This is a genomic window from Microbacterium sp. MEJ108Y (assembly GCF_000834175.1).
GTDB classification, from domain to species: Bacteria; Actinomycetota; Actinomycetes; order Actinomycetales; family Microbacteriaceae; genus Microbacterium; species Microbacterium forte.
The window spans coordinates 56,582-111,536 of record NZ_JXQX01000030.1; the positions used below are offsets into that span (position 1 = coordinate 56,582).

A 54,955-nucleotide genomic window follows, 5' to 3' on the forward strand; every position below is an offset into this window, starting at 1 on the left:
CTCCACGGTGTCCTCCGCTTCCTCCTCCGACACCGGCACCACCCACACCCAGAAGGAACACTCGTGAACCAGTCGCGCCGCTCCGACGCGTCCGCAGACCCTGACAGATCCGGCGCCCGAATGACCTCGGGCACCCCCGCACCTCGTGAGGTGACCCGCTGATGGGCGACCTCGCGGTGAACATCGCCCTGGTGTTCGTCTTCGTCCTCGTCGGCGGCGTGTTCGCCGCGACCGAGATGGCGCTCGTCACGGTGCGTGAGAGTCAGATCAACGCGATCGCCGCCCGCGGCAGACGAGGTGAGAAGGTCGCGAGCCTGGCTCGCAACCCGAACACCTTCCTCTCGGCGGTGCAGATCGGCGTGACGGTCGCCGGCTTCGCGTCGGCGGCATATGGTGCGACCTCGATCGCCCCGTCGGTCGCGCCGCTGCTCGAGAACCTCGGCGTCGCGGCGCCGCTGGCCTTGACGCTGGCGACCGTGCTGCTGACGCTGGTGATCGCGTACCTCTCGCTCGTGCTGGGCGAGCTGGTGCCCAAGCGCCTCGCGATCCAGCGCAACGCGCAGTTCGCGTACGCCGTCGCGCCGGTGCTCGACGGCTTCGCCACCGTCATGCGGCCCGTCATCTGGCTGCTCTCGGTGTCGACGAACGCCGTGGTGCGCCTGCTCGGCGGCGATCCGCACAAGGCCGCCGACGAGCTCAGCGAGGAAGAGCTGCGCGACATCGTCGCGACGCATCAGAGCCTCCCCGACGATGAGCGACGCATTCTCGACGACGTGCTGTCGCTGCGTGGCCGCCAGGTGAGCGAGGTCATGCGGCCTCGTCCGGAGGTCGTCGCACTCGACGGTGCGGCGACGCTGGCCGAGGCGATCTCGCAGGTCAGGGAGCTGCCGTTCTCGCGGTACCCCGTGATCGACGCTTCGCTCGACGACATCGTGGGCTTCGTGCACGTGCGCGATCTCTTCGAGGCCGCAGCCGACGACGCGACGCGCGAGGTGCTCGGCCTCATGCGCCCGGTCGAGTACGTGCCGTCGACCGCGGGCGTGCTGCCGACCCTGACCCGCATGCGGGCGGCCGGGCACCAGATCGCGGTCGTCGTCGACGAGTACGGCGGCACCGACGGCATCGTGACCCTCGAGGACCTCGTCGAGGAGGTCGTCGGCGAGATCTTCGACGAGTACGACACGGAAGATCGGATGCAGGATGCCGGCGGTGCTCTCGACGGGCGTCTGAATCTGCAGGACTTCGCCGAGATCACCGGCATCGCCCTGCCCCGAGGCGCGTCGGACACGGTCGCCGGTTTCGTGACCGAGATGCTCGGGCGCCTCGCGGTGGTCGGCGACTCGGTCGAGGTGCCTGGGGCGACGATCCGGGTCACTGCGGTCGATCGGCGACGGATCGCCGAGATCCGGGTGGTTCTGCACGAGGACGTCGACGTCGATGCCGCCGCGGATGCCGATCCGGGCGCCTCTGCGCCGAAGGGCTGAGGCTCAGGTCTCGTTCCAGAGTCGCCGGTAGTACTCGAGCCGCTCCCGATCGGGGGCGATGCCGTAGGCCTCGATGAGCACGTCGGCCCAGCCGGGACCGAAGTTCCACTCGGTGCTCATCGAGGCGACGGCGATGTCGGCCCAGCGGTCGGCAGTGCCGAGCGCGGCGAGATCGACATGTGCGAGCGGTCGACCGGCATCGTCGAGCAGCGTGTTCGGCATGCACGCGTCGCCATGACACACGACCAGCCTGTCGGCGGGCGGCGGCTCGCGCAGATCGGCGGGCACGGTGACGCCCCGCTCTTCGGCGTTCGCGATCCTCCAGGCCGGGTCCCACGTCCAGGGGCACTGCTCGACGGGCAGCGAGTCGTGCATCGTCCGCAGGGCTGCGCCGACGGCGCGCACCGAGGTCTCCGGGTCGTCGATCCAGCGGTGGTCCACCGCACTGCGGCCGGGCAGCGCGACGGTGACGAGCCACTCGTGAGTGGCGTCCTCGCCCTGATCGATCACCTCGGGAACCGTGATCCAGCGCCGTGCCCACCGCATCCGCTCAGCCTCATCGCGCATGTTCGCCTCGGCGTCGTGCGGCCCCCACTTGATGTAGCGCCCAATGTGACCCCGCCGATGCCGTTCAGCCACACCGGCGTCAGCGTGGCGCCCGCGGCCAGGGATCGCACGATCGGCGGGATGTCCGTCGTGGCGGATGGGATGCTCATGGGTCGCTCACCTCGTGTCTGAACGTATATCGGAATGCACGTATTTTCCCGGTTCTCGGAGGCCATGCGCGGTTAGTGTCAGTCCCGGTCGCCGTCGGCGGCCGCATCATCCATCCCACTCGACACCCAGAGGTCTTCGTGCGCGTTTCGTCTCGGTCGCAGTGGTGGCGGCGGCACGGCAGCGATGCCGACGCCGCCTCGTCCGCATCCGAGGGCCCCGGTCCGGGCGCCGCTCAGGCTACCGCGTTCGGACTGCCGAAGGCTCCGGCGATCTCGTCGCAGGAGTCCGGTGAACGGGATCTCGACCAGTTCGTGCAGTGGATCTGGAGTGAGGACGCCGAGTCATCGGTGCCGGCATCCGCATCCGCGCCCGACGACACCGGCGCACGCATCACCATAGAGGAGCAGTACAACATGAGTTCACTTGACGACGCCCTGCAGCAGCTGCTGGCCATCGAGGGCGCCACGGGCGCCGCGATCGTCGACTACGGCAGCGGAATGGCCCTCGCCCAGGGCGGCAACCCCTCGTTCGATCTGGGGATCGCCGCGGCCGGCAACTCGAACGTCGTGCGCGCCAAGCTCGCGACCATGAGAGACCTCGGGGTCACCGACGAGATCGACGACATCCTCATCACCCTGAGCTCGCAGTACCACCTGATCAACGTGCTCAACGCCACCGGCGCAAGCGGTCTCTTCATCTACCTGGTGCTCAACAGCGCGTCGGCGAACCTCGCGCTCGCACGTCACAAGCTGAAGGGCATCGCCGCGCAGATCGAGGTCTGATCTCGCGAGTCGCCTGGAAGGGGCGGGGCCATGACGGCTCCGCCCCTTCGGCGTGCGCGGCGTAGGCTCGGGATCGACACTGTCGATGGATGCCACACTCCTGACGTGTCGCCTGAAACTCGGAATCAGCTAAACTGACACTGAGTCGCACACGTTTCGAAGGAGAACCGCATGCAGATCCAGGGCTCGAGTGCTCTCATCACCGGCGGTGCGTCCGGTCTGGGCCTCGCCACCGCACGAACCCTCGCCGCCGCGGGCGCCGTCGTCACGATCCTCGACCTGCCGTCCTCGGCCGGAGCCGAGATCGCCGACGAGCTCGGCGGAGTCTTCGCGGGCGGCGACGTGACGAGCGCCGATGACGCCGCCGCGGCCGTCGCCGCAGCTCAGGCGGCAGCGCCGCTGCGCATCGTGGTCAACTGCGCCGGCATCGCCCCGCCGGCCAAGGTGCTCGACCGCGACGGCAACCCCGCGGTGCTCGCCGACTTCGAGCGCATCGTGCGCATCAACCTCGTCGGCACCTTCAACGTCCTCTCGCAGGCATCCGCCGTGATCGCGAAGAACGAGCCGACAGATGAGGGTGACCGCGGCGTGATCGTGAACACCGCGAGCGTGGCGGCCTTCGACGGTCAGATCGGTCAGCCCGCGTACTCGGCATCCAAGGGCGGCGTGCACGCGATGACCCTTCCGGTCGCTCGCGAGCTCGCCCGCTACGGCATCCGCGTCTGCACCATCGCCCCCGGCATCATGGAGACGCCCATGCTGATGGGCCTCCCGCAGGCCGCGCAGGACTCGCTCGGCCAGCAGGTGCCGTTCCCCTCGCGCCTCGGACGCCCCGACGAATACGCCGCCCTCGTGCAGCAGATCGTCGAGAACGGCTATCTCAACGGAGAGACGATCCGCCTCGACGGCGCGATCCGCATGGCACCGAGGTAGACCCCTGCGGCGTTCGAATCGGGCAACTCACCCGATTCGAGCACCGGATACAGCAATTCACGCGATTCGAAACGAGAAGGCGGCCGATGAGCACACTGGCAGGCAAGACCATCCTCATGTCCGGCGGGAGCCGCGGCATCGGCCTCGCGATCGCGCTGCGTGCCGCGGCCGACGGCGCGAACATCGCGATGCTCGCGAAGACCGACACCCCGCACCCCAAGCTCGAGGGCACAGTGCACTCGGCGGCCGAGCAGATCAGGGCAGCCGGCGGCCAGGCGCTGCCGATCGTCGGCGATGTGCGTGACGACGACGACATCACCGAGGCCGTGATGAAGACGCAGGGCGAGTTCGGCGGCATCGACATCGTCATCAACAACGCGAGCGTCATCGACCTCTCGCGCTCGCTCGACCTCGGCGCGAAGAAGTACGACCTCATGCAGGACGTGAACGTGCGGGGAACCTTCATGCTGTCCCGCGCGGCGATCCCGATCCTCAAGGACGCGGAGAACCCCCACATCCTGTCGCTGTCGCCGCCGCTGAACCCCACGCCGAAGTGGCTCGGCGCGCACACCGGGTACACGCTCGCCAAGTTCGGCATGACCATGGTGACGCTCGGCCTCGCGTCGGAGTTCGCCCGTGACGGCATCGCCGCGAACACCCTGTGGCCGCGCACCACGATCGCCACCGCCGCAGTGCAGAACCTGCTCGGCGGCGACAAGGTCATGGCCGCGAGCCGCACGCCCGACATCTATGCGGATGCCGCCTACGCCGTGCTGCTCAAGCCCGCGGCCGAGTACACCGGCCAGACGCTGATCGTCGAGGACGTGCTCGAAGCCGACGGCGTCACCGACTTCTCGCAGTACGCCGCCGTGCCGGGAACCCCCGACGACCGGCTGTTCCCCGACATCTTCCTCGACTGAGGCGCTCTCGCTCCGGCGGGCGGCTCAGAACAGCAGGTAGACGGCGCCGGCGATCGTCAGGACGATCACGATGCGGTCGAACAGCACCTGGTTCATGCGCTTCGCCAGCCGGACGCCGGCCAGTGCGCCGAGCACGACGAGCGGCGCGAGCACGGCATCCATCAGCAGCACGTGCCCCTCGAACAGGCCGACTCCCGCGAGGAACGGGATCTTGACGAGGTTGATGATCGCGAAGAACCAGGCTGAGGTGCCGAGGAACACCTGCACCGGAGTGCGGGTCGCGAGGAAGTACATCGACATGACCGGGCCGCCGGCGTTCGCGACCATCGTGGTGAACCCGCCGAGCGTTCCGTAGACGCCCGAGAGCACGATGCCGCCGGGCGCGGGCGCCACGGCATCCGCCCGATTCTGTCGCCAGCGGCGCCACAGGGTGACGGCGATCATCGCGAGCAGGATCACCCCGATCGCTCGTCGGACGATCCCGTCGCCCGCGATCGCGAGGAACGCGAAACCCGCCAGCAGCCCCGCGAGCACGGCCGGCGCCAGGCGCAGCAGAGTCGGCCAGTGCGCATGGCGGCGGTAGGTGATCAGGGCGAACACGTCGCCGACGATGAGCAGCAGGAGCATCGCGGCGGTCGACGTGCGCGCGGGCAGCACGGTCGCGAACAGGGCGATCGCCAGGATGCTGCCACCGGGCAGCGCGGTCTTCGAGATGCCGATCGTGACCGCGGCGAGGCCGAGCGCGGCCCACGCCAGGGGTGCGAGTTCGATCACATCAGCGTCGAGCGGCGGCGAGCGCTGCAGCGAATCGAGCCGAGCGCTGCTCGATGTCGGCCCAGTCGGAGGCGGCGAGCGAGGCGCCGTTCGCCAGGTCGCCACCCGCGCCGACGGCGACGGCACCGACGCGGAACCACTCGGCGAGGTTGTCGGGGCTGACGCCGCCGGTCGGCATCAGCGGGGCGTCGGGGAAGGGCCCGCGCAATGCGCCGAGGTACGAGGGGCCGCCGAGCGAGGCGGGGAAGATCTTGACGACATCCACGCCGAGCTCGAGCGCGCCCATGACCTCGGTCGGAGTCATCGCGCCGGTCATCACGACGCGGCCGGTGTCGAGCATCGCGCGCGTCAGCGAGGGGAGGGTGCCGGGACTCACGAGGAACTCCGCACCGGCGCCGGCGGCGAGTGCGGCTTGCGCGGCGGTGGTGACGGTGCCGGCGCCGATGTATGCGGCATCACCGTGGCGAGCGATCAGCTCGCGGATCACGGCGGGGGCGTCGGGTGTCGAGAAGGTCACCTCGATGCCGGTCACGCCGCCGCGGATGATCGCCTCGGACGCCTCGAGCGCGAGCTCGGGGGAGGACGCGCGGAGCACGGCGAGGACGCCGGTGGCGCGGGCGCGGGAGAGACGGTCGGACATCGGTGCTCCTTCAGTGGGGGATCGCATCCATTCTCCCCGACCGCAACCTGTAATTACAACTGACGCGGTCGTGGCCAGGCCTCGACGACGTCCTTCGACTCCTTGAGTCCCAGGCCCGTGTGCTCCCTCACGAGCTTGATCGCCTGGATCTTCTGGTCGGCGGACACGAGCCGGTCGACCTCCGATGAGACGGATGCGGGCAGCGCCCCGCGCACCGACGACGGCGTCGCCGTGATCGACGAGTGCACGGCCGAGGCGTTCGACACGGCCGCGAGATGCGGGGCCGTCGTGCTGACCGACCAGTGGTCGATGCGATCCTTCGCCTCCTGCAGGCGCACGCCCGTGTGCTGCCGGTAGAGCTTGATGGCGTTGATCTTGTGCCCCGCCGCGACGAGCCGGTCGATCTCGGCGATCGCCGCGGGAGTCAGCTGCGACGCCGAGGCGGTCGACGTCGACGTGGAGGCCACCGAGCGGGCCATCGTGGGCGAAGGGGTGAAGACGTGGGGCTCGGGCGCCTGGGGGCGCATCGACCGCAGCGCTGCGCCGATGATCACCACGCCGACGACCACAGCTGCGATGACCGCGCCGACAGCGATGATGATGTCCATTCGCTCAGTCTAGGGAAGCGTGCGCGCCGGCCCCAGGGCCTTCCCACCCGGCACCGCGTACCCTGGAGGTATGACCGAGACTCCCCGCACGCGCGAGACGCGCCCCGCCACGGCACCCGCGTCGTCCCGTTCGGGGGCCGTCCGTTCCACCGGCGTCGCCCAGGTGCGTCCGGCGACCGAGGGATGGACCCAGCAGAAGGATGCCGAGGGGCGCCCGCTGCTGCAGTTCGCGAGCCCCAAGCGCGGCAAGCCGCCGGTGCACCTCGCCGACCTCACGCCGGCTGAGCGCATCGAGAAGGTCAAGGAGCTCGGCCTCCCCGGCTTCCGCGCGAAGCAGCTCTCGACCCACTACTTCCGCCACTACACGTCGGATGCCGCGGAGATGACCGACCTCCCCGCCGACACCCGTGAACAGCTCGTCACCGGCATGCTGCCGCCACTGCTCACCGAGGTGCGTCGCCTCGAGACCGACCGCGGAGACACGATCAAGTTCCTGTGGCGTCTGCACGACGGCGCCCTGGTCGAGTCGGTGCTGATGCGCTACCCCGGTCGCATCACGCTCTGCGTCTCGTCGCAGGCCGGATGCGGCATGAACTGCCCGTTCTGCGCCACCGGCCAGGCCGGCCTCACGCGCAACATGTCGACGGCCGAGATCATCGAGCAGATCGTCCGCGCCAACCGTCTGATCGCCGAGGGCGGCCTCGGTGGCAAGAAGTCCGACGACCACTCGATGGAGCGCGTCTCGAACATCGTCTTCATGGGCATGGGCGAGCCGCTCGCCAACTACAAGCGCGTGATGGATGCGGTGCGCTCGATGGTCGCCCCGCAGCCCGACGGCCTCGGCATGAGCGCTCGTGGCATCACCGTGTCGACGGTCGGACTCGTGCCGGCGATCAAGAAGCTCGCTGACGAGGGCATACCGGTGACCTTCGCGCTGTCGCTGCATGCGCCGGACGATCACCTGCGCGACGAGCTGATCCCCGTGAACTCGCGCTGGAAGGTCGACGAAGCGCTCGATGCCGCTCGGTACTACTACGAGAAGACCGGCCGTCGCGTCTCGATCGAGTACGCGCTGATCAAGGACATGAACGACCACGCCTGGCGCGCCGACCTGCTCGCCGACAAGCTCAACGAGCGCGGCCGCGGATGGGTGCACGTCAACCCGATCCCGCTGAACCCGACTCCCGGGTCGATCTGGACCTCGTCGACCCGTGAGGCCCAGAACGAGTTCGTGCGCAGGCTCAACGACGCCGGCATCCCGACGACCCTCCGCGACACCCGCGGCAAGGAGATCGACGGTGCCTGCGGTCAGCTCGTCGCGACGACCGAGGACGAAGCGGCTTCCGCCGCGATGGCCTGAGAGCCCTGACGCTCTGCGGGCCCCGACGGGGTGCGCGAGCTGTCACGGATCCCGTCACGGCGGCCCAGTGACTCCGCCCGGGTCAGCCACGGTGCGATGCGCTCGGGGCTCGCATCTTTGACGCCCAGCATCCTGGTCGTGCGCACCGAGCGCACGCCGCAGAACCGCAGCGTGCCACGGGCGACGTGCGTCTGCGCGGGCAGACCCGTGAAGGGTGTGAGGAACCACGGAGTGTCGGCGAGCAGGAACAGCCGTCCGTTGCGTGCGGGCAACAGCCCCTCGGGAAGGCCGAGCTTCGAGTAGCGGTACTCCTGCTGAGGGAGCAGTGCCCGATCGAAGAAGCCCTTGAGCAGGGCCGGCACCGACCCCCACCAGAGCGGCGTGAACACGACGACCGTCGCGGCCTCGGCGAGGGCGCGCTTGGCGTCGATGAGATCGGGCTCGAGCTCCATACGCTGGCGGTAGCCGAAGCGCAGCGACGGATCGAACTCGAGATCGCGCAGCGCGAGGATGCGCGCATCTCCGTGCGCTGCGGCGTAACGCCGGGCGAGCTCGGCGGTGAGCGAGAGGGCATCGGGGTGGCCGTCGATGATCAGGGCGGAAGGCATGCGGACTCCTATGTTGACAGTGTCAAGCTTGGTGGACACTGTCAAGATAGGCAACAATGTTGCTTGTGTCAAGTTCTCGATCGGGGTACCACCACGGCGACCTCGCCCACGCCCTCGAGGCGGCGGCGATGCAGTTGCTCGCCGAGAAGCCGGCGGGGGAGATCAGCCTGCGCGAGGTCGCCCGCGCCGCCGATGTGAGCCACAACGCCCCGTACCACCACTTCTCCGACCGGCGGGGGCTGCTCAAGGTGCTCGCCGAGCGGAGCATGGCCGACCTCGTCGCCGCGGTGCGGGTGGCGATCGAGGCGGCATCCGACCCGGCATCCGCCGCGATCGACGGCGGTGCTGCGTACATCCGCTTCGCCGTCGAGCATCCGCACGGCTTCGACGTGATCTACGACCCGACCGTGTGCATCCCTGGCGAGCCGAGCGAGACGATGGCCCCGCTGATCGCCGAGCTCGAAGAGCTGCTGTCGACCGCATCCGTCGCCGCGGGGCTCGACAGCAAGAGCGGCGTCACCGGCGTCTGGGGGCTCGTGCACGGTCTCGGAACCCTGTGCGCCGCAGGGCACTTCTTGCTCGACGACGCGCTCGCCGCGAGTGCGGATTCGCTCGCCCGCATGCTGCGGAACTGACCGGTTCTGCGGGCGGAGCGGCGGAAGCACAGGGTTCGTGCACGTTATCCACAGGCGATGTTTCGTAGATTGTCCGGATGCAATATTCTGCTCACCGCCCCGGACGGTTCGATTCGCAGGGCCGGATCATCCTCGACAGCGACCCGAACGCTGACACGGACGACCTCGACTTCCTTCGCGAGTACGAGCCCACCGGCGCCGATCTGCAGGCGCCGGACACGGTCGACTCTGCGCCGGCGACAGAGGGCGAGCGGGATGCCGCAGCATCCACAGAGCCTGCGCGCGAGCCGAAGCCCCGCCGTCAGCCCCGTGAGCGCACACCGCGCGTGCCGGGTTCGCGGCTGCGGAAGCTCGCGATCCTCGGCGGGGCCGAAGGCGAGATCCTCGACCGCGTTCCGGGCGAGACCCCTCGTTTCGTGCAGATGTTCTTCGTGCTCGCCGGCACCGCGCTGGTCTCGGCGATCTCGATGCTGTTCGCGCTGACCACGGGAGTGCAGGCCGCGATCTGGCTGGCCGTGCCGCTGGCGGTCGTCTGGGCGCTCATCATCTTCAACCTCGACCGGTTCCTGACGTCGACCATGACGTCGACGCGCAACGTCTGGAAGCTCATCGGACTCGCGATCCCGCGAGTGATCATGGCCGCGATCATCGGCTTCGTCGTCGCCGAGCCGCTCGTGCTGCAGATCTTCCACAACGACATCGCCCGCGAGGTCGCAGCCACGAACATCACGCAGGCGCAGTCCGATCAGGAGGCACTGGAGACGGGCCCCGAGAAGAAGGCGCTGGATGCGGCATCCGACCGCGTCGCCGAGCTCGAGAACCAGGCCGCCACCGGCATCGTCGCCGGCACCGACTCGTCGTCTGCGACGGAATCCGCCGCTCAGGCGACGGTCGAAGACCTCACCGCCAAGATGACCGCCCAGCAGGCCGTGATCGATCAGGCCCGCATCCTGTACCAGTGCGAGCTCACGGGTGAGGGCGCGGGCACGGTTCCCGGCTGCACCGGTGTGAACGGCGAGGGCGCGAGCTCGGATGCCGCCGAGGCCCAGCTGGCCGAGGCGCAGCAGACCTACGACGCGCTCGCCGCGCAGCTGCGCACCGCCAACGAGGAACTCGCCGCCGCCGGCACCGCCGCCAAGGAGAACACCAGCACGTCGGAGACGCAGAACCGCGAAGAGGCGCAGTCGCAGCTGCCCGCCGCGCGCGACACCTACGACGCCGCGCTCGATGCATACAACGCGCGGGCCGAATCCGTCGCATCCGGCAATGCGGGAGCGATCGGTCTGCTGAGCCAGATCAGCGGCCTCAACCGCCTGAGCGAGAAGGAGCCGACGATCCTGTGGGCGCACATCCTGATCGCCGCGCTGTTCTTCATGATCGAGCTGCTGCCGGTGCTCGTGAAGGTGCTCACGTCGTACGGCGACCCGTCGCTCTACGAGAAGGCCGCCGCGATCCGCAGGCAGGTCGCACTCGACAAGGTGACGGCCGAGGGATTCCGCGACAGGGCGGCGATCGTGACCGTGCAGTCGCAGGGGATCCAGGCGGATGCGTCGCCCGCCGAGCCGCAGACGCGGGCCGAGCGCAAGGAAGCCGAGCAGGCGGAGCAGGAGCGGGCGCAGGCCGAGGAGCGCGAGCTCGCGGAGAAGCGTGCGCAGGCCCAGACGCTCGAGGAGCAGGAGCAGCTGGTCGAGTCGCGCGCCTGAGTTCGTGTGACGTGCCTTCCGGTCGCGGTTCGTGCCGGTTCCGCACGCGCTCGACCGGCACGAGTGCGACAGCGGCGGCCGGCCGGTTCAGGCCGCGTGCACACGCAGCCGGGTGGCGAGTTCGCGGAGCCGGACCTGTTCGGCAGGGCGTGCGGCCATCGCCGGAGTCGAGATGACGTCTCGGACCCGGAGAGCGCCCTGCGTGTGCACAGCCGCGGCGAGCGAGCGGATCAGCGCGACCGTCGACGGCTCTCCCTTCCAGGCGGCACCGGTCAGCGCCGTCTCGATGAGCATCAGCGGCCGGCGGAGCGCCGGGTCATGCTGGCGAGAATCCTCTGAGAGCCATTCGACGAGCTCGCGAATGGTCCATTCGGGGGATATTGGCTCAAGATCCTGAGGTTCCATGGTGATCGGTGTGGTCATTGGTCCAGAATCGGATGCCATGAGCATCATCGACAGAGCCAATGACCGGCCAGTGGCCCAGCGATCGGCCGGTGGAGTCGCGCCGCTCGTGCGATCGGGCGAGGTGTCGGCGGAGGTCCTGGCTGCTCGACTCGGTCGCTGGACACAGGGCGAGGGCACTCTGGCGGCGCGGCTGTCCGACGGCGTGGCCGCCCTCATCTCGGGCGGCGAGCTGCGGGCGGGCGACCGGCTTCCGGCCGAGCGCGGGTTCGCCGCAGCGAGCGCGGTCTCTCGGGGCACGGTCGTCGCGGCCTACGCGGACCTCGCCGAACGCGGGCTCGTCGACCGGCGTCAGGGCAGCGGCACGAGGGTCGCCGGAGTCGCGACACCGGCGATTGCATCCGCGCAGCGGCCAGGGCGCGGAGAGGCGCTCTTCTCGGCGTCGCCGAACGCGATCGATCTGCTGCGCACCGTCCCGCAGCTCTCCGATCTCGCCGTCCAGCTGATCCGCGAGCACCGACCGCGGCTCGAACTCGCCCTGCTCCCCGAGACCGACCCCGCCGGGCTGCCTGCGCTGCGCGAGCTGATCGCCGAGATGTACTGCGCGGAGGGGACGCCGACGACGCGCGAGCAGATCCTGGTCACCCACGGCGCGCAGCAGGCGATCAGTCTCGTGATCAACGCGCTGGTCAGCCCCGGCGACGTTGTGCTCGCCGAGGAGGTGACCTGGCCCGGGGTCACCGACTCGGTCGGCCTTCGCGGAGGCGTGGTGCACGGCATCCCGATGGGGCATGACGGGCTCGACGTCGATGCGCTCGAGGTCGCGATCGCCCGATTGCGCCCTGTCGCGATCGCCCTCAACCCCCACCACCAGAACCCCACGGGCACCAGACTCCCTGCGGCCGCGAGACATCGCGTCGCCGAACTGGCCGCGCAGTACGGAGTTCCCGTCATCGAAGACAGGGTCGTCGCGGGCATCTCGTTCGACGGCGTCGTGCCGCCGACGCTGGCGGCGGAGCGCGCCGATGCGCCGATCATCGTCGTCGAGTCGGTGTCGAAGTGGGCGTGGGCGGGACTGAGGATCGGCTGGCTGCGGGCCGACCCCGTTCTGGTGCGCAGGCTGCGCGCGGCGCGCCAGCTCGCCGACCAGTCGACGAGTGTGCCCGGTCAGCTCCTCGCACTCGACCTGCTCGGGAAGGCTGTCGACCTGCGGACCGCGACCAGCCGCATCCACGGTGAGCGTCTGACGCTCGTGCGGTCGCTGCTGGCCGAGCACCTGCCCGACTGGCGCTGGATCGAGCCTCGCGGTGGGCTCTCCCTCTGGGCCGCCCTGCCGGTGGGGTCGGCCGGCGCCTTCTCCCGGATCGCGGCCGTGCACGGGGTGTCGATCGCCGGAAGCGCGGCGTTCGCGGCATCCGTTCTGCCTGACGATCACATCCGCATCCCGTTCACTGCGCCCGACGACGTGCTCACCGAGGGGGTGCGCCGACTGGGCGTGGCGTGGCGGGAGTATCGGGATGCTCTCATAGCAGCACCGTCGGCCTGACACCTGCTTTTCCGAGACCGGTCACGGAGATCCGGGCCCGGTGTCTGCGGGGGCCGGTAGCGTTGTTGCATGGTCAACTATCGCTATCTCGGCAACAGCGGTCTCAAGGTCTCTGAGATCACCTATGGCAACTGGGTCACGCACGCTTCTCAGGTCGAAGACGACGCCGCCGTCAAGACGGTGCACGCGGCGCTCGACGCCGGCATCACCACGTTCGACACGGCAGACACGTATGCCAACACGGCGGCGGAGGTCGTGCTCGGCAAGGCGCTCGAAGGGCAGCGCCGCGAAGGACTCGAGATCTTCACGAAGGTCTACTTCCCCACAGGTCCCAAGGGCCCGAACGACACCGGACTGAGCCGCAAGCACATCCTCGAGTCGATCAACGGCTCGCTGACGCGCCTCGGCACCGACTACGTCGACCTCTACCAGGCGCACCGCTTCGACTACGAGACCCCGTTGGAGGAGACGTTCCAGGCGTTCGCCGACGTCGTCCGTCAGGGCAAGGCGCTCTACATCGGCGTCTCGGAGTGGACGGCGGAGCAGCTGCAGGAGGGCCACGCGCTCGCGAAGCAGCTCGGCGTGCAGCTGATCTCGAACCAGCCGCAGTACTCGATGCTGCACCGCGTGATCGAGGGCAAGGTCGTGCCGGCCTCCGAAGAGCTCGGCATCTCGCAGATCGTCTGGTCGCCGATGGCGCAGGGCGTGCTGTCGGGCAAGTACCTTCCGGGCCAGCCGGTGCCCGAGGGCTCGCGCGCGACCGACCCGCACAGCGGCTCGGAGTTCATCAAGAGCTTCCTGCAGGATGACATCCTCACCGCGGTGCAGAAGCTCAAGCCGATCGCCGAAGAGGCGGGCCTGTCGATGCCGCAGCTCGCGATCGCGTGGGTGCTGCAGAACCCGAACGTCGCCGCCGCTCTCGTCGGAGCCTCGCGCCCCGAGCAGCTCGCCGAGACGGTCAAGGCCTCGGGTGTCACGCTCGACGCCGACACCCTCGCGGCCATCGACGCCGCACTGGGCGACACGGTCAACCGCGACGCCGAGGCCACCTACTCGGTGTCGCCGAAGGCGCGCCTGGTCTGATGACCGCATGACGAAGGCCGCCGTTCGAAATGAACGGCGGCCTTCGTCATGCGCGGGAGCGATTACTCCTTGACGGCTCCGGCTGTCAGTCCCTGCACGATCCAGCGACTCGCGAGAGCGAACATCACCATCGTCGGCAGAATCGTCAGCACGGCGGCCGCCGACATCGAACCCCAGTCGATGTTGAACGTCGAGATGAAGCCGTTCAGCGCCGACGGCACCGTGCGGTTCTCATCGGTGTTCATGAGCACGACCGACAGGAACAGCTCGTTCCAGCAGTTGACGAAGTTGAAGATGAACGCGGCGATGATGCCGGGGGTCATCACCGGCACGAGCACCCGGAACAGAGCGCCGAAGCGCGAGCATCCGTCGATCATCGCCGCCTCTTCGAGGGCGTCGGGGACGTTCTCGAAGAACCCGCGCAGCATCACGGTGGAGAACGGGATGCAGACCGCGATGTACACGAGGATCAGACCGGGCTTGGTGTCGACCAGGCCGAGGTCGGTCATCATCGAGTACAGCGGGCCGAGCGCGATGAACGCCGGGATCATCTGCGTCAGCAGGAACGCGACCAGCACCGTGCCCTTGCCGCGGAACTCGAAGCGGGCGATCACGTAGGCGCTCAGCAGCGCGATCAGCGTCGCCACCGCGCCCGCGATCGTCGCCACGATCGCGGAGTTGGCGAGGAACACCCCGAACGAGCTCTGCTGGAACAGACTGACGTAGTTGTCGAACGAGGGCTCTGACGGCCAGTACTCGATCGGGAACGAGTTGATCGTGCCCGGCGACTTGAACGACGTCAGCGCGATCCAGTACAGCGGGAACAGCGTGATGACGAGCCAGAGCAGAAGCCCGACCACACGCACGACGCCGCCGACCGACACCTTGCGCGCAGGTCGCGGTGCCTTCGCGATGTCGGGAACGGTGAGACGACGAGTCTCGGTGACTGTTGTGCCGGTGATGGTCATCGCTGCACCTTCCGCATCGCCATCAGGTAGAACGCGCAGAACACGAACAGGAACGCGACCACGATGAGTCCGATCGCACTCGCGATGCCGTAGTTGCCCTGCTGGGTGTAGTTGATCATCCACGTCGTGACGATGTGCGTCTGGTTCGCCGGCCCGCCGTTCGTCATCGCGTAGATGATGTCGGGGAAGTTGAAGATCCAGATGATGCGCAGCAGGATCGTGAGCAACAGCGTCATCGAGATGTACGGGATGATGATCGAGAACAGCTGCCGGACCTTGCCGGCGCCGTCGAGGCTCGCGGCCTCGAGCATCTCGTCAGGCACCGACTGGAGCGCGGCGAGGATCATGATCGCGAAGAAGGTCACGCCGTACCAGATGTTGGCCACGATGACCGCGAACATCGCGAGCTTCGGATCGGCCAGCCAGGGGAGCGGGGCGTCGATCAGGCCGACCTTCATGAGCAGGTCGTTCACGACGCCGAACTCCGCGTTGAACATCCAGCGGAAGAGCATCCCGATCAGGAATCCCGACACCGCCCACGGGAAGAACACGAGGGCCTGGTAGAGCCCGCGGAAGCGGAACCGCTTGCGCAGCGCGAGCGCGATCAGGAACCCGATCACGAGCTGCGGCACGAGCGAGCCGACCACCCAGAGCACCGAGTTCCACGCGACGACGGGGAACGCCGGGTCCTGGAAGACGGTGACGAAGTTGTCGAAGCCCACCCAGGGGGTAGACGTGAGATCCCACAGGTTCCAGTCGTGGAAGGCCATGCGTGCGCCCTGCAGCATGGGCCAGTAGGTGAACCAGCACACGAACACGATCGCCGGGGCCATGAAGGCCAGCAGCGTCAGCGCGTGGCGGCCACGGAACGGGCGGCGCCGGCGGGATGCCGGGGAGGCCCCGCCGGCGGTGCCGACGGAGCCCCCTTCGAGAGCGGTCCGGGTCACGGATCAGCCCTTTTCCGCTGCGTACTTCTCGGTCCAGAAGGCATCCCACGACTCGAGCAGCTCGCTGGTCGACATGTTGCCGAGCAGCACGTTCTGCACATCCTGGTCGGACTTCTGGATCCACTCGGTCCACCAGCTGACGCCACGCGGCTGACGCACGTTCACGTACGTCTCGGGATCCTCCGTCATGGTGACGTAGCTGGTCCACGGGCCGGTCGAGTAGAACTCGTCGTCCGCGGCATCCGAGATGATCGGCACGAGGCTGTTGGCCTGGGCGAACTCGGTCGCGGGCTCGGCCGACGAGAGGAACTCGACGAGCTTGACTGCGGCATCCTGGTGCTCGCTGTTCTCGGCGACGCCCCAGCCGGCGACGGCCAGCGGCTGCGCGGCCTTGCCCGACGGGCCGACGAGCAGCGGAGCGGTGTCCCACTGGTCTTCGGTCAGCGACGAGTCCTGCACCGTGGCGATGACCTCGGGGTCCTGCAGCAGGAACGCCGTGGTGCCGTTGGTGAAGCCTGCGACCATCTCGGGGTAGCCCCACGAGACGGCCGAGGGCGGGGAGGCCTCCTTGAACAGGTCGAAGTAGTCATCGACGGCCTCCTGCGCCTCGGGGGCGGCGAAGATCGTCGATCCGTCCTCCATGAGGAACGCGTCATCGACGTCGAGGCCGTCGATCGTGTAGGCCTCGATCGCCGCGACCACGTTGCTGTTCGCGTTCGCACCCCCGCGGAACGCGTAGCCGTAGATGTTGTTCGACGGGTCCTGGATGGCGCTGGCCTGCTCGAGCAGGTCCTTCCAGCTGTGCGGAGGACCGTCGAAGCCGGCCTCCTCGACCAGGTCGGTGCGGTAGAAGAGCGACAGGCCGTAGAAGCCGTAGGGCACGAAGTAGCTCTTGCCGTCGGTGGCCACCGACGCAGCCTGCGCGTTGTCGGTCAGGGCGTCCCAGCCGTCCCACTTCTCGAGGTCGCCCGAGATGTCGTGCAGCCAGCCGTTGTTGGCGAACGGGCCGACCGTGATGTCGCGGACCTCGAGGACGTCGACGCCCTTTCCAGACTGCAGCATCTGCTGGATCTTCGCATCCGCCTGCTCGGTGGGCGGCGAGACGAGCTTGACCTTGATGTCGGGGTTCGCCTTCTCGAAATCGTCGAGGAGCCCGCGGAGCAGGTCGGTGCGTGCAGGGTTGGTCAGGCTCTCGACCATCTGCAGGGTGACGGTGCCGTCGGCGGATTCGCCGCCGCTTGCGGAACAGCCGGTGAGCGCGAGCGCGGCGACGGTGCCGATTCCCGCGGCGGTCGTCAAGATTCTGTTCTTCTTCACGAGGTGCCTCTCAGTTGGTGATGGTGGTGGGTCGGGTGGGGCGGGTGGGTGTGGATCGGGTGGTGGGTGGAGCTGGTGGGTGCGGATCGGGTGGTCGGGTCAGGAGACGATGATCGAGTCGGGGGTGCGGATGCCGGCTCGGCGGAGGATCTGCGGGATGCAGCGCTCGACGAAGGCCTCGAAGTCCGACGCCTCGGTGTAGAGGTGCGCCGACAGGCGGAAGTAGCCGACGCCGCGGAAGCTGGTGAACGCGGTCTCGACGCCGGTCTCGTCGAGCAGATCCATGCGCAGGGCGTCGGCCTCTTCCCGTGTGGATCCGAGTCCGAGCGGCAGACGCACGAGCCGCATCGACGGCACGGGCGAGGGCAGCGGGGTGAGGGGGTCTTCGTCGCCGTAGGGGCGCAGGCCTTCGGCGATGATCTCGGCACCGGCATCCGCCATCTGCACCATCGCCTGGCGGGCGTTGTGCCAGCCGAACTCGCGCTCGATGAACTCGATCGACGCGGGGGTGGCCAGGTAGGTCGTCGCGTCGATCGTGCCCTGGGTGTCGAAGCGCTCGGGGTAGGGCTCGTTCGCGGCCCACGAGTCGATGAGCGGCCAGAGGTCGTCTCGGTCGGGTGCGGTCGTGACGAGCAGCGCCGAACCACGCGGGGCGCAGGGCCACTTGTGCAGGTTGCCGAACCACCAGTCGCCGCCGGCGACAGCCGCGGCATCCGCGACGAGACCGGGGGCGTGGGCGCCGTCGACGAGCGTGCGGATGCCGCGGTCGGCGGCGAGCTCGGCGATGCGGCGCGTCGGCAGCATCCGGGCCGTGGGGGAGGTGATCTGGTCGACCACGATCAGGCGAGTGCTCGGGGTGAGCGCGTCGGCGAAGCGCTGCACGACCTCGTCGTCGGAGGCGAGCAGCGGCAGCTCGACGGCGCGGACGGATGCTCCGAAGCGACGGGCCAGACGCTGCGCCCCCATCGTGATCGCGCCGTAGCCCTGGTCGGTCACGAGGATCTCGTCGCCGCGCTCGAGGTGCAGGGCGTTGTAGACGACGGTGGCCGCGGCCGAGGCGTTGGGGACGAAGACGCTGTCTTCGGCGTAGGCGCCCACGAACGGTGCGGTGCGCTCGCGGGCCTGCTGCACGCGCTCGGCGATGCGGGGGAACCACTCGACCGGGCTCAGGTCGGCGCGGCGGCGCAGCGCATCCTGCTGTTCGACGACGGCGGTGGGGACTGCGCCGAAAGAGCCGTGGTTCAGATGGATCACGTCGGGATCGAGCGGCCACGCATCACGGGCTCGGATGCCGGAGTTCAGCGTGAGCGGTGCGGGGAAGAGTGGTGCAGGCATCGGTCCTCGTCGGTGCAGTGGGGGAGTTGTTGCACAACTTTGCCACAGAGGTTCCGATATGGCTATGGAAAGGTGAAGATGAAACATAGTTGTCATACGAATTTGATGAAGAGCGCGCGTCCGACAGACTCGCAGGGGAGTGGCCGGTGTCAGAGAGGATCACGATGAGCGCTTTGGATACGGCTCTGCACGGGCTGCGTGCGCTGATCGCCGACGGGGCCCTGCGCCCCGGCGACCGTCTGCCGAGCGAGGGCGAACTGTGCGAGACGCTCGGTGTCTCGCGAGGATCCCTGCGCGAAGCCATCCGCATGCTGGCCGCACTCGGAGTGCTCGAGACCCGCCACGGCTCCGGCAGCTACGTCAGCGAACTGCGCGCCGCCGACCTGATCGGCAGTCTGTCCCTCACGGTCGGGTTGCTGCCCATGGCCGGAGTGCTCGAGCTGACCGAGCTGCGTCGCGTGCTCGAACCGCATGCCGCCGCGCTCGCCGCGGCCCGCATCGATGCCGCAACCCTCGAGGAGCTCAGCGGCGTGCTCGATGAGATCGAGGCCAGCGACGATTTCGAGGACCACTCGCGCCTCGACCACGCCTTCCACATGACGATCTCCGAGGTCGCCGGCAATGACGCCCTCACGAGTCTCATCGACGTGCTGCGCTCACGATCGCGGGCATATCGGATTCCGGATGCCGGTGACGCGGCCGAGCTGAAGCTGCACTCGGACGCCGGGCACCGCGCGATACTCCGCGGGCTCGCGGCGGCGGATCCCGTCGCGGCCTCGGCTGCGGCATCCGCACACGTCGCGCAGACCGAGTACTGGGTGCGGCGGTACACCGAGACCGACATCGTCGCCGAGGGGTCGGCCGTCGAGCCGGACTGAGTTCGGCGGGGTCGCGATGCTCGCCTCGATTCAGTCTCCCTGCGGTGCGAAGCGCAGCACATTCGTGTTGCGACGGACGAAGCCGACGGACTCGTAGAGGCGCAACGCCGATTCGCGAGACGGTCGGGACGTCAGGTCGAGTGTCGGCAGCCCCCGCTGTTGCGACTCGTCGATGATCGCTTCGAGCAGCAGGCGTGCGATGCCTCGTCCACGGGTGCTCTGATCGACCACGACGTCTTCGATGCTTCCGTGCCATCCGGTGATGAGCGGGGCCGTCACGAGGGTGGCCATTCCCACGATGCGGCCTGACTCGCGCGCGACGAACAGGTCGGTGTTCTGCGCCTGGAGCAACGAGAGCACCCGTTCCGAGTCGAATCGAGCGGTCGTCGAGAGCTGAGGGAGAAGCGCCTCGATCCGGCGAAGGTCATCCGCTGTGAGGCGGTCCGCGATCGAGATGCTGATTCCGTCGGCCATGGGTGACGTGTCAGGCGAGGGTGATGTCGACCTGGATCTCGGTGGCGATGCGTTCGAGGTCACGGCGCAGGGCGTCGAGGTCGACCGACGCGGGTACTCGCGCGATCACGGACGCCTCGAACAGGCGGCCGCCGGCCATCGCGGCATCCCGGGTCTCGGTCGCCAGCTCTTCGATGCTCAGGTCGTGCGCGCTCAGCACGTTCGACACCTCGCGGACGATGCCGGACCGGTCGTTGCCGAGCACCCGGATCTCGAGCATCTGGTCCTCGGCGTCCGTGTCTGCCGGGGAGCCGGTGAGAACCGCGAGGGTCAGGAGCCCCTGGCCCTGCAGGCCGCGCAGGGCATCCTGCAGTTCGTCCGTGCGCTCCGTTGCGACCGATACCTCGATCACGCCGGCGAACGTTCCGGCGAGCTCGGCCAGCGAGCTGTTCTCCCAGTTGCCGCCGTGGGCCTCGACGACATCGGCGACGGCAGCGACGAGTCCTGGGCGATCAGCACCCGCGACAGTGAGGATGAGAGTAGTCATGCGGCCAGCGTAGCCGTTCGCAATTCAGCATCATCGCTCGGAAAGCACCTGAAGACCGTGGCCAGGTGGCCGATCCGGCGTGTCCGTGCTGAGTTGTGAACGGCAGGTGAGTCGAACCCCGGTCAGTCGACCCAGTCGCCGGTGTCGAGGAAGTGGTCGAGGCGCTCGCGGTGCGGGGTGAGGTCCCAGCCCTGCTGCGCGACCCACTCGTCGTTGAAGTACGTGCCGGCGTAGCGGATGCCGCTGTCGCAGATCAGCGTGACGATGCTGCCGGTCTCGTCCGCCGCGCGCATGCGCGCGATCAGCTGGAACGCCCCGTACAGGTTGGTGCCGGTCGAGCCTCCGGCGAGGTGCAGGGTGCGCTCGCGCAGCATCCGGATCGCGGCGATCGACCCCGCATCGGGCACGCGGATCATCTCGTCGATCACCGTCGGCACGAACGAGGCCTCGACGCGCGGCCGACCGATGCCCTCGATGCGGCTGGGGCGTCCGGGAGGCGGATCGACGGTTCCCGCCCATCCGTCGTAGAAGGCCGAGCCCTCGGGGTCGACGACGGCGATCTGCGTCTCGTGGCGGCGGTACTTGACGTATCGCCCGAAGGTCGCGCTGGTGCCGCCGGTGCCCGCACCCACGACGATCCAGCGGGGGATCGGATGCCGTTCCTGCGACAGCTGGCTGAACACGCTCTCGGCGATGTTGTTGTTGCCGCGCCAGTCGGTCGCGCGCTCGGCGAAGGTGAACTGGTCGAGGTAGTGCCCGTGGCACTCGGACGCGAGACGCTGGGCCTCGGGAGACATGTCCTCTGCGCGGTCGACGAAGTGGCAGCGTCCGCCGTAGAACTCGATGAGGTCGATCTTCTCCTGGCTCGTCGACCGCGGCACGACCGTGACGAACGGCAGCCCCAGCATCCTCGCGAAGTACGCCTCCGAGACGGCGGTGGATCCGCTCGACGACTCGACCAGTGTCGAGTGCTCCGTGATGCGGCCGTTGACGAGTCCGTACAGGAGCAGCGAGCGCGCGAGACGGTGCTTGAGCGACCCCGTGGGGTGCACCGACTCGTCCTTCAGGTACAGATCGATGCCCCACTCGGGCGGCAGCGGGAATAGGTGCAGGTGCGTGTCGGCACTGCGGTTCGCGTCGGCTTCCAGCAGGGCGATCGCGGTGCTGGTCCAGTCGCTCATCCTTCGAGCGTAACGCCCCGCTACCTGGCCGTGTAGCCGCCCTCGCCCGTCTCGCCGTCGTACGTGAAGACCTCGTCTTCGAGCGTGATCTGGATGTCGTCGCCGAGCGGCTGTTCAGCGAGCAAGCGCTCTTCGAGCATCGTCATCCGCTCCTCGTACTCCTGCGCCTGCGCCTCATCGACGCCCCAGATCGTCGCGACCTTCATGTCGGTGAGGAAGTACAGGAAGGCCGAGACGGCGGTGCGGTTGAACTCGGTGTCGGGGATGCTCTGCCACAGCGCTCCGCTGTCGCGCAGCCGCTTGTATTCGTCGATCTTCGCCTGGAGGACGTCGGCGATCGCGGATGCGTCGGCGTCACCCGGGTCGTCGGACGGCGACTCCTCGGTGGAGGGGTCGTCGGAGGGCTCGCTGGGAGCCGCGGCCGTCGCGGAGGGCATCGGTGCGGCGACCGGCTCGCGCGAACTCATCAGCAGGCTCACGGCCACGCCGACGCCGACGGCGATGATCAGCACGAATGCCGCGACCGCCGCGATCACGATGCCGAGGGTCCTGCCCGAGCGCGAGGGAGGACTCGGCGGTGCGGAGGGGTACGGATACGCCGCGCCAGAGGGAGCGGGAACCTGCTGGCCTGCCTGGTACGGGGCCGGATACGAGGCGGGCTGCTGAGGCGGGTAGTTCCCGCCCTGTTGCTGGTACTGCCCTGGCGGCTGCTGCGGGTGCTGCCCCGGCTGCCGGCCCGACGCATACGGGGGCAGCGGCGGCGCGACGGGCCCGCCGGGTGCAGGCGGCGGCGACCCGGGAGGTGCGGGTGGCCCACTCAGCGGCGGCGCCAGGGGGACCGACGAAGAGAGATCACCGGGAGCCGCAGTCGGAGGCGGCGGGATGACCGGTTCGGGTTCCGAAGTCGGTGGATGCGCGTCGTCGACCATCGTGTCTGCCCCCCCTGCTCGCGTCGCCCGGTGCGACGCATGCTCCGCTGCCAGGCTAGCCGCCTCAGCGCACTCTGCTACCGATCAGTGCCGGTCAGCGAACAGTGCCGGTCAGCGAACAGTGCCGGCGCGCGAGGTGCCGCCGTCGTCGTCGACGTGCAGCAGCGACGCGTGCGACTGCTCCTGCTGCAGCTGGAATTCGAAGCGCGAGCGGTCACCGCGGTGGTGGGCCACGAAGTACTCGATCGGGATGCCGTCGGCGGAACGACTCACACTGCGCAGCCGCAGCAGGGCCGAGCCGGCGCTCACGCCGAGATACTGCGCCTGCTCGTGGGTGGCCACGGTGGCCTCGGCGGAGCGGACGCCGCTGGTGGCCACGATGTCGTGATCGGCGAGCAGTCGATACAGGGATCGCTCCGACAGGTCGACGCCGAGGGTGACGCCGCCGACGGCATCCGGCATCCAGGTCGTGGAGAGCGACCACGGTTCGCCGTCGACGTGACGGAGGCGGTCGAGCACCACGACGGGAGCGCCGACCTCGACCTCGAGGGCCGCCGCGATCTCGTCGTCGGCCAGGGTCTGCTCGTGCCGCAGCACATCGCTGTGCACGTGGCCGCCGCGGCGCTCGACGTCGTCGTACAGACCGACCAGCGTGTGCACGAGGCTCTCGCTGGTGCGCGGGCGGGACACGAAAGTGCCCTTTCCCTTGACCCGCTCGACGAGCCCCTCGTGCTCGAGCTGCGCGAGCGCCTGACGCACGACCGTGCGGGAGATGCCATAGCGCTCGCACAGGCGGTGCTCGCCGGGCAGGGGGTCGCCCGGCTGCAGGCCGTCTCTCGAGATGCCCTCGATGATCAGCTGACGCAGCTGGTCGTACATGGGCGCCGCGGAGTGGCGGTCGATCGTGTCGTTCATGTCAGTACGCCACCCCTGCGTGCAGGATCACATTCGCGTACGGGGTGAACTCTCCCGAGCGCACGAACGCGCGCGCCGAGTGCGTGAGCTTCTTGAACTCGACGTGCGGGATCAGCTCGATCTCGAAATCCTGATCGGCGAAGCGCTCGCGCAGCGCGGCGAGCACCTCGGGGCTCTTCTCGGCCACCTCCGCAGAGACGGTCGCGCCCTCGACGACGAGCTCGGCGAGAACGGTGTCGAGCACGTCGAAGAACGCCGGGGCCCCGGGGCGGTAGGCGAGGTCGATGCGCTCGGACCCTGGCGGAATCGGCAGCCCCGCATCGGTCACCACCAGCAGGTCGGTGTGTCCGGTCTCGCTGATCACGCGCGAGAGGGCGGGGTTGATGGTCGTCGCTGTCTTGCGCATGATGTCTCCTCGGGGGATGTCAGTGGGCGTCTCGTGCGGCCAGGAATGCCTCGACCTCGGCGCGCAGGGGCAGGCTCGGCGAGGCGCCCTGCTTCGTGACGGCGAGCGCGCCGGCGGCCGTGGCGATGCGCACGGCATCCGTCAGCTCCAGGCCGTTCGCCAGCGCCGCACCGAGATATCCGGCGTAGGCGTCGCCCGCGGCTGTGGTGTCGACGGCCTCGACCGGGAACGGGGGGATGACGGATGCTCCGGCTGCCGTCACGACGCACGAGCCTTGACCGGCGAGCGTGATCACGGCCGCGTCGACCCCGCGGTCGAGGAACCAGCGGCCCGCGAGCGCGGCGGACGCGGCATCCGTCACCTCGATGCCGCTGAGCACCGAGGCCTCGGTCTCATTCGGGGTCACGATGTCGATGTTCGCCCACACCGCGTCGTCGAGCGGAGCGGCGGGTGCCGGGTCGAGGATGACGGTCATGCCGTGCTCGCGTCCCCGCGACGTGATGTGCGCGGTGAGGGCCGACGGGGTCTCCAGCTGAGTGAGCAGCACCGAGGTGGTGGGCGCGAGGGCGGTGAGCGCCGCATCGATCTGCTCGGTGCTCAGGGCGGCGTTCGCGAGCGGCACCATGACGATGTCGTTCTGCGCCGAGGCGTCGACGCGGATGTGGGCGATGCCGGTCGGCCCGGGCACGGTGCGCAGGTGGGCGAGATCGACGCCGGCGTCGCTCAGGCCAGTGACGACGAGGTCGTGGAAGAGGTCGTCGCCGACGCATCCGACGAAGCTCGTGCGTGCTCCGGATCGTCCGGCTGCGACGGCCTGGTTGGCGCCCTTGCCGCCGAGCATCAGGGTGAACTCGTCTCCGAGGATGGTCTCGCCGCGGGCCGGGAGCCGGGTCGAGAAGGTCGTCACGTCTGCGGTCACACTGCCGACGATGACGACGCCGGTGCGATCGGGCGAGGTGGCGGCTGTCATGGCACTCCTGATCGTCGTCGATGCGGGGTGCTTTGACATCCTCCGCGGCTGTCATTACATTAGCCGAATCCGAACCTGTAACGACAGGTTGTGCACAAGGAGACCCGATGACCGCGCTGGCCCCCCGTCTCTATGTCGACAGCGCGGACGTCGACCGCGTCTCGTCGCTCCTCGCCGCGGGCGTCGTGCACGGCGTCACCACCAACCCGACGATCCTCGAGCGCGGCGGTCGCACCGCCGCCGAGATCCCCGACCTCTACGCCCGCTGGGCAGGCGAGGGTGCACGCGAGATCTTCTTCCAGACGTGGGGCGGCGACGCTTCATCCTTGCTCCGCAACGCCGAGGGCATCAGGGCGCTCGGCGACCGGGTGGTCGTGAAGGTGCCCGCGACGCGCGACGGTTTCGCCGCGGCATCCGCTCTGGTGCGCGACGGCGCGACCGTGCTCGTCACCGCCGTGTACTCGGTCGCCCAGGCGCTGGTGTGCGCCTCGATCGGCGCGCAGTACATCGCTCCCTACCTCGGACGCATGCGGGATGCCGGCATCGACGGCGACGCCGTGATCGCCCGCATGCAGGGGATGTGCGCGGGGAGCGATTCGAACGTGCTCGCCGCGAGCCTGCGGTCGCCCGACGACATCACCGGCCTGCGTCTCGCCGGGGTGCCGTACTTCACCGCGGCACCGGACGTGATCGAGCAGATGCTGTTCCACGGGGTCAGCGACAGCTCGGCGGCGGAGTTCGACGCGGCGATGGTGCGACTCGGGGCCTGAGGCGCGCCGATCGCTCTCAGGCGGTGGCCGCCTGACGCAGCCACCGCTCGACGCCGGCGATGTGCGCGGTGGCGAGCGAGGTCGCGAGGCCCGAATCGCGGCGGGCGATGGCGTCGGCGATCGCCCGATGCTCCGACAGCGTGCGCTCGACGGCTCCGCCCTCGGTGAGCCCCCGCCACACGCGGGCGCGCACGGTCTGGCTGCTCAGGTGCTCGATGAGGCTGGCGAGATAGGCATTGCCCGCCATGCCGACGATCTCGCGATGGAAGCGGATGTCGTGCTCGACGAGCTCCTCGATGCTCACCGTCGAATCGATGGATTCGACCTCGCGCTCGAGATCGGCGATCGCCTCGTCGGTGCCGAGGGTGGCCGCGAGGCCGGTCGCCTGCGACTCCAGCATCCGTCGCACGGCGAAGATCTCGAGCATCGAGTCGTCGTCGTGCATGTCGACGACGAACGAGATCGCCTCGAGCAGCAGGTGGGGTTCGAGACTGGTGACATAGGTGCCGTCGCCCCGTCGCACGTCGAGCACCCGGATCACCTCGAGCGCCTTCACCGCCTCGCGCATCGAGTTGCGCGACAGGCCGAGGCGTTCGGACAGCTCTTTCTCGGGAGGAAGCCGATCGCCGGGGGCGAGCTCGCCCGAGACGATCATCGCCTTGATCTTCTCGATCGCGTCGTCAGTCACTGCCATGGCGTCATCCTAACCATTCATCGGATGTCTGCGGCAGGATGGAGGCATGCGCGTACTCGATTCGCACCTGCATCTCTGGGATCCCGAGCTTCTGCACTACACCTGGCTCGAAGGCCCGCTCGCCTGGCTGTTCGGTGAGACCGAGATCGAGCACGCGCGAATAGGGAACGCGACCTCCGAAAGAGCGGTCTTCGTGCAGGCCGAGACCATCGAAGACGACTTCCTCGACGAGGTGCGCTGGGTGGCGAGTCTGGCCGCCCGCATCGGAGTGGTCGGAATCGTCGCCGGCGCTCGTCTCGATCGCGGCACCGACACGACCGCCCACCTTGAAGGCCTTGCGGCCGAGCCGCTCGTGGTCGGCGTGCGGCACAACCTGCAGGGCGAGCCAGACGGGCTGGCGGTGTCGGCCGCCTTCGTGACCGGCGCCCGCGAGGTCGCAGCGCACGGGTGGGCCTTCGACGCCTGCATCCGTGCATCCCAGCTTCCCGAGGTCGCCCGTCTCGCGGGGGCAGTGCCCGAGCTGCGGATCGTGCTCGATCACCTGGGCAAGCCGCAGGTCGGCACCGCGGATGCTCCGGTCGCGCCGACGATGGAATGGGTGCGGGATCTCGACGACCTCGCACGGCATCCGAACGTGCTGTGCAAGCTGTCGGGGCTTCCGGCCGAGGCCGGGGGCGACTGGTCGGCTGAGCAGATGCATCCGTTCCTCGACGCCGCAGCCGACGCGTTCGGCGCCGAGCGACTGATGTGGGGCAGTGACTGGCCGGTCTCGGTCATCGGCCCCGCCGAAGCGGACGACCCGTATGCCAACGAAGACGGAACCCCGATGTACCAGCCCACGGCGCGCAGTCGGTGGGCGGATGCCGTGAGCGGCTGGGCCGAGCGCCGCGGACACGACGTCGACGCGATCATGTGGCGCAACGCCGAGGAGTTCTATCGCGTCGGCGCCAGGCCCCCGCGCGAGGACGCTCGGGAGGAGCGGCCTCGTCGCGGTTTCCTGGGATGGCTGCGGGGCGACCGCGCGTAGCGGCCGACTCAGCTGCCGACGGGGCGGAGGCGCAGCTGCGCCATGCCGCCGTCGACCTCGATGAACGTGCCGGTGGTCGACCCCGCGGCGGGGCTCACGAGGTAGGCCACAGCCGCTGCGACCTCGTCGGGCGAGACCAGACGACCGTGCGGCTGGCGGGCCTCGAGAGCGGCACGCTCGGCGGCCGGGTCGGAGGCCGAGTCGAGCAGGCGCCCGACCCAGGGGGTGTCGGCGGTGCCGGGGTTCACGGCGTTGACGCGGATGCCGTCGCGCAGGTGGTCGGCTGCCATGGCGCGCGTCAGGGCCGAGACGGCGCCCTTCGACGCGCTGTACAGAGCGCGCTGCGGCAGCCCGGTGGTCGAGGCGATGGATGCCGTGTTGCACACGGCCGCGCTCGGCGACCTCTTGAGCCAGGGCAGCGCTGCCGAGGTGACGCGGGCGATGCCGGTGACGTTGATCGAGAGCACTCGCGCCCACTCGTCGTCGTCATTCGCGCTGATGTCGCCCTGTGCGCCGACCCCGGCGTTGTTGACGACGATGTCGATGCGCCCGAACCTCTCGGCGACGGCGGCCACGGCCGCATCCACCGATGCGCGGTCTGACACATCGGCCGTGAACGCGGCGAACGCGGCATCCGCTCCTGAGGTGTCGCGATCGAGCACCGCGATCTGGGCGCCGTCGGCGTGCAGTCGGGCAGCGACCGCCGCGCCGATTCCTGATGCGCCGCCGGTGACGATCGCGACCAGTCCGTCGAGTGTGCTGCTCACTTCTGTGCCTCCCATGCCACGAACTCCTGGCGCTGGTGCCCGAGCCCTTCGATCTCGATCTCGACGACGTCGCCGGCCCTCAGGTACGGGAACTTGCCGCCGAACGCGACGCCCTGCGGGGTGCCCGTGAGGATCAGGTCGCCGGGCTCGAGAGTGACGTACTGCGACAGGTGGTGCACGATCACACGCACGTCGAAGATCATGTCGTCGGTGTTCGAGTCCTGTCGCGCGTCGCCGTTGACCCAGCTGCGCAGCTGCAGATCGTCGACGTCGACCTCGTCGGGGGTGACCAGCCACGGGCCGGTCGGGTTGAAGCCCGGGGCGATCTTGCCCTTCGACCACTGCCCTCCGGAGACCTCCATCTGGAAGGCGCGCTCGGACACGTCGTTCGCCGTGACGTAGCCCGCGATGTGCGCGTCGGCATCGTCGGGTGAATCCAGGTAGGCGGCGCGAGCACCGATGACGATGCCGAGCTCGACCTCCCAGTCGGTCTTCTCGCTGCCGCGGGGGATCGTGACCGGATCGTTCGGACCGACGACCGTGTTCGGCGTCTTGAGGAACATGATCGGCACGGTCGGCGGCTCGGAGCCCGACTCGCGGGCGTGCGCGGCGTAGTTCTGGCCGATGCAGATGACGGCGCTCGGGCGCGCGATCGGCGCTCCGATGCGCATCGCTGCGGCATCCTCGAGCACGGGGAGCTCGTCGGCGGCGCGGGCGGCGTCGATCCGCGCGCGGAAGTCACCGGCGAGGAAGTCGCCATTGACATCGGATGTCACCGACCTCAGATCGAGGTAGCGCTCACCGTCGACGAGGACGGGGATCTCGGCGCCGGGAGTGCCTAGCCGTGCGAACTTCATGTCTCTCCTGATCACTGAGGATTCTGTGTTGCGGGGCGCGCCATGGTGGCCCGTCTCGTTGACAGTATAGACATCGGATGTTTACACTCCAAGAGATCTGCACGAATCCCCACCCCGTGCACGAGAGGACCCCGTGAGCCGCATCGTCGCCCTCGACACGACCGACATCCGCTTCCCCACGTCGCTGAGTCTGGACGGATCGGATGCCATGAATCCCGATCCCGACTACTCGGCCGCGTACGTGATCGTGCGCACCGACGCCGAGGACGGCATCGACGGCCACGCCTTCGTCTTCACCATCGGGCGAGGCAACGACGTGCAGGTCGCCGCGATCGACGCGCTCGCCGGGCACCTCGTCGGGCGCGAGATCGAGCCGCTGCTCGACGACATGGGCACGACGTTCCGCGACATCATCGGCGACTCGCAGCTGCGGTGGCTGGGGCCCGAGAAGGGCGTCATGCACATGGCGATCGGCGCGGTCATCAACGCGCTCTGGGACATCAAGGCGAAGCGCGCGGGTCTGCCGCTCTGGCAGCTCCTCGCACGGATGACGCCGGAGGAGCTGGTCGACCTCGTCGACTTCCGCTACCTCACCAATGCGCTCACGCGCGAGGACGCGCTCGAGATCCTGCGTGCCGCAGAGCCGGGCCGCATCGAGCGCGAACGAGAGCTGCTGGCCACCGGGTATCCGGGATACACGACGAGCCCCGGCTGGCTCGGCTACTCCGACGAGAAGCTCGAGCGGCTCGCCCGCGAGGCGATGGCCGACGGCTTCACCCAGATCAAGCTCAAGGTCGGTGCCGACCTCGACGACGACATCCGCCGCTTCCGCAAGGCGCGCGAGGTCTGCGGACCCGACTTCCCGATCGCGATCGATGCGAACCAGCGCTGGGAGGTGTCGGAGGCGATCGAATGGGTCAACGCGCTCGCCGAGTTCCACCCCGCCTGGATCGAGGAGCCGACCAGCCCCGACGATGTGCTCGGTCACGCCGAGATCGCCAGGGGAGTCGCGCCCATCCGCGTCGCGACCGGTGAGCACGCGCAGAACCGCGTCATCTTCAAGCAGCTGCTGCAGGCCGAGGCGATCGCGGTCATGCAGATCGACGCCGTGCGCGTCGCGGGCGTGAACGAGAACATCGCCAACCTGCTGCTCGCGGCGAAGTTCGGGGTGCCCGTCTGTCCGCATGCCGGCGGGGTCGGCCTGTGCGAGGCCGTGCAGCACCTGTCGATGTTCGACTTCGTCGCCGTCACGGGCACGCGCGAAGGCCGCATGATCGAGTTCGTCGATCACCTGCACGAGCACTTCGTGATCCCGACCGACATCCAGGGCGGCTCGTACATGGCGCCGACTGCGCCGGGCTCCGGCATGGAGATGAAGGCCGAGAGCATCGCCGCCTACACGTGGAAGGGACAGCATGTCGGCGTCTGAGGCTCTGGCGGTCCCCGCTCTCGGGTACGGGGCGGCGAACGTCGGCAATCTGTTCCGCCCGCTGAGCGACGACGAGTCGTGGGCGATCCTGGAGGCGGCGTGGGACAGCGGCATCCGCTACTTCGACACGGCTCCGCACTACGGGCTCGGACTCTCGGAGCGACGCCTGGGCGCATTCCTGCAGACCAAGCCGCGTGAGGAGTACGTGCTGTCGACGAAGGTCGGCCGGCTGCTGCGACCGAACCCCGACCACGACGGCGGGCTCGACACCGCGAACGACTTCCACGTGCCCGACGATCTGCAGCGCGTGTGGGACTTCTCGGACGACGGGATCCGTGCCGGTCTCGACGAGTCGCGCGAGCGGCTGGGCATCGAGCAGATCGATCTGGTCTATCTGCACGACCCCGAGCGGCATGACCTCGACCTCGCGCTCGCCGAGGCGCTTCCGGCGCTCGAGCAGCTGCGCTCTGACGGGCAGGTGTCGGCGATCGGGATCGGCTCGATGGTGTCGGACGCGCTCGCCGCATCGGTGCGCTCGGCGGACCTCGACCTGATCATGGTCGCCGGTCGCTACACGCTGCTCGAGCAGCCCGCCGCTGCCGAGGTGCTGCCCGCCTGTCGTGAGACCGGCACCGGCATCGTGGCGGCATCGGTGTTCAACTCCGGCCTGCTGGCGTCGAGCGAGCCGCGCCGTGACGGTCGCTACGAGTACGGTCAGCTGCCCGACGAGCTGTGGGAGAGGCTGCTGCGCATCGCCCGCGTGTGCGCCGACCACGCCGTGCCGCTGCCCGCCGCGGCCATCCAGTTTCCGCTGCAGTCCGACGTCGTGCGGTCGGTGGTCGTCGGGGGCAGTCGGCCGGCGCAGCTTCGTCAGAATGCCGAGTATGCGGCGCTCGAGATCCCGGCGGCGCTGTGGGATGAGCTCGCGGCGGAAGGGCTGATTCCGGCCTGAGTCGAGCTGCGCGCGTCGACAGCTCAGCAGGAACCGCCCCGGGAGAGCGGGTTCCGGCCGGCGGTATCGGTTTCAGCTCGCGTTCATGCTGAATTGTGCACCGGGTGGGCGCGGCGAGCGGACTCAGCGACCGACGGTCGACTCGCGGACGACGAGCTCGGCGGCGAACGGCGTCGGGGCGGGGAGTGCGGCCGTCGGATCGGCGAGCTGTCGGATCAGCGCCGCACCCGCCGCCCGTCCGATCTCGTACCCGGGCTGCCGCACGCTCGTCAGCGGCACGACGCTCTGATGCGCCTGCGCGACGTCGTCGAAGCCGACGAGCGCGATCTCGTCGGGCACGCGGATGCCGTGACGCAGCAGTTGAGTCATCACGCCGATCGCCACCATGTCGTTCGCCGCGAAGATCGCGTCGGGCCTGTCGTCTGCAGGGAGCGCGAGGATGCGCTCGGCGATCTCGAGGCCGTCTTCCGTCGTGAGATGCGGCACGTCGAACACCTCGACCGTGGCGTCAGAGCCGGTGACGGCGTCGCGCAGCCCCTGCAGCCGGTCGTTCGACTGGCTGACGCTCGGCGCCCCGAGGAACAGGATGCGGCGGCGTCCGATCGCCAGCAGGTGCTCACCCGCGAGGCGGCCGCCGCCGCGGTCGTCGAAGAGGACGGAGCCGACGGTCGGGGAGTCGGGGATGGGCCCGACCACCACCGAGCGGATGCCGCGGTCGGCGAGCTGCTCGAGCCGGGGCACCACGTCTTCGAGCGGATAGATCACGATGCCCTGCACCCGATGCGCCTCGAACATGTCGATGTTGCGACGCTCGGTGTCGGCGTCGCGGTTGCTGTTGCTGAAGAACAGCGACCAGCCGCCCTCGCGGGCGACGTCCTCGACACCGCGCGAGAGCTCGTGGAAGTACGGCAGCCAGGCGTCGAGGAGGATCAGCGCGAGCGCCTTGCTCGACCCCGCGCGCAGCTGTCGTGCGGATTCGTTCGGCACGTAGCCGAGCTGTTCGATCGCGGCCCGGACCTTCGCGGCGCTCGATTCGCCCAGCACGTGAGGGTGGTTGAGGTAGTTCGAGACGGTCGAGGAGGAGACCCCGGCGAGGGCGGCGACATCTTTGACGCTGGCGGGCATGGAGCTCCTTGTCGGCTGCGCCGGTGCGCTCGTGCGCGGGGGCCACTGCGCACCGGCGCGGCACCGACGAGTCCACAGTAGCCGAGCAGTTGGCACGTGCCAAGAAAGTTCTTGACAGCCCCGTACGACCCCGCGTACCGTGACCTGAACGCGGACTTGGCACGTGCCAAATCCCAGAGGCGATGGTGCCCCACACCCGTCTCCGAGAGGTCTCATGAACATCGGATGCCACGGGCTCGTCTGGACCGGACACTTCGATGCCGACGGCATCCGACTCTCGGTGGAGCAGACGAAGGCGGCAGGCTTCGACCTGATCGAGTTCCCACTCATGGATCCGTTCACGTTCGATGTCGCCGCCGCGAAGGAGGCGCTCGAAGAGCACGACCTCGCCGTCAGCGCCTCGCTCGGTCTCTCGGGGGCGACGGATGTGACCAGCTCTGATCCGGCAGTCGTCGCCGCGGGGGAGGCGCTGCTGATGAAGGCCGTCGATGTGCTGGCCGAGCTGGGCGGCCGGCACTTCTGCGGAGTGATCTACAGCGCGATGCAGAAGTACATGGACCCGGTGACGACAGAAGGGCTCGAGAGCAGCCGTCGCACCATCGCCCGCGTCGCGGATCACGCGGCCGAGCGAGGGATCTCGGTCTCGCTCGAGGTCGTGAACCGCTATGAGACCAACGTGCTGAACACCGCGCGGCAGGCACTCGCCTACCTCGCGGAGGTCGATCGGCCGAACCTCGGCATCCACCTCGACACGTACCACATGAACATCGAGGAGTCGGATATGTTCGCGCCGGTCCTCGATGCCGCACCCGCCCTCCGCTACGTGCACATCGGCGAGAGCCACCGCGGCTATCTCGGCACCGGAACGGTCGACTTCGACAACTTCTTCAAGGCGCTGGGGCGCATCGGCTATGACGGCCCGATCGTGTTCGAGTCGTTCTCCTCGGCGGTGGTCGCCCCCGACCTCAGCCGGATGCTCGGCATCTGGCGCAACCTGTGGACCGACAACGTCGAGCTCGGTGCGCACGCCAACGCCTACATCCGCGACAAGCTCGTCGCGGTCGACTCGATCAGGCTGCACTGACCCAGGGCAGTCCGTTCGAGATCCAGACCCGTTGTCAACTTGTTATTACAGGTCTTCCCATCCGAACAAGTCTTAGTTACATTTAGATACAACTTGCGCAGGGTGGGGCGCAGGACGCAGAATTGATCCGATGTTTCCAGGCCCGACTGGAATATCGCATAACGACCTTCAAGGAAGCAGGTGAGCACATGAGTGACCCCATTCTCAGAGTCGAGGGGATCAGCAAGGGATTCCCCGGTGTGCAGGCTCTCAAGGACGTGCACCTCGAGGTGCGGGCCGGCGAAGTGCTGGTGCTCGTGGGCGAGAACGGCGCGGGCAAGTCGACTCTGATGAAGATCCTCTCGGGGATCTACACCAAGGACGAGGGCGCGATCACCTTCGAGGGCCGGGAGGTCGAGCTCACCAGCCCCCTGCAGGCGCAGCAGCTCGGCATCACGATCATCCATCAGGAACTCAACCTGATGCCCGACCTCACCGTGGCGCAGAACATCTACGTGGGGCGCGAGCCCACGACCGGTCCCTTCCTGTCGGAGCGCAAGCTCAACGCGCAGACCGCCGCGCTGCTGCAGCGTCTCGACATCAGACTGAACCCGCGGCAGCTCGTGGGCGAGCTCACGGTGGCCGAGCAGCAGATGGTCGAGATCGCCAAAGCGCTCTCGTTCAACGCCAAGGTGCTCATCATGGACGAGCCCACGTCGGCACTCACCGACTCCGAGACCGAGACCCTGTTCGTGCTGATCGAGCAGCTGCGGGCGTCAGGCACCGGCATCGTCTACATCTCGCACCGCATGGACGAGCTGCGGCGCCTCGCCGACCGGGTCACGGTGCTGCGTGACGGCACATACATCGGATCACTGGATAAATCCGAGGTGAGCGTCCCCAAGATCATCGAGATGATGGTCGGCCGCGTGATCGACGAGGGAACCAGACCGCAGGCCCGCGAGCACGCCAACGATCCGATCGTGCTCGATGTGCAGGGGCTCTCGACCAAGAGCCTGCTCACAGACGTGTCGTTCCAACTGCACCGGGGCGAGATCCTCGGCTTCGCCGGTCTCATGGGCGCCGGTCGCACCGAGACGGCCCGGGCCATCATCGGCGCCGACCATCGCGACGGGGGCACCGTGTCGATCGGCGGACGACCGGTGCGCATCGCTCAGCCGGCGGATGCCGTCAAGCACGGCGTCGGCTACCTCTCGGAGGACCGCAAGCTGCTCGGGCTGATGCTCGAGCAGGACGTCACCTTCAACACCGTGCTCGCCTCACTCGGGTCGTATGCCAACGCGATCGGCTGGATGGGCGACGGCAAGGCGAAGAACCGCACCAAGGACTACGTCCAGCAGCTGCGCGTCAAGACGCCCTCGGTCAACCAGGTCGTCAAGCTGCTGTCGGGAGGCAACCAGCAGAAGGTCGTCATCGCCCGGTGGCTGATGCGCGACTGCGACATCCTCATCTTCGACGAGCCGACGCGAGGAATCGACGTCGGCGCCAAGGAAGAGATCTACCGCCTGATGCAGCAGCTCGCTGATCAGGGAAAGTCCATCATCGTCATCTCGTCGGAGCTGCCGGAGATCCTCCGCGTCGCGAACCGCATCGCGGTCTTCGCGAACGGGCGCATCACCGGCACGCTCCGCAACGAGGACGCCAGCCAGGAGAAGATCATGCAACTCGCAGCCCACGGAGAGGAAGACTGATGAGCGCTCCGCAGAACGGGTCGTCGACGACGACGATCATCCAGACGGCTCTCGATGAGAACACCGACAAGCGCGACGTGGTCGGCTTCCTGAAGCGTCAGGTGCAGCAGTCCCTCGCATTCGGCACCCTGATCGTGCTCGTGATCTTCTTCTCGATCGCCAGCCCGAACTTCTTCACCTTCAGCAACATCGCGACCGTGCTGCTCTCGACTGCGGTCATCGGCATCCTCGCCCTCGGCACGACGTTCGTCATCATCACCGGCGGCATCGACCTGTCGATCGGAACCGGCATGGCCCTGTGCGCCGTGATGACCGGTGTCATCGTCACCAATCTCGGCCTGCCGGTCTGGCTCGGCGTGATCGGCGGCATCGCGACCGGTGTGCTGATGGGCCTCGTGAACGGCATCAACATCACGTTCCTGCGGCTGCCCCCGTTCATCGCGACCCTCGCGATGATGATGATCGCCGGTGGCCTCGCCCTCGTCATCTCCAACGTCGCGCCGATCTACTTCTCGACCTCGGCACCGGACTTCAAGAAGATCGCGCTCGGCGTGATCATCCCCGGCATCCCGAACGCCGTGCTGATCACCGCCGCGCTCGCGATCGTCGCCTGGCTGGTGCTGTCGAAGACGCTCCTGGGTCGGTACACCTTCGCGATCGGCTCGAACGAGGAGGCCACGCGCCTCTCGGGCGTCAACACGCGACGCTGGACGATCTTCATCTACATGTTCGCGGGAGCGTTCACGGGCATCGCGGGCATCGTGATCGCCGCCCGTCTCGACTCGGCGCAGCCGCAGATCGGCACCGGGTACGAGCTGCAGGCCATCGCGGCCGTCATCATCGGCGGCACCTCGCTGCTCGGCGGGCGCGGGTCGATCCTGGGCACCGTGATCGGCGCGCTGATCATGAGCGTGCTCGTCAACGGACTGCGCATAATGTCGATCCAGACGGAGTGGCAGAACATCGTCGTCGGCGTCGTCGTGCTGCTGGCCGTGTTCCTCGACTCGCTGCGCAACCGCCAGCACACCTGATCAAGACCTATCCCCCCCCACCACCACACAGAGAACAATGGAGTTTCCATGAAATTCGGCAAGAAGACCGCATTCGCGGCACTCGTGGCCGCATCCGCCCTCGTCTTCGCGGGCTGTGCCGGCGGCGGTGACGTCATCGAAGAAGGCAGCGGCGGCGACGGAGGCAGCGGCGACGGCGAGATGTACATCGCCATGGTCTCGAAGGGCTTCCAGCACCAGTTCTGGCAGGCCGTCAAGAAGGGCGCGGAGCAGAAGGCCGAAGAGCTCGGTGTCCGCATCACGTTCGAAGGCCCCGCGGCCGAGACCGAGATCGCACAGCAGCTCGAGATGCTGACCGCTGCGATCGACAAGAACCCGGATGCCATCGCCTACGCAGCCCTCGACCCCGAGGCGTGCGTCGCCCCGCTCGAGCAGGCGAAGTCGAAGGACATCCCCGTGGTCTACTTCGACGCCCCGTGCGACGGCGACGTGGGCCTGAGCCTCTCGGCCACCGACAGCAAGGTCGCCGGCGCGCTGGCCGCCGAGCACATGGCCGACCTGATCGGCGGATCGGGCGAGGTCGCGATCGTCGGCCACTCGCAGATCAACTCGACCGGTGTCGAGCGTCGTGACGGCTTCGTCGAGAAGATCGAGGCGGACTACCCCGACATCGAGATCGTCGACATCCAGTACGGCGACGGCGACCACCTGAAGTCGGCCGACATCGCCAAGACGCTGATCGCGGCGCACCCCGACCTCAAGGGCATCTACGGCACCAACGAGGGCTCGGCCATCGGCGTCGTCAACGCCGTGAACGAGCTGGGTCTCGAGAAGGGCAAGATCACGATCGTCGGCTTCGACTCGGGAGCAGCCCAGATCAACGCCATCAAGGACGGCACGATGGCCGGCGCCATCACGCAGGACCCGATCGGCATCGGCGAGCAGGTCGTGCAGGCGGCCTACGACGCGGCCAACGGCGACTCGGTCGACGAGTTCTACGACACGGGTTCGTACTGGTACGACAGCACCAACCTCGAGGACGAGGACATCGCAGCGGTCCTCTACGAGTGACCCGCTGAGATCACAGAGAAGCCCCTCGCCTTCGGGCGGGGGGCTTCTCTGCGTGTGCGGGGGTCAGATGCGGCGCAGGAAGGTGAGGATCGACGAGGGCTCGACGATGAGCTGCTGCAGGGCCTCGTTGAACGGCACTCCGGCGGGAGCGGCGAGGTGCGCCTGGAAGGCGGCCTCGTCGCGGTAGACCTCGTAGACGAAGAAGCGGTCGGGGTCGTCGACAAGTCGGGTCGCATCGAACACGACGTTGCCCTCTTCCGCGCGCACGATCTCGGCGAAGTCGCGCAGCAGTGCAGCCACCTTGTCGCCCTGCTCGGGGCGCGCGGTGAAGATCGCGTGCAGGATCGTGGGCTCGGTCATGGGAGTGCTCCTCGGAGATGGGGATCAGGCAGACAGGGTGAGCAGACGCGCGGGGTTGGCGACCAGCATCCGCTCGACTGCATCCTCGCCCACCGCCGACCGCAACCGCGGGAGGCAGCGCTCGCCGAGGTAGGCGAGTCCCGGCATTCCGCCGTAGGAGATGTACCGGGTTCGACGGGCGACGTCGCCGCCGAGAAGCACCCGGTCGACCGCGCCGAGCTCGACGACCCGCTCGGTCAGGGCGAGCAGCTCGGCATCCGACCTCGTGCGCGGGCGGGCGAAGCCGTCGTATCCCAGATAGGCGCCGCGCTCGGCGAGCGAGGCGTGCAGGCCGGCATCCGGGTCTCGGTCGGCATGCGCGAGCACCACACGATCGGATGCCACGCCCTCGGCCTCGAGAAGATCGAGCACCTCGTGGGCGGCGGTGCAGAACTCCAGGTGCACCATGACCGGTGCCCCGGTCGTTCGATGCGCGTCGGCGACCGCGAGCAGCGTCGTGCGCTCGAAGGGGCTGATGCTCCAGTAGTCGACGCCTGCTTTGAGCATCCCGGCGCGCACCACGGCGCCATCGGGTGCTGCCGCACGGGGGACGTCGGGCGTCTCGAACACCAGTGCATCGTCGACGACCATGCCGTGAGTCACCTCGGAGACGAAGAGCTCGGCGAGGCGCTCGACGCCCCACACCTGCAGCGGATGATCCGCACCGTAATGCGCCTCGCGGTGGCGCCCCGTCGTCGCGACGACATGCATGCCGGTTCCTGCGCTGATGCGGGCCACCGCCTCGGGGTCGCGCCCGAGGCCGAACGGAGTGGCATCGACCATCGCCGTGAATCCGCTGGCCTTCAGCAGCGCGGCCTCGCGACCCGACAGGTCTTCGTCGTCGAGCTCGTCGCCGACGAGCAGCGGCGAGATCTGGAACAGATGCTCGTGATAGTTCGTCGCCCCGAGCTGCGCCGGGTCGACGTCGCCGAGCACGGTTCGGATGACGGGCATCAGCGCACCGACTCGGCAGCCTCGGCGAGCCGCTCGACGATCTCGGGGGTGAGGTCGATCTCGAACACGTCGGCGACGACCTGCGACCAGCCGTGGATGAAGTAGCGCCAGCCGTCGATCACGTGCAGTGCGCGCTCGGCCTGCTGCCCGCGCGCCTGGTGCAGGAACTCCAGCGACCCGCGGTAGTTGAACTCCCACACCCACGCGTCGGTCGGGAACACGACGTCGTCGGGCAGCGGCGACCCGGGGCGGTCCTTGCCGAGGCCCGTGGCGTTCACGATCAGCGACCCCGCCGGGGCGGCCGCGACGATCGCCGCGGCATCCTGCACCGTGTCGGTGCGCACGTAGGTGATCAGCCCCTCGGGGGTGCCGTGCTGGCGGTGCACCTCGCGCAGGTGGTCGAGCTTGTCGTCGTCGCGGGCGGTGACGGTGATCTTCGCCGGAGCGTCCGCGCGCTCGGCCAGCGCCCAGCTCAGGGCCGTGCCGGAGCCGCCGGCGCCGAGGATCACGACCTCGGCACCCGTGCGGGCGAAGTGGTCGGTCGGGAGGAAGTCGTTCAGCGCGAGGTCGACCGTGAGAGGGTCCTTGGCGCGGCCGATCAGACGATCGCCCCGCTTCGAGATGCTCGAGATCTCGGAGCACGATACGGCGAACGGGTCGAGCTCGTCGAAGAGGTCGGATGCCGCCGCGAAGACGTTCATCTTGTGAGTCGTGACGAGTGCGCCGCGGTGGTGGGGGTCGTCGCGGATCTGCTCGACCATCGCGACGTACTGCTCAGGGGTGGCATCCATCGGCAGGTCGTGCCCGATGAGGTTCTCGGTGGGGAGCCCCAGCACCTCGGCCCACTTCGGGAACACCTTCATGATCGACGACGAGCCGGTGCTCACGCCGACGAAGCCCATGTAGCCGCCGGTCGTGGTGGCGGGGGTCTCGGTGATGGTCATGGTCTGGTCCTTCAGAGTCGGGGAGAGACGGGGTGGGCGGGGGAGCGCCCTGCGAGCACGGCGAGCACGTCGTCGAGCGACATCGAGCCCATGTTGTCGACGGCCTGGGTCGTCTGGGCGCCGAGGTGCGGGGTGACGGTCACCCGGTCTGCGAGGTCGTCGGCGAGCAGCGGGCTCGCACTCGCCGCGGTGTCGCCGTTCAGGGTGTCGGCGGCGTATGCACCGAGACGGCCGTCGCGCAAGGCGTCCGCGATGGCCGCCTCGTCGACGAGGTCGGGGCGCGCGGTGTTCACCAGGATCAGGCCCGGTCGGACGCTGTCGAGCCGCGCCGCGTCGACCAGCGTCTGTCCTCCGGGGGCGTGCAGGGTGATCAGGTCGGCCGAGCGGAACAGCGCGTCGAGATCGATCGGCTCGGTGCCGCGCTCGACGATGACGTCGGCCGGCAGGAAGGGATCGGTCGCAAGAACCCTCGAACCGAAGCCGCTCAGGCGCCGGGCGACGCCCTGACCGATGCGTCCGAAGCCGACGATGCCGACTGTCGCAGCACCGAGCTCCCGCCCTCGTCGCACGCTCCAGTCGCCCGCGCGCACCCGGCGATCGCCGTCGGGGATGAACCGGAGTGCCGCGAGCATGAGGCCGACGGCGTGGTCGGCGACAGCATCCGCGTTCGCGCCCGGGGTGTTGGTCACGGGGATGCCGCGTCGCAGCGCCGCATCGAGATCGACGGCCTCGGTGCCGACGCCGTAGCGGGCGACGACCCTGAGGTTCGGAGCGGCCGCGAGGTGCTCGTCGGTCACCGGCCCCGTGCCGGCGATCCACCCCTCGGCTGCCGCGAGCAGGGGCGCGAGCTCGGCGAGACCGTGGTGCGCGGGTCCGCGGACGACCTCGTGACCCGCGGCTCTCGCCCGCCCCACGAGGTCGAGATCGCCGTCCGAGAACGACCGACTCGTGGCGAGGATGACGCCCATCAGCGCTCCTCGGCCGGCGGCGCGGCGGCGAACCACGGCTCGAGGGCCGCGTAGGCGTCGACGAAGCGGGCATGCCGCTGCGCGTGCACGGCGTGCCGACCGGCATCCGGTGCGAACTCCGCCGTGACCTCGCTGAGCGCCCTGGCCGCCGAGAAGTCCGCGAGCCCGAGCCCGACCGCACCGGTGACCGCGGCGCCGAGGCTGTTCGCCTCTTCGACGATCGTGCGGCGGCGGATCGGCACGCCCCAGACGTCGGCGAGGATGCCGAGCCAGGCGTCGCTCTGCGCCCCGCCGCCGACCGCGTCGATGCGGTCGATCGCGGCTCCGGATTCGCGGAAGGCCTGGATGCAGGTGAGCAGGTTGTAGGCCACGCCTTCGAGCACGGCCCGCGTGAGGTGCGCGCGGGTGTGGTGCCGCCCGATGCCGACGAAGGCGCCCCGGGCGTGCGGGTCCCACAGGGGAGAGCGCTCGCCGAGGAGATAGGGCAGGAAGTACAGGTCTTCCGTGTCGAGGTCGCCGCCGGCCTCTGCGGTGAGGCGCGCGGTGTCGGGGTGGGCGGGGTCGGGCGAGAGCGCCTCGGCGATCCACTGCACCGATGCCCCACCGGCCTGCATGGTGGCGGTGGGCACGAACGAACCGGGCACGACGTTGTCGAAGGTCATGGTGCGCATCTGCGGGTCATGCAGCGGGGTGAGGCTGGCGAACGAGATCCAGGACGACGTGCCCAGGCACACGTAGGCGCCGTCTTCGGGGGCGACGATGCCCGAGCCCACAGCGGCGAGCGGTCCGTCGCCCCCGCCCATGACCACGCGGACCGATGTCGACAGCCCGAGGGCATCCGCAGATGCGGTCGTGAGCGTTCCGGCGACGGCCGTCGACTCGAGGATCTCGGGGAAGAGCGCGGCGTCGAGCCCGGCGGCGGCGAGAACCTCGGCCGACCACGTGCGGCGCAGCTGGTCGTAGGCGTTCGTGCCCGAGGCGTCGGAGCGCTCGGTCGCGAGGCGTCCGGTGAGCCGGTAGACGATGTAGTCCTTGGCCACGCAGAAGTGGCGCACCCGAGCCCAGACATCCGGCTCGTTGTCCCGCACCCACATGATCTTCTCGATCGAGTACGTCGGGTTCAGACGGTGGCCGAGCGCGCGATACGCGTCTGCGGCGCCGAGCCGTTCTTCGAGCGCGCGGGTCTGCGCACCCGAGCGCGTATCGGCCCAGATGATCGCGGGGCGCACCGGCTCGCCGTGGGCGTCGAGCAGCACTGTGCCCATCATCTGGCCGCTGACGACGAGGCCGACGACGGTCTCGGGGGCGACTCCCGCGCGGGCGAGCAGCTGCCGGGTCGCCGAGGCGACGGCATCCCACCAGTCCGCCGGATCCTGCTCGGCGATGCCGCCGGCGGCGAAGTGTGCGGGGTAGGGCACCGTGACCGAGGTCACGAGGCGTCCGTCGTCGTGGTGCAGGGACGCCTTGTTGCCGGTGGTGCCGAGGTCGTGCGCGATCAGCATGGCCGAGCCTATTCCGCGGAGGGGGACGCGGAATAGGGGCGCAGGTCGACTCCCTCGGCCGAGCGATACGCCCGGGAGCCCATGCCGTGCTCGAGCACCCAGCCGTAGTCGTGGCCGGCGCCGCCCGGATACACCGCGAGGAACGCATAGGGCTCGTCGCCCGTGTTCACCGACCGGTGCGCCCATCCGGGCGGGATGTAGCCGATGGTGCCCGGGAGCATGTCGAGCCACTCGGTGCGCTCGCCGTCGAACATGAGCAGACCGCCGCGGCCCTTCAGCGCGAGGTAGATCTCGCCCTGGTGGTTCGGATGCTGGTGCCCCTTGGTCATCCAGAGCTCACCCGAGGTGTCGCCGGGCATGATCGTCGTGATCGACTGCGGCAGCTCCCGGTCGACCTCGGGCACGGGCGAGCTGGTCACCGTGTAGACGACGGGATCGTCGCCGGCGGATGCGGCGGCCCAGGCATCCGCGTCGAGGAACAGGCCCTCGAGGTCGGACATCCGGCGCGTGAGCGTGGGCCCCTCGGGCGAGAGCGTGAGCTTCTCGGCGTCGAATGCGATCGCCATCGGCGAGATCGGAGGGGTGTGGAACTGGGGCATCGATGCTCCTCGTACGGGTGCTGCGGCGCTGCGCAACCTGTAATGACAAGCCGAGTGTACCTGTTATGACAAGTGGCGTCCAGTGCTCGGATGCGCGAGGGTGAGCGCGCGGGCGTGGGCGCGGGTGGCGGGGCGTTGCCGGCGGGACGCGAGATCAGGAGGATCGACCCGAATCAGGAGAGAAGGGCGAGAATCATCCTGATCTCGACGCCTTCTCCTGATCTCAGGATGCTGCGCGCAGCGCGCGTGCGAGGTGGGACCTGCCGTCGCGGATCGCCCGGGCCGCCACCTCCTCGACCCCCGGATATTCGGCGTGGCCCGCGGGGAGGACGGCGAGTTCGAGCATCCGAGCCGCGTTCGCGACACCGAACTGTCCGGGCGGCGGCACGTACGGGTCCCACAGCGCCGCCTCGACGCGTACCGGGATGCGGGCGAAGCCGAGGGCCGTCGAGGCGTCGAACAGGCGCAGCACTTCGCGGGCCTCCGGATGCGCGGCGACGTGGTCGCGCACGGTCTCGCCGCTGCCGACGCAGTGCACCGCGAGACGCTCGTCGTACTGTCCGAAGCTCGGCACGATGAGGGTCGCCCCGACGTAGCGGTCGTCCCACGGCAGGGCGATGGCGCCGATGCCGCCGCCGAAGCTCTCGCCGACGTAATAGAGGGGGAGGGCGCCGACAAAGGCGGTGAGAGCATCCGCCGCGAGCCAGAGGTCTCGGGCGCAGAGGCCGAGCACGTACGAGTCCGGGCTCTCGATCCCGGCCAGCACATGCTCGGCCTGGGGTGCGGGGGCGCCGACGCCCGTGTTCAGCGTGGGCAACCCTCGGGCGACGGGGAAGATCGCGGCCGCATCGTCGGGTATGCGAGCGAGGTCGACCGCATCCCGTCCGCCGTAGCCGTGGCTGTGCACGACACCGACGCGCGCCGGGGCGGCGAGGGGGTCGACCAGCCAGGCGCGCAGGCGGGTGCCGTCGACTCCCGCATGCTCGATGACCGAGACCCGTCGGCCGTGCGCGGTCTCGGCGGACAGCACGGTGGGTGCGGCATCCACCGTCTTCGCCTGCTGTCGCCAGCCCTGCCACCGCTCGGCGAATCCGTCGGGTGCGGCGACCGGAGCGATCGCACGGAGCGTGCTCAGCGTGTGGCCGTAGCTCGCGTCGAACTCGGCGTCGGCGAACCAGATGTCGTAGGGGGAGGGGGAGATGCTCATCGGTCACCGAGGCTACCGGCCGAGATCAGGAGAGTGTGCCGAGATCAGGAGAGTGTGCCGAGATCAGGAGCATCCCGCGGAGATCCTCCTGATCCGGCGCGGTTCTCCTGATCTCAGGCGGGGCCGCGGACGACGCCGAGGGCGCGTCGGCTCAGGCCCGGTCGGGCCACGGTGCAGGGCTCAGGCGCGTGCGCGCCGCGCGCGATAGGCGGCCACGGCGTTGCGGTTCGTGCAGGTCGTCGAGCAGAAGCGCTTGGAGCGGTTGCGCGAGAGGTCGAGGGCGAGTGCCTCGCAGGTGTCGTCGGCGCAGATCGAGATGCGTGAGCCCTCATCGGCGCGGATGACGTCGATCAGCGCCATGGCGGTCTCGATCAGCACGCGCTCGGCGAGCGGGCGTTCGTCGGCGACGGCGTGCAGATGCCAGTCGACCCCGTCGTGGCGCACCAGTCTCGGCGCCAGATGCGCCTCGGCGAGAGCGGCATTGACGTGCTCGGCCATCTCGTCGCGGGGCGCGAGCAGCATGGCGCGCAGGCGCGGGCGCAGGTCTCGCAGCGAGGCCAGCTCGGCCTCGTCCCGGTTGAGCCGTCCGGAGTAGGGGAAGTCGTCGAGGAAGGCGTCGTAGTCGGCGAGCGTCTCGAGGGTCTCCGGGTCCTCTGCCGAGTTCACCAGCCAGACGGCCGAGCGCAGAGCCTCCTCCGTGTCATCGGTGAAGTTCATGTTGACACCTTACATCCTGCGAGAGTAGCGTCACCTGTCATGAGCAAGGTTGCAAATGACATCGTTGCGCCGGGTGTGCGATTCGGTCTGCCCCTGGCGATCGGCGCGGCCTTCGCGTTCGGGATGTCCGGCGCCTGGGCTCGAGGACTCATCGACGCGGGATGGACCCCCGGTGCGGCAGTGACCGCGCGGGTCTGGGTCGCCGCCCTCGTGCTGCTCGTGCCGACGATCATCTCGCTCCGGGGTCGGTGGGGAGTGCTCAGGAAGAACGCGGGCATGGTCGCCGCCTACGGACTCCTCGCCGTCAGCGCCACGCAGCTCTGCTACTTCCAGGCGGTGGCCGTGATGGACGTCGGCCTCGCACTGCTCATCGAGTACACAGCCCCGATCGCCGTCATCCTCTGGCTGTGGATCCGGCGGGGTGAACGGCCGAGTCGCCGCAGTGTGATCGGCGCGGCCATCGCCTTCGTCGGTCTCGTGCTGATGCTCGACATCATCACCGGTGCCGAGGTCAACGTCGCCGGCATCCTCTGGGCGCTCGCCGCGATGGTCGGCGCCGCGACGTACTTCCTGCTCTCGGCCAAGGCCGACACCGGCCTGCCGCCGATAGCGCTCGCCGGAGGAGGGCTGCTGCTCGGCGCCGTCGCTCTCACGATCGCCGGCCTCGTCGGCATCCTGCCCATCGCCTGGACGACCGATGACATCACCTACCGCTTCGGCACCGTGCCGTGGTTCGTGCCGGTGCTGGCGATCGGCTTGATCGCGACGGCGCTCGCGTACGTGCTCGGCATCGCCTCGACACGGATGCTGGGCTCGCGCCTCGCCTCGTTCGTCGCACTCTCCGAAGTCGTCGCCGCACTGTTGTTCGGCTGGCTGCTGCTCGGACAGCTGCCCGACCTCCTGCAGGCCCTCGGCGGAGCGCTCGTGCTCGTCGGAGTGGTGGTCGTGAAGCTCGGCGAGCCGCGCCCTGCGGAGTTCGTCGAACCGATTCCGGATGCGGTGGGGGTGCCGCAGCGGTAGTCACACGCGGGGTGCCGGTGCGTGGTCACATTCGCACCTCTGGGCGGCTCTTCGGATGCTTCTTTGACCACCCACCGGGCGTGGGATGCTCTTTCGACCATCCGCCGATCGGGCTGCGCGCACAGCGGGTCCGCGCGGATCCGGCCACCGGGCACTCAATGTATACGTCTAACCACTGAATAGGTAACTCAGTCCGCAGACACGGCTTCTATGTATACACTGAGGGCATGAGCTCTGTCGCCGATCGCACCACCGCGAGCGACCGAGCCCACGCGGCACTGCTGGAGGAGATCCAGTCGGGCGCCCTCCCCGCCGGGTTCGTGCTGGGCGAGGTCGAGCAGGCCGCTCGCCTCGGCATCAGCCGCACGCCGATGCGCGAGGCCCTGCGACGCCTCGCGGCCGACGGCCTGGTCGTGCAGCAGTCGCCGCGTGTCACCGTGGTCGCAGACCTGGATGCCGACGACATCCGCGCCCTCTTCGAGATCCGCCGCGCGCTCGAGGAGTCCTCCGCCAGACTCGCCGCCCAGCGAGGGGATGCCTCGCTGTTCGCCGCGCTCGCCGACGAATTCGCGCACGTCGATCTCGCCGCCGTCGAAGGCCGCGACGCGTACTACGCCCTCATCGCCCGCTTCGATGCCGCTCTCGACCAGGCCGTCGACAACGACTACATCGCCTCGGCGCTGCGCACCGTGCGCACCCACCTCGTGCGCGTGCGACGCATGGCCCGCGACAAGCCCGACCGCCTCGCGGCCTCCGCGGCCGAGCACCGCACGATCGCCGCAGCGCTCGGTGCGCGAGACGGCGACCTCGCCGCGCACGCCACTCACGTGCATCTGCACAACGCGCTCACCGGCATCCTCGACTCCCTGACAGCCAACCCAGAAGGTGTGAAATGACCGTCACCCACCACGTCCGCGTGCACCGCAGCGACGAGAACCTCGCTCGAGAAGACCAGCTCGCCTGGAAGATCGCCGAGGTCGCCGCCGACCCGGTCGAGGTCGAGCAGGACGTCGCCGACATGATCATCAACCGCATCATCGACAACGCGTCGGTCGCCGCGGCATCGCTCACCCGCGGCCCCATCAACGCGGCCCGCGCCCAGGCGTTCAGCCACCCCGTCTCGACCGGCGGCATCGGCGCCACGGTCTTCGGCGCGGCGCTCGACCACCGCACCAGCCCCGAGTGGGCGGCCTGGGCCAACGGCGTCGCCGTGCGCGAGCTCGACTACCACGACACGTTCCTCGCGGCCGAGTACTCGCACCCGGGCGACAACATCCCGCCGATCCTGGCCGTCGCCCAGCACGTGCAGGCTGACGGCCGCGCGCTGCTGCGCGGCATCGCGACCGGCTACGAGATCCAGATGGACCTCGTGCGCGCGATCTGCCTGCACAAGCACAAGATCGACCACGTCGCCCACCTCGGCCCGTCGGCCGCGGCCGGCATCGGCACTCTGCTCGGGCTCGACGTCGAGACGATCTATCAGGCCGTCGGCCAGGGCCTGCACACCACGACCGCCACGCGACAGAGCCGCAAGGGCGAGATCTCGACGTGGAAGGCGCACGCCCCGGCCTTCGCGGGCAAGCTCGCCGTCGAGGCGGTCGACCGGGCGATGCGCGGGCAGACGAGCCCCGCCCCGATCTACGAGGGTGAAGACGGCGTGATCGCCTGGATGCTCGACGGCAAGGACGCCGCCTACGAGGTGCCGCTGCCCGCCGCGGGCGAGGCGAAGCGCGCGATCCTCGACTCGTACACGAAGGAGCACTCGGCCGAGTACCAGGCGCAGGCGTGGATCGACCTCGCCCGCAAGCTCGGCACCGAGAACCCGGCACTGCGCGACCCCTCGAACATCGAGGCGATCGTGCTGCACACCAGCCACCACACGCACTACGTGATCGGCTCTGGCGCGAACGACCCGCAGAAGTACGACCCGACGGCATCGCGCGAGACCCTCGACCACTCGATCCCGTACATCTTCGCTGTCGCCCTGCAGGACGGCGGTTGGCACCACGTCGACTCGTACACGCCCGAGCGGGCCGGTCGCGAAGACACCGTCGCTCTGTGGCACAAGATCACCACGGCCGAGGATGCCGAGTGGACGCGCCGCTACCACTCGGAAGACCCCGACGTGAAGGCGTTCGGCGGTCGCGTGGAGTTCCGCCTGACCGACGGCACGACCGTGGTCGACGAGATCGCCGTCGCCGATGCGCATCCGCTCGGCGCCCGTCCGTTCGCCCGCGCGAACTACATCGCGAAGTTCCGACTGCTGGCCGAGCCCGTGCTCGAGCCCGCCGAGATCGAGCGGTTCCTCGAGCTCGTGCAGCGGCTGCCCGAGCTCACGGCCGCCGAGGTGGGCGAGCTGTCGATCATCGCCAAGCCCGGAGTCCTCGAGGGCGCGGACGCCCCGAAGGGGCTGTTCTGATGAATCTCACCGCGTTTCGTCTCGGTCCGCTTCGCGGGCCTCGCTCAACGACCGATGGCATTGCGTTTCGTCTCGGTCCGCTTCGCGGGCCTCGCTCAACGACCGAGGGAGCGGGACCCCCGGTCGTTGAGCGAGCACGGCGAAGCCGAGCGAGACGAAACGCGGTATCGATGCGCGACACGCTTGAGGAGAACTGATGCTGTACTCGCACGTCACCCCGGCCGAGAAGCGCCGCCTGTTCCGCGAACGTCTCGCGAGCGGTGAGCTGCTGCGGTTCCCCGGTGCCTTCAACCCGCTGAGCGCCCGCCTGATCGAGCAGAAGGGATTCGACGGGGTCTACATCTCGGGCGCGGTGCTGTCCGCCGACCTCGGGGTGCCCGACATCGGCCTCACCACCCTGACCGAGGTCGCGGGGCGGGCGAAGCAGATCGCGCGCATGACCGACATCCCGGCGATCGTCGACGCCGACACCGGCTTCGGCGAGCCGATGAACGTCGCCCGCACGATTCAGGAGCTCGAAGACGCGGGCCTCGCCGGCACCCACATCGAAGACCAGATCAACCCGAAGCGCTGCGGCCATCTCGACGGCAAGAGCGTGGTCGACGAGAGCACGGCGATCCGTCGCATCCGCGCGGCCGCCGACGCCCGTCGCGACCCGAACTTCCTGATCATGGCGCGCACCGACATCCGCGCGGTCGAGGGGCTCGAATCCGCGATCGATCGCGCCAAGGCGCTGGTCGACGCGGGGGCCGATGCCGTGTTCCCCGAGGCGATGCGCACGCTCGCCGAGTTCGAGGCGATGGCGAACGCACTCGACGTGCCGATCCTGGCCAACATGACCGAGTTCGGCAAGAGCGACCTCTTCTCGGTCGACCAGCTGCGCGATGCCGGAGTGAACATGGTCATCTGGCCTGTGTCGCTGCTGCGCATCGCGATGGGCGCGGCGGGCCGTGCGCTCGATACGCTGAACGAGGAGGGGCACCTCACCTCGAAGCTCGGTGAGATGCAGCACCGTGCCGATCTCTACGACCTGATCGACTACGAGTCCTACAAGCAGTTCGACTCGGGCGTCGCAGGTTTCACCGTCACGAAGGAGTGAGCATGACCGAGCCGGACATCAAGAAGGGCCTCGCCGGGGTCGTCGTCGACACGACCGCGATCTCGAAGGTCAACCCCGAGACGAACAGCCTGCTCTACCGCGGCTACCCCGTGCAGGAACTGGCGGCGACGCAGCCCTTCGAGGCGGTCGCGTACCTGCTCTGGCACGGAGAGCTGCCGGATGCCGCACAGCTGGCGGCTTTCCGCACGACGGAGCGTGAGCACCGCGCGCTGGCAGACAACGTGAAGACGGCGATCGACCTGGTGCCCGTCGAGGCCCACCCGATGGACGAGGTGCGCACGGCGGTCAGCCTGATCGGCGCCTCTGACCCGAACGCGGGCGGATCGGTGCTGGATGCCGGCGGCAGCCCCGAGCAGAACCTCGAGCGCAGCATCCGTCTGTTCGCGGCGCTGCCGGCGATCGTCGCCTACGGTCAGCGTCGCCGCCGAGGGGAGCAGCTCATCGAGCCCCGCGACGACCTCGACTATTCGGCGAACTTCCTCTGGATGACGTTCGGTGAGGAGCCCGATCCGGTGGTCGTCGATGCGTTCAACCGCTCGATGATCCTGTATGCCGAGCACTCGTTCAACGCCTCGACGTTCACAGCCCGCGTGATCACCTCGACCCTCAGTGACCTCTACTCAGCCGTGGTCGGAGCGATCGGCGCGCTCAAGGGCCCGCTGCACGGCGGTGCCAACGAAGCCGTGCTGCACATCTTCGACGAGATCGGCGAGGCATCGAACGTCGTGCCCTGGCTCGACGACGCCCTGGCCGAGAAGCGCAAGATCATGGGCTTCGGTCATCGCGTCTACAAGAGCGGCGACTCGCGCGTGCCCACCATGAAGGCCGCTCTCGACACTCTCGTCGAGCACTACGACCGCCCCGAGGTGGCCGAGCTGTACGACGCGCTCGAGTCGGAGTTCGTCGCGCGCAAGGGCATCTACCCGAACCTCGACTATCCGTCGGGCCCTGCCTACAACCTCATCGGCTTCGACACCCTCACGTTCACGCCGCTGTTCGTCGCGGCGCGCGTGACCGGGTGGACGGCGCACGTGATCGAGCAGGCCGGAGCGAACGCGCTGATCCGCCCGCTGTCGCTCTATGACGGCTTCGACGAGCGTCACATCGAGGACTGATCGGGGCACCGGCCCGGGTCAGCACACCCGGGTCGGGTGCTCGTCGGGTGCTCGTCGGAGGCCGCGCTCGCCGCTGCGGTGGTGATCAGCTCGCGCGGGCGAGGTTTCCCAGCTCGGCGCCGGACGCATCCTTGATCACCAGGACGTCTCCGTCGATCTCGACCGCGCGGATGCCGCGCATCCAGTCGTCCACCCCGGGGCAGGCCTTGAGAGTCGATGCGAACCGGGCGAGGTCGACGCGCTCGCCGTTCACCGAGTAGGTCGTCGTGATGCCGTTGCATCCGTCGCTGCCGTGCACCGTGCCGTCGGCGGCGAACTCGAGGTGCGGCTGGCCCGAGGAATCCTCGCCCCACAGCCCGACGAGCTTCTCGATGACGGCGTCGTCGTCGCTGCTCGAGGTGGGTGCGCCACCCGGCGCCCCCGTCGCGCAGGCCGCGCCCATCAGCGCGAATGCTCCCAGAATCGCGAGGCCGACGAGGTTTCGTGCTCTGCGGTGGGTGCTCATGCTGGCCATGCTAACGGTGCCGCCTGCGAATGCGATCGCAGTCTCGATCCGGCCGGGGCCGATCGGTTCGCCGCTGTCGGACGACAACGCTCGTGCGCGCGTATCGCACAGAGGACGTCCAGGTCAAGGGGTGAAATTCCGGTAAACAATTTCCCCATTCTGTGGATTTACTGGGTACTCTTCTAGAGATCCCTGTTCGTCCCGACGAACAGGATCCTGCTTGTCGGGGGGCCAGCGTCGCAGTTCACGCCTCCACCGGGAGGCGAACGGTTCTGTGTGCATCGCACACTGCCGGATATGAAACTGACTGACGATCCGTGACCAGCAAGGACATACATCACATGAAGCACAGAGTGACAGGCCGACGCCCATTGGCGTTGACGGCCGCCACCACGCTCGCCCTCTCGGGCCTCTTCCTCGGAGCGCCTGCGGCGTTCGCTGAAGATGGCGCAGACCAGACTCCGGCTCCGGCTCCGACCGAGACGTCGGAGGTTCCTGCCGAGGTTCTCAACTCCCAGAAGGCCGCCGAGGAGAACGACATCGATCTCGTCGCCGTCGGCACGACCGCCGAAGGCGAGAAGGTGGTTGTAGTGACCGCCGACAGCACGGCGAACAGGTCTTCGGAGGCGGTCGCGGTAGATGTCGGCGTGCCCGACGCCAGCTCCGTCGTCAAGGTCGACAAGGTACTCACTGCTTTCGACGAGGGCGACGTCGTCGGCGGACAGGGCTACCTGTCCGTTGCTCCCGACCTTCCCGGCTTCCTCGCCGATGAGCCCGGCAGCGCGGCCTGGTCGTGCTCGATCGGCTTCGCCGCATTCTCGCCCGAGGGTGATCCCGCGCTGCTGAGCGCCGGACACTGCGCCTTCGGCGAGAACGACGAGCGCCTCACCGACACCACGCTGACCGTCCCCAGCAGCGAGAAGGCAGCTGGCAGCGACCGGGTCGCACTGCCCAGCGACATCGAACTGCTCGGCACGTTCGGCTTCGCCCAGTTCGGCGGCGGAGACGGCGGCGCAGGCTTCAACGGCGACACCACCGCCACCGACATCTCGGTCATCGACATCGACGGGGCCGCTGGATGGAACCCGGTCCCCGTGGTCACCGACTGGACCACGGCCGGCGACTCGCTCAGCTCGCTCGCTGACAGCGTTGTCCCGATCAAGTCGGTCGCCGCTCCGGTGCTCGGAGAGGTCTCGAAGAGCGGTCGCACGACCGGCTTCACCACCGGCACGGTCGACGGCAACGACATCCTCGACGGATGGGCGAACATCGACGGACACTGGGTGCAGGGCTTCTCGAGCAACACGCTCGCGGGTCCCGGTGACTCCGGCGGCGCGGTCATCCAGGGCAATGCGGCCGTCGGCCTCATCAGCGGTGGGTCCGAGGCGACCGAGACCGAAGAGCAGTTCACCTGGGCGGCATCGCTCGTGACCGCTCTGCCCAAGACCGACGGCTACGAGGTCGCACTCGACCTCGACGCACCGGTCATCACGAGCCCGGCCGATGGTGCCGAGGTGCAGCCTGGAACGGCCATCACCGGAACCGCTCCTGGCGCAGCCAAGGTCACGGTCACCGGCTTCGGTGCAGACCAGACTGTGGACGTCGTGAACGGCGCCTTCTCGGTCGTCGGTCCCGTCGAGCTCGGCGACCACACCGCCTCGGTCCGTGCACGCACCGGCTTCAGCTCCTCCGAGACCGTCACGCTCGACGTGACCGTGGTGCCCGCACCGCTCGTCGCACCGGTCATCACCTCGCCAGCAGACGGCTCGACGGTCAACGAGACCGTCACCGAGGTCAGCGGCACCGGCCTGCCGACCACCACCATCACGGTGGCTGACGCTGAGGGCGATGTCCTCGGCACGACCGAGGTCGCCGCAGACGGTTCCTGGACCGTCGACGGACTGAACCTCGAGTACGGCTCGCACAGCGTCGTCGTGACGCAGACCCGCACGATCGAGGGCGAAGACGAGGTCTCGCCTGAGGCCACCTCGACGTTCTCCGTCCTCCCGGTCTCGCCGGCCGTGACCTCGGTCGCGAACGGCGCGGAGTTCGCCCACAACGACGGCCCCGCAGGTCTCGCCGGCACGGGCATCGACGGTGCGACCGTCACGGTGAAGCTCAACGGCGCAGAGCCGGCCACGGCGAACACCGCGGCTCTCGCAAGCACCTTCGCCGCAGCGAGCGGCACGTTCACGGCCACGGTCGAGGACGGCGCATGGAGCGTCGACTTCGGTGCGGCTCTCGAGTCGGGCACATACACGGTGTCGGCCACGCAGGCCATCGACGGCGTCTCGTCGGCTCCGACCGACCTGGCGTTCGCTGTCCTCGCGGCCCCGGTCGCCGGTGGTGGCGGAGCAGCTCCCGGTGACGGTGGCGCAGCCGCACCCGGTGACGGTGGACTCGCCGTGACCGGTGCCGACCTGCTCGTCCCGCTCTCCGCCGCAGCCATCGCGCTCGCGCTGCTGTCGGGTGGACTGCTGCTGGTCTTCCGTCGTCGCCAGCTCATCGAGAGCTGACACACTGATCACCTCCTGAGGGTGTGACCGGCTTCGGCCGTGAACCCCTCGCCGAGAAGCCCGGTATCGAAAGATGCCGGGCTTCTTCGCATCTCCGGGACGCCGCCGTCTCCACAGCGCGGCAGTCTGCGGGGTGCCGCGTGCGCCGACGAGCGGATGCCGTGAGCACAGCGGAAGGCCCGGCATCGGACTGCGATGCCGGGCCTTCTGCGGTCGAGGCGAGCCTCAGGCGAGTTCGATCACCGACCACGACAGTGGCGGGAGCGTCGCGCGCACGGCGCCGTCGACGACCTCTGCGGCTGCGAGCGGCACCATGTGCACGGCATCCTGCGTGGTCTCGAGGTTCGAGGTGTGGCGGTCGCCGCCCTCGGGGATCGTCAGCGTCTCGGCGTTCACGACACGGAGCGCCGTGAGACCGCGCAGCTCGACCGTCAGGTCGCTCTCCTCGTCGAGCGAGCGGTTCGCGACGAAGACGACGACGCGTCCGGTCTCCTCATCCCACGTCGCCGCCGCATCGACCGCGTCGACGCCGCCGTAGCGCTTCGTCTCGATCTGCGGTGCCGACACCGCGAGGCGCAGGATGCGACCCTTCGCGAGGCGAGCCATGCGCTCGAACGGCCAGAAGCTCGTCTGACGCCAGGCCGGACCGTTCTCCTCCGAGCGGATCGGCGCGATCACGTTGACGAGCTGAGCCTGGTTGGCGATCTTCACGCGGTCGCCGTGGCGCAGCAGGCTGTTGAGCAGCGTGCCCACGACGACGGCATCCGTCACGTTGTACGTGTCCTCGATCAGACGCGGGTGCTCCCGCCAGCCCGACTTCGCGACCTCGCCGGCCTCGACGTCGTTGTACTTCACCTGGTCCCACACGTTCCACTCGTCGAACGAGATGTCGACCTGCTTGGTGTGCTTGCCCGCGGCCTTCACGGCGTCGATCGTCGCGATGACGCCGTCGATGAACGCATCCATGTCGACCGACTCGGCGAGGAACGACTCGGCGTCGCCGTCGTGCTCCTGGTAGTAGGCGTGCATCGAGACGAAGTCGACCTCGTCGTAGGCGTGCGTGAGCACCGTGTGCTCCCACGTGCCGAACGTCGGCATCGACCGCGCAGACGAGCCGACCGCGACGAGCTCGATCGTCGGGTCGACCAGCTTCATGGCCTTGGCCGACTCCTGCGCGAGGCGGCCGTACTCGGTCGCGGTCTTGCCGCCGATCTGCCACGGTCCGTCGAGCTCGTTGCCCAGGCACCACAGCTTGATGTCGAACGGCTTCTCAGCGCCGTTCTTGCGACGCAGGTCCGACCAGTAGGTGCCGCTCGGGTGGTTCGCGTACTCGACGAGCGACCGGGCCTCTTCGACGCCGCGGGTGCCGAGGTTGATGGCCTCCATGACCTCGACGTCGGCCTCCTTCGCCCAGTCCATGAACTCGTGCAGCCCGAACGCATTGGTCTCGAT

General features: G+C 68.9%; 56 protein-coding genes (2 of these 56 cut by a window edge). 25 read left to right on the forward strand and 31 right to left on the reverse strand.

Features of this window, described 5'->3' with window-relative positions; translation table 11 throughout:
• A protein-coding gene (locus tag RU09_RS13355) for a TerC family protein (protein ID WP_042541332.1) crosses the window boundary here: on the forward strand, nucleotides 1–67 show its 3' end. It extends 1,022 nt beyond the left edge of the window; the window shows 67 of its 1,089 coding nt (coding positions 1,023–1,089); its start codon lies beyond the left edge, outside the window; it ends in the stop codon at nucleotides 65–67.
• Nucleotides 68–161: 94 nt separating this feature from the next.
• A complete protein-coding gene (locus RU09_RS13360) occupies nucleotides 162–1,484 on the forward strand; it encodes a hemolysin family protein (protein WP_042541333.1) in 1,323 nt (440 codons plus the stop codon).
• Between the two features lie 3 nt (nucleotides 1,485–1,487).
• Here RU09_RS13360 and RU09_RS13365 read toward each other — a convergent pair whose 3' ends face one another.
• The gene (locus tag RU09_RS13365; RefSeq protein WP_331452362.1) at nucleotides 1,488–2,123 is read right to left on the reverse strand and encodes an aminoglycoside 3'-phosphotransferase; all 636 of its coding nucleotides are present in this window, start codon (nucleotides 2,121–2,123) and stop codon (nucleotides 1,488–1,490) included.
• A 215-nt stretch (nucleotides 2,124–2,338) separates the two neighbouring features.
• On the opposite strand from RU09_RS13365, the gene RU09_RS18965 reads away from it, so the two are divergent.
• The 3 genes from RU09_RS18965 (at nucleotide 2,339) to RU09_RS13380 (ending at nucleotide 4,836) form a co-directional block, all read left to right on the forward strand.
• Entirely contained in the window at nucleotides 2,339–2,983 is a 645-nt protein-coding gene (locus tag RU09_RS18965; RefSeq protein ID WP_231567590.1) for a hypothetical protein, read from the forward strand.
• A gap of 171 nt (nucleotides 2,984–3,154) precedes the next feature.
• Entirely contained in the window at nucleotides 3,155–3,916 is a 762-nt protein-coding gene (locus RU09_RS13375) for an SDR family NAD(P)-dependent oxidoreductase (protein WP_042541334.1), read from the forward strand.
• A gap of 86 nt (nucleotides 3,917–4,002) precedes the next feature.
• Nucleotides 4,003–4,836, forward strand: coding sequence for an SDR family oxidoreductase (locus tag RU09_RS13380; protein ID WP_042541335.1), 834 nt, complete (start codon nucleotides 4,003–4,005; stop codon nucleotides 4,834–4,836).
• A 24-nt stretch (nucleotides 4,837–4,860) separates the two neighbouring features.
• Here RU09_RS13380 and RU09_RS13385 read toward each other — a convergent pair whose 3' ends face one another.
• From RU09_RS13385 to RU09_RS18770, 3 genes are read right to left on the reverse strand one after another with little or no spacing between them, the layout of a single operon-like run.
• Entirely contained in the window at nucleotides 4,861–5,610 is a 750-nt protein-coding gene (locus tag RU09_RS13385; RefSeq protein ID WP_042541336.1) for a sulfite exporter TauE/SafE family protein, read from the reverse strand.
• Between the two features lies 1 nt (nucleotide 5,611).
• A complete protein-coding gene (locus tag RU09_RS13390; protein ID WP_042541338.1) occupies nucleotides 5,612–6,250 on the reverse strand; it encodes a bifunctional 4-hydroxy-2-oxoglutarate aldolase/2-dehydro-3-deoxy-phosphogluconate aldolase in 639 nt (212 codons plus the stop codon).
• A gap of 53 nt (nucleotides 6,251–6,303) precedes the next feature.
• Nucleotides 6,304–6,858, reverse strand: coding sequence for a ribosomal protein L7/L12 (locus RU09_RS18770; RefSeq protein WP_052492980.1), 555 nt, complete (start codon nucleotides 6,856–6,858; stop codon nucleotides 6,304–6,306).
• A 70-nt stretch (nucleotides 6,859–6,928) separates the two neighbouring features.
• On the opposite strand from RU09_RS18770, the gene rlmN reads away from it, so the two are divergent.
• Nucleotides 6,929–8,218 carry a 23S rRNA (adenine(2503)-C(2))-methyltransferase RlmN gene (gene rlmN / locus RU09_RS13400; RefSeq protein WP_194285969.1) on the forward strand — a complete coding sequence of 430 codons (1,290 nt, stop codon included), beginning with the start codon at nucleotides 6,929–6,931 and terminating at the stop codon, nucleotides 8,216–8,218.
• Here rlmN and RU09_RS13405 read toward each other — a convergent pair.
• A complete protein-coding gene (locus RU09_RS13405) occupies nucleotides 8,167–8,826 on the reverse strand; it encodes an NAD(P)H-dependent oxidoreductase (protein ID WP_042541340.1) in 660 nt (219 codons plus the stop codon). The two genes, rlmN and RU09_RS13405, sit on opposite strands and share 52 nt — an antisense overlap.
• 65 nt (nucleotides 8,827–8,891) lie before the next feature.
• Between RU09_RS13405 and RU09_RS13410 the strand changes: the two genes are divergently transcribed.
• Together RU09_RS13410 and RU09_RS13415 are read left to right on the forward strand one after the other, a co-directional pair.
• Complete coding sequence (locus RU09_RS13410; protein ID WP_052492981.1) at nucleotides 8,892–9,461, forward strand: TetR/AcrR family transcriptional regulator; 570 nt, start codon at nucleotides 8,892–8,894, stop codon at nucleotides 9,459–9,461.
• Nucleotides 9,462–9,538: 77 nt separating this feature from the next.
• A complete protein-coding gene (locus tag RU09_RS13415; protein ID WP_042541342.1) occupies nucleotides 9,539–11,164 on the forward strand; it encodes a DUF4407 domain-containing protein in 1,626 nt (541 codons plus the stop codon).
• 87 nt (nucleotides 11,165–11,251) lie between these two features.
• Here the strand turns inward: RU09_RS13415 and RU09_RS13420 are convergent, their stop codons facing one another.
• Entirely contained in the window at nucleotides 11,252–11,587 is a 336-nt protein-coding gene (locus RU09_RS13420; RefSeq protein WP_042541343.1) for a hypothetical protein, read from the reverse strand.
• A 19-nt stretch (nucleotides 11,588–11,606) separates the two neighbouring features.
• Here RU09_RS13420 and yczR point away from each other — a divergent pair, with 19 nt between their 5' ends.
• Nucleotides 11,607–13,112 (forward strand): aminotransferase-like domain-containing protein, encoded by a 1,506-nt coding sequence (yczR, locus tag RU09_RS13425; RefSeq protein WP_052492982.1) that lies wholly within the window; start codon nucleotides 11,607–11,609, stop codon nucleotides 13,110–13,112.
• Between the two features lie 69 nt (nucleotides 13,113–13,181).
• Nucleotides 13,182–14,195 carry an aldo/keto reductase family protein gene (locus tag RU09_RS13430; protein WP_042541345.1) on the forward strand — a complete coding sequence of 338 codons (1,014 nt, stop codon included), beginning with the start codon at nucleotides 13,182–13,184 and terminating at the stop codon, nucleotides 14,193–14,195.
• A gap of 62 nt (nucleotides 14,196–14,257) precedes the next feature.
• Here RU09_RS13430 and RU09_RS13435 read toward each other — a convergent pair whose 3' ends face one another.
• From RU09_RS13435 to RU09_RS13450, 4 genes are all read right to left on the reverse strand, one after another.
• On the reverse strand, nucleotides 14,258–15,163 hold the full coding sequence (locus tag RU09_RS13435; RefSeq protein ID WP_197066066.1) for a carbohydrate ABC transporter permease: 906 nt from the start codon (nucleotides 15,161–15,163) through the stop codon (nucleotides 14,258–14,260).
• Nucleotides 15,160–16,110, reverse strand: coding sequence for a carbohydrate ABC transporter permease (locus tag RU09_RS13440; RefSeq protein ID WP_042541346.1), 951 nt, complete (start codon nucleotides 16,108–16,110; stop codon nucleotides 15,160–15,162). The genes RU09_RS13435 and RU09_RS13440 overlap by 4 nt, the downstream gene beginning before the upstream one ends.
• Before the next feature lie 3 nt (nucleotides 16,111–16,113).
• Entirely contained in the window at nucleotides 16,114–17,427 is a 1,314-nt protein-coding gene (locus RU09_RS13445; RefSeq protein WP_042541347.1) for an ABC transporter substrate-binding protein, read from the reverse strand.
• Nucleotides 17,428–17,526: 99 nt separating this feature from the next.
• A complete protein-coding gene (locus RU09_RS13450) occupies nucleotides 17,527–18,762 on the reverse strand; it encodes an aminotransferase class V-fold PLP-dependent enzyme (protein WP_042541349.1) in 1,236 nt (411 codons plus the stop codon).
• Nucleotides 18,763–18,926: 164 nt separating this feature from the next.
• Between RU09_RS13450 and RU09_RS13455 the strand changes: the two genes are divergently transcribed.
• Complete coding sequence (locus RU09_RS13455; RefSeq protein ID WP_042541350.1) at nucleotides 18,927–19,640, forward strand: FadR/GntR family transcriptional regulator; 714 nt, start codon at nucleotides 18,927–18,929, stop codon at nucleotides 19,638–19,640.
• Between the two features lie 30 nt (nucleotides 19,641–19,670).
• Here the strand turns inward: RU09_RS13455 and RU09_RS13460 are convergent, their stop codons facing one another.
• The 7 genes from RU09_RS13460 to RU09_RS13490 form a co-directional block, all read right to left on the reverse strand.
• Nucleotides 19,671–20,114, reverse strand: coding sequence for a GNAT family N-acetyltransferase (locus RU09_RS13460; protein ID WP_042541351.1), 444 nt, complete (start codon nucleotides 20,112–20,114; stop codon nucleotides 19,671–19,673).
• Nucleotides 20,115–20,124: 10 nt separating this feature from the next.
• A complete protein-coding gene (locus RU09_RS13465) occupies nucleotides 20,125–20,640 on the reverse strand; it encodes a glycine cleavage system protein R (protein WP_042541354.1) in 516 nt (171 codons plus the stop codon).
• 122 nt (nucleotides 20,641–20,762) lie between these two features.
• The gene (locus tag RU09_RS13470; protein ID WP_042541356.1) at nucleotides 20,763–21,821 is read right to left on the reverse strand and encodes a PLP-dependent cysteine synthase family protein; all 1,059 of its coding nucleotides are present in this window, start codon (nucleotides 21,819–21,821) and stop codon (nucleotides 20,763–20,765) included.
• A 20-nt stretch (nucleotides 21,822–21,841) separates the two neighbouring features.
• Entirely contained in the window at nucleotides 21,842–22,357 is a 516-nt protein-coding gene (locus RU09_RS18105; protein WP_052492983.1) for a hypothetical protein, read from the reverse strand.
• A gap of 504 nt (nucleotides 22,358–22,861) precedes the next feature.
• Nucleotides 22,862–23,665: a GntR family transcriptional regulator gene (locus RU09_RS13480; RefSeq protein WP_042541358.1), complete on the reverse strand. Its 804-nt coding sequence runs from the start codon at nucleotides 23,663–23,665 to the stop codon at nucleotides 22,862–22,864.
• A gap of 1 nt (nucleotide 23,666) precedes the next feature.
• Nucleotides 23,667–24,071: a D-ribose pyranase gene (gene rbsD, locus RU09_RS13485; protein ID WP_042541360.1), complete on the reverse strand. Its 405-nt coding sequence runs from the start codon at nucleotides 24,069–24,071 to the stop codon at nucleotides 23,667–23,669.
• Nucleotides 24,072–24,090: 19 nt separating this feature from the next.
• Nucleotides 24,091–25,041 (reverse strand): ribokinase, encoded by a 951-nt coding sequence (locus RU09_RS13490; protein ID WP_042541361.1) that lies wholly within the window; start codon nucleotides 25,039–25,041, stop codon nucleotides 24,091–24,093.
• A gap of 107 nt (nucleotides 25,042–25,148) precedes the next feature.
• Between RU09_RS13490 and RU09_RS13495 the strand changes: the two genes are divergently transcribed.
• On the forward strand, nucleotides 25,149–25,811 hold the full coding sequence (locus RU09_RS13495) for a transaldolase family protein (protein WP_042541363.1): 663 nt from the start codon (nucleotides 25,149–25,151) through the stop codon (nucleotides 25,809–25,811).
• Nucleotides 25,812–25,827: 16 nt separating this feature from the next.
• Here the strand turns inward: RU09_RS13495 and RU09_RS13500 are convergent, their stop codons facing one another.
• The gene (locus RU09_RS13500; protein WP_042541364.1) at nucleotides 25,828–26,505 is read right to left on the reverse strand and encodes a FadR/GntR family transcriptional regulator; all 678 of its coding nucleotides are present in this window, start codon (nucleotides 26,503–26,505) and stop codon (nucleotides 25,828–25,830) included.
• A gap of 46 nt (nucleotides 26,506–26,551) precedes the next feature.
• Here RU09_RS13500 and RU09_RS13505 point away from each other — a divergent pair, with 46 nt between their 5' ends.
• Complete coding sequence (locus RU09_RS13505; protein WP_042541365.1) at nucleotides 26,552–27,532, forward strand: amidohydrolase family protein; 981 nt, start codon at nucleotides 26,552–26,554, stop codon at nucleotides 27,530–27,532.
• 8 nt (nucleotides 27,533–27,540) lie between these two features.
• On the opposite strand, the gene RU09_RS13510 is transcribed toward RU09_RS13505, so the two are convergent.
• Together RU09_RS13510 and RU09_RS13515 are read right to left on the reverse strand one after the other, a co-directional pair.
• The gene (locus RU09_RS13510; RefSeq protein ID WP_042541366.1) at nucleotides 27,541–28,314 is read right to left on the reverse strand and encodes an SDR family NAD(P)-dependent oxidoreductase; all 774 of its coding nucleotides are present in this window, start codon (nucleotides 28,312–28,314) and stop codon (nucleotides 27,541–27,543) included.
• Complete coding sequence (locus tag RU09_RS13515; RefSeq protein ID WP_042541368.1) at nucleotides 28,296–29,156, reverse strand: fumarylacetoacetate hydrolase family protein; 861 nt, start codon at nucleotides 29,154–29,156, stop codon at nucleotides 28,296–28,298. The genes RU09_RS13510 and RU09_RS13515 overlap by 19 nt, the downstream gene beginning before the upstream one ends.
• A gap of 133 nt (nucleotides 29,157–29,289) precedes the next feature.
• Between RU09_RS13515 and RU09_RS13520 the strand changes: the two genes are divergently transcribed.
• Both RU09_RS13520 and RU09_RS13525 read left to right on the forward strand, forming a co-directional pair.
• Complete coding sequence (locus RU09_RS13520; protein WP_042541369.1) at nucleotides 29,290–30,585, forward strand: L-fuconate dehydratase; 1,296 nt, start codon at nucleotides 29,290–29,292, stop codon at nucleotides 30,583–30,585.
• Complete coding sequence (locus RU09_RS13525; protein WP_042541370.1) at nucleotides 30,572–31,537, forward strand: aldo/keto reductase; 966 nt, start codon at nucleotides 30,572–30,574, stop codon at nucleotides 31,535–31,537. Before RU09_RS13520 ends, RU09_RS13525 begins: the two co-directional genes overlap by 14 nt.
• A gap of 123 nt (nucleotides 31,538–31,660) precedes the next feature.
• Here RU09_RS13525 and RU09_RS13530 read toward each other — a convergent pair whose 3' ends face one another.
• Nucleotides 31,661–32,662 (reverse strand): LacI family DNA-binding transcriptional regulator, encoded by a 1,002-nt coding sequence (locus RU09_RS13530; RefSeq protein WP_042541371.1) that lies wholly within the window; start codon nucleotides 32,660–32,662, stop codon nucleotides 31,661–31,663.
• Between the two features lie 214 nt (nucleotides 32,663–32,876).
• On the opposite strand from RU09_RS13530, the gene RU09_RS13535 reads away from it, so the two are divergent.
• The 4 genes from RU09_RS13535 to RU09_RS13550 all read left to right on the forward strand — a co-directional run bounded on the left by RU09_RS13535 (nucleotide 32,877) and on the right by RU09_RS13550 (nucleotide 37,518).
• On the forward strand, nucleotides 32,877–33,746 hold the full coding sequence (locus RU09_RS13535; RefSeq protein ID WP_042541372.1) for a sugar phosphate isomerase/epimerase family protein: 870 nt from the start codon (nucleotides 32,877–32,879) through the stop codon (nucleotides 33,744–33,746).
• Between the two features lie 188 nt (nucleotides 33,747–33,934).
• A complete protein-coding gene (locus RU09_RS13540; protein WP_042541374.1) occupies nucleotides 33,935–35,437 on the forward strand; it encodes a sugar ABC transporter ATP-binding protein in 1,503 nt (500 codons plus the stop codon).
• On the forward strand, nucleotides 35,437–36,468 hold the full coding sequence (locus RU09_RS13545; protein ID WP_194285966.1) for an ABC transporter permease: 1,032 nt from the start codon (nucleotides 35,437–35,439) through the stop codon (nucleotides 36,466–36,468). Before RU09_RS13540 ends, RU09_RS13545 begins: the two co-directional genes overlap by 1 nt.
• A 48-nt stretch (nucleotides 36,469–36,516) precedes the next feature.
• A complete protein-coding gene (locus tag RU09_RS13550; protein ID WP_042541376.1) occupies nucleotides 36,517–37,518 on the forward strand; it encodes an ABC transporter substrate-binding protein in 1,002 nt (333 codons plus the stop codon).
• Between the two features lie 63 nt (nucleotides 37,519–37,581).
• On the opposite strand, the gene RU09_RS13555 is transcribed toward RU09_RS13550, so the two are convergent.
• The 8 genes from RU09_RS13555 to RU09_RS13590 all read right to left on the reverse strand — a co-directional run bounded on the left by RU09_RS13555 (nucleotide 37,582) and on the right by RU09_RS13590 (nucleotide 44,808).
• On the reverse strand, nucleotides 37,582–37,878 hold the full coding sequence (locus RU09_RS13555; RefSeq protein WP_042541378.1) for a putative quinol monooxygenase: 297 nt from the start codon (nucleotides 37,876–37,878) through the stop codon (nucleotides 37,582–37,584).
• A 24-nt stretch (nucleotides 37,879–37,902) separates the two neighbouring features.
• Complete coding sequence (locus tag RU09_RS13560; protein WP_042541380.1) at nucleotides 37,903–38,871, reverse strand: phosphotriesterase family protein; 969 nt, start codon at nucleotides 38,869–38,871, stop codon at nucleotides 37,903–37,905.
• Complete coding sequence (locus RU09_RS13565; protein ID WP_042541382.1) at nucleotides 38,871–39,815, reverse strand: shikimate dehydrogenase family protein; 945 nt, start codon at nucleotides 39,813–39,815, stop codon at nucleotides 38,871–38,873. Before RU09_RS13565 ends, RU09_RS13560 begins: the two co-directional genes overlap by 1 nt.
• 11 nt (nucleotides 39,816–39,826) lie before the next feature.
• Nucleotides 39,827–40,783, reverse strand: coding sequence for an NAD(P)-dependent oxidoreductase (locus RU09_RS13570; RefSeq protein ID WP_042541457.1), 957 nt, complete (start codon nucleotides 40,781–40,783; stop codon nucleotides 39,827–39,829).
• Complete coding sequence (gene xylB, locus RU09_RS13575; RefSeq protein WP_042541385.1) at nucleotides 40,783–42,285, reverse strand: xylulokinase; 1,503 nt, start codon at nucleotides 42,283–42,285, stop codon at nucleotides 40,783–40,785. Before xylB ends, RU09_RS13570 begins: the two co-directional genes overlap by 1 nt.
• 8 nt (nucleotides 42,286–42,293) lie before the next feature.
• The gene (locus RU09_RS13580; protein WP_042541387.1) at nucleotides 42,294–42,884 is read right to left on the reverse strand and encodes a glucose-6-phosphate isomerase family protein; all 591 of its coding nucleotides are present in this window, start codon (nucleotides 42,882–42,884) and stop codon (nucleotides 42,294–42,296) included.
• Between the two features lie 223 nt (nucleotides 42,885–43,107).
• Nucleotides 43,108–44,091 carry an acetylxylan esterase gene (locus RU09_RS13585; protein WP_042541389.1) on the reverse strand — a complete coding sequence of 328 codons (984 nt, stop codon included), beginning with the start codon at nucleotides 44,089–44,091 and terminating at the stop codon, nucleotides 43,108–43,110.
• Between the two features lie 180 nt (nucleotides 44,092–44,271).
• Nucleotides 44,272–44,808 (reverse strand): CGNR zinc finger domain-containing protein, encoded by a 537-nt coding sequence (locus tag RU09_RS13590; protein WP_042541390.1) that lies wholly within the window; start codon nucleotides 44,806–44,808, stop codon nucleotides 44,272–44,274.
• 39 nt (nucleotides 44,809–44,847) lie between these two features.
• On the opposite strand from RU09_RS13590, the gene RU09_RS13595 reads away from it, so the two are divergent.
• The 5 genes from RU09_RS13595 (at nucleotide 44,848) to RU09_RS13615 (ending at nucleotide 50,482) form a co-directional block, all read left to right on the forward strand.
• Nucleotides 44,848–45,828 carry an EamA family transporter gene (locus tag RU09_RS13595; RefSeq protein WP_042541391.1) on the forward strand — a complete coding sequence of 327 codons (981 nt, stop codon included), beginning with the start codon at nucleotides 44,848–44,850 and terminating at the stop codon, nucleotides 45,826–45,828.
• A gap of 227 nt (nucleotides 45,829–46,055) precedes the next feature.
• The gene (locus tag RU09_RS13600; protein ID WP_042541392.1) at nucleotides 46,056–46,724 is read left to right on the forward strand and encodes a GntR family transcriptional regulator; all 669 of its coding nucleotides are present in this window, start codon (nucleotides 46,056–46,058) and stop codon (nucleotides 46,722–46,724) included.
• Nucleotides 46,721–48,247 carry an MmgE/PrpD family protein gene (locus RU09_RS13605; RefSeq protein ID WP_042541393.1) on the forward strand — a complete coding sequence of 509 codons (1,527 nt, stop codon included), beginning with the start codon at nucleotides 46,721–46,723 and terminating at the stop codon, nucleotides 48,245–48,247. The genes RU09_RS13600 and RU09_RS13605 overlap by 4 nt, the downstream gene beginning before the upstream one ends.
• A 196-nt stretch (nucleotides 48,248–48,443) precedes the next feature.
• Nucleotides 48,444–49,346: a methylisocitrate lyase gene (gene prpB, locus RU09_RS13610; RefSeq protein ID WP_042541394.1), complete on the forward strand. Its 903-nt coding sequence runs from the start codon at nucleotides 48,444–48,446 to the stop codon at nucleotides 49,344–49,346.
• 2 nt (nucleotides 49,347–49,348) lie between these two features.
• On the forward strand, nucleotides 49,349–50,482 hold the full coding sequence (locus RU09_RS13615) for a bifunctional 2-methylcitrate synthase/citrate synthase (protein ID WP_042541395.1): 1,134 nt from the start codon (nucleotides 49,349–49,351) through the stop codon (nucleotides 50,480–50,482).
• Between the two features lie 85 nt (nucleotides 50,483–50,567).
• Here the strand turns inward: RU09_RS13615 and RU09_RS18110 are convergent, their stop codons facing one another.
• Nucleotides 50,568–50,987 carry an META domain-containing protein gene (locus tag RU09_RS18110; RefSeq protein ID WP_197066070.1) on the reverse strand — a complete coding sequence of 140 codons (420 nt, stop codon included), beginning with the start codon at nucleotides 50,985–50,987 and terminating at the stop codon, nucleotides 50,568–50,570.
• Between the two features lie 341 nt (nucleotides 50,988–51,328).
• On the opposite strand from RU09_RS18110, the gene RU09_RS13625 reads away from it, so the two are divergent.
• On the forward strand, nucleotides 51,329–53,503 hold the full coding sequence (locus RU09_RS13625) for an Ig-like domain-containing protein (protein ID WP_197066072.1): 2,175 nt from the start codon (nucleotides 51,329–51,331) through the stop codon (nucleotides 53,501–53,503).
• A gap of 225 nt (nucleotides 53,504–53,728) precedes the next feature.
• Here RU09_RS13625 and arfA read toward each other — a convergent pair whose 3' ends face one another.
• Nucleotides 53,729–54,955, reverse strand: partial view of an arabinosylfuranosidase ArfA gene (arfA, locus tag RU09_RS13630; RefSeq protein ID WP_042541397.1) — the 3' portion only. It continues 297 nt past the right edge of the window; only the last 1,227 of its 1,524 coding nucleotides appear in the window; its start codon lies beyond the right edge, outside the window; it ends in the stop codon at nucleotides 53,729–53,731.

Excerpts from the sequence above, each read along its gene's own strand:
- RU09_RS13360 (WP_042541333.1), top strand. The coding sequence starts at position 162 with ATGGGCGACCTCGCGGTGAACATCGCCCTGGTGTTCGTCTTCGTCCTC.
- RU09_RS13375 (WP_042541334.1), top strand. The coding sequence starts at position 3,155 with ATGCAGATCCAGGGCTCGAGTGCTCTCATCACCGGCGGTGCGTCCGGT.
- RU09_RS13380 (WP_042541335.1), top strand. The coding sequence starts at position 4,003 with ATGAGCACACTGGCAGGCAAGACCATCCTCATGTCCGGCGGGAGCCGC.
- RU09_RS13390 (WP_042541338.1), bottom strand. The coding sequence starts at position 6,250 with ATGTCCGACCGTCTCTCCCGCGCCCGCGCCACCGGCGTCCTCGCCGTG.
- RU09_RS18770 (WP_052492980.1), bottom strand. The coding sequence starts at position 6,858 with ATGGACATCATCATCGCTGTCGGCGCGGTCATCGCAGCTGTGGTCGTC.
- rlmN (WP_194285969.1), top strand. The coding sequence starts at position 6,929 with ATGACCGAGACTCCCCGCACGCGCGAGACGCGCCCCGCCACGGCACCC.
- RU09_RS13405 (WP_042541340.1), bottom strand. The coding sequence starts at position 8,826 with ATGCCTTCCGCCCTGATCATCGACGGCCACCCCGATGCCCTCTCGCTC.
- RU09_RS13415 (WP_042541342.1), top strand. The coding sequence starts at position 9,539 with ATGCAATATTCTGCTCACCGCCCCGGACGGTTCGATTCGCAGGGCCGG.
- RU09_RS13420 (WP_042541343.1), bottom strand. The coding sequence starts at position 11,587 with ATGACCACACCGATCACCATGGAACCTCAGGATCTTGAGCCAATATCC.
- yczR (WP_052492982.1), top strand. The coding sequence starts at position 11,607 with ATGAGCATCATCGACAGAGCCAATGACCGGCCAGTGGCCCAGCGATCG.
- RU09_RS13430 (WP_042541345.1), top strand. The coding sequence starts at position 13,182 with ATGGTCAACTATCGCTATCTCGGCAACAGCGGTCTCAAGGTCTCTGAG.
- RU09_RS13435 (WP_197066066.1), bottom strand. The coding sequence starts at position 15,163 with ATGACCATCACCGGCACAACAGTCACCGAGACTCGTCGTCTCACCGTT.
- RU09_RS13450 (WP_042541349.1), bottom strand. The coding sequence starts at position 18,762 with ATGCCTGCACCACTCTTCCCCGCACCGCTCACGCTGAACTCCGGCATC.
- RU09_RS13455 (WP_042541350.1), top strand. The coding sequence starts at position 18,927 with ATGAGCGCTTTGGATACGGCTCTGCACGGGCTGCGTGCGCTGATCGCC.
- RU09_RS13460 (WP_042541351.1), bottom strand. The coding sequence starts at position 20,114 with ATGGCCGACGGAATCAGCATCTCGATCGCGGACCGCCTCACAGCGGAT.
- RU09_RS13465 (WP_042541354.1), bottom strand. The coding sequence starts at position 20,640 with ATGACTACTCTCATCCTCACTGTCGCGGGTGCTGATCGCCCAGGACTC.
- RU09_RS13470 (WP_042541356.1), bottom strand. The coding sequence starts at position 21,821 with ATGAGCGACTGGACCAGCACCGCGATCGCCCTGCTGGAAGCCGACGCG.
- RU09_RS13480 (WP_042541358.1), bottom strand. The coding sequence starts at position 23,665 with ATGAACGACACGATCGACCGCCACTCCGCGGCGCCCATGTACGACCAG.
- rbsD (WP_042541360.1), bottom strand. The coding sequence starts at position 24,071 with ATGCGCAAGACAGCGACGACCATCAACCCCGCCCTCTCGCGCGTGATC.
- RU09_RS13490 (WP_042541361.1), bottom strand. The coding sequence starts at position 25,041 with ATGACAGCCGCCACCTCGCCCGATCGCACCGGCGTCGTCATCGTCGGC.
- RU09_RS13495 (WP_042541363.1), top strand. The coding sequence starts at position 25,149 with ATGACCGCGCTGGCCCCCCGTCTCTATGTCGACAGCGCGGACGTCGAC.
- RU09_RS13500 (WP_042541364.1), bottom strand. The coding sequence starts at position 26,505 with ATGGCAGTGACTGACGACGCGATCGAGAAGATCAAGGCGATGATCGTC.
- RU09_RS13505 (WP_042541365.1), top strand. The coding sequence starts at position 26,552 with ATGCGCGTACTCGATTCGCACCTGCATCTCTGGGATCCCGAGCTTCTG.
- RU09_RS13510 (WP_042541366.1), bottom strand. The coding sequence starts at position 28,314 with ATGGGAGGCACAGAAGTGAGCAGCACACTCGACGGACTGGTCGCGATC.
- RU09_RS13515 (WP_042541368.1), bottom strand. The coding sequence starts at position 29,156 with ATGAAGTTCGCACGGCTAGGCACTCCCGGCGCCGAGATCCCCGTCCTC.
- RU09_RS13525 (WP_042541370.1), top strand. The coding sequence starts at position 30,572 with ATGTCGGCGTCTGAGGCTCTGGCGGTCCCCGCTCTCGGGTACGGGGCG.
- RU09_RS13530 (WP_042541371.1), bottom strand. The coding sequence starts at position 32,662 with ATGCCCGCCAGCGTCAAAGATGTCGCCGCCCTCGCCGGGGTCTCCTCC.
- RU09_RS13535 (WP_042541372.1), top strand. The coding sequence starts at position 32,877 with ATGAACATCGGATGCCACGGGCTCGTCTGGACCGGACACTTCGATGCC.
- RU09_RS13540 (WP_042541374.1), top strand. The coding sequence starts at position 33,935 with ATGAGTGACCCCATTCTCAGAGTCGAGGGGATCAGCAAGGGATTCCCC.
- RU09_RS13545 (WP_194285966.1), top strand. The coding sequence starts at position 35,437 with ATGAGCGCTCCGCAGAACGGGTCGTCGACGACGACGATCATCCAGACG.
- RU09_RS13550 (WP_042541376.1), top strand. The coding sequence starts at position 36,517 with ATGAAATTCGGCAAGAAGACCGCATTCGCGGCACTCGTGGCCGCATCC.
- RU09_RS13555 (WP_042541378.1), bottom strand. The coding sequence starts at position 37,878 with ATGACCGAGCCCACGATCCTGCACGCGATCTTCACCGCGCGCCCCGAG.
- RU09_RS13560 (WP_042541380.1), bottom strand. The coding sequence starts at position 38,871 with ATGCCCGTCATCCGAACCGTGCTCGGCGACGTCGACCCGGCGCAGCTC.
- RU09_RS13565 (WP_042541382.1), bottom strand. The coding sequence starts at position 39,815 with ATGACCATCACCGAGACCCCCGCCACCACGACCGGCGGCTACATGGGC.
- RU09_RS13570 (WP_042541457.1), bottom strand. The coding sequence starts at position 40,783 with ATGGGCGTCATCCTCGCCACGAGTCGGTCGTTCTCGGACGGCGATCTC.
- xylB (WP_042541385.1), bottom strand. The coding sequence starts at position 42,285 with ATGCTGATCGCGCACGACCTCGGCACCACCGGCAACAAGGCGTCCCTG.
- RU09_RS13580 (WP_042541387.1), bottom strand. The coding sequence starts at position 42,884 with ATGCCCCAGTTCCACACCCCTCCGATCTCGCCGATGGCGATCGCATTC.
- RU09_RS13585 (WP_042541389.1), bottom strand. The coding sequence starts at position 44,091 with ATGAGCATCTCCCCCTCCCCCTACGACATCTGGTTCGCCGACGCCGAG.
- RU09_RS13590 (WP_042541390.1), bottom strand. The coding sequence starts at position 44,808 with ATGAACTTCACCGATGACACGGAGGAGGCTCTGCGCTCGGCCGTCTGG.
- RU09_RS13595 (WP_042541391.1), top strand. The coding sequence starts at position 44,848 with ATGAGCAAGGTTGCAAATGACATCGTTGCGCCGGGTGTGCGATTCGGT.
- RU09_RS13600 (WP_042541392.1), top strand. The coding sequence starts at position 46,056 with ATGAGCTCTGTCGCCGATCGCACCACCGCGAGCGACCGAGCCCACGCG.
- RU09_RS13605 (WP_042541393.1), top strand. The coding sequence starts at position 46,721 with ATGACCGTCACCCACCACGTCCGCGTGCACCGCAGCGACGAGAACCTC.
- prpB (WP_042541394.1), top strand. The coding sequence starts at position 48,444 with ATGCTGTACTCGCACGTCACCCCGGCCGAGAAGCGCCGCCTGTTCCGC.
- RU09_RS13615 (WP_042541395.1), top strand. The coding sequence starts at position 49,349 with ATGACCGAGCCGGACATCAAGAAGGGCCTCGCCGGGGTCGTCGTCGAC.
- RU09_RS18110 (WP_197066070.1), bottom strand. The coding sequence starts at position 50,987 with ATGAGCACCCACCGCAGAGCACGAAACCTCGTCGGCCTCGCGATTCTG.
- RU09_RS13625 (WP_197066072.1), top strand. The coding sequence starts at position 51,329 with ATGAAGCACAGAGTGACAGGCCGACGCCCATTGGCGTTGACGGCCGCC.